The organism is Streptomyces sp. NPDC048560 (assembly GCF_040650955.1).
In the GTDB taxonomy this organism is placed as follows: Bacteria; Actinomycetota; Actinomycetes; order Streptomycetales; family Streptomycetaceae; genus Streptomyces.
Genome location: NZ_JBEZIJ010000007.1, coordinates 340,164 through 396,132, shown reverse-complemented (window position 1 = coordinate 396,132; position 55,969 = coordinate 340,164). Strand labels below are relative to the sequence as shown.

Below are 55,969 nucleotides of genomic sequence, written 5' to 3'. Positions count from 1 at the left end.
GGTACATGTCCGGGTAGTCCCCGCCGAGGACGTTGCACATGACCGTCCACGTGGCACGCGGGCGCGGGTCGCCGAGCGGGAGGTCCAGGACGGCCCGCACGTGGTTGGCGAACTGCGAGGTGATCGCACCGTCCTGGGTCCAGTGCCCGGAGTTGTGGGGGCGCATCGCCAGCTCGTTGACGAGGATGCGTCCGTCACGGGTCTCGAACAGCTCGACGGCGAGGTGGCCGACCACGCCGAGCTCGGCGGCGATACGCAGCGCGAGCTGCTGCGCCTCGCCCGCCAGCCGCTCGTCCAGCTCGGGGGCGGGGGCGATGACCGTGTCGCAGACGCCGTCGACCTGGATCGACTCGACGACCGGGTAGGCGACGGCCTGGCCGTGCGGAGAGCGGACGATGTTGGCCGCCAGCTCCCGTACGAAGTCGACCTTCTCCTCCGCGAGGACGGGAACGCCGGCCCGGAAGGGCTCGGCCGCGTCCTTCTCGGAGCGGACGACCCACACGCCCTTGCCGTCGTATCCGCCGCGGACCGTCTTGAGGATCACGGGGAAGCCGCCGGCCTCGGCGGCGAAGGCCGCCACGTCCGCCGGGTCCGCCACGAGGCGGTGGCGGGGGCAGGGGGCGCCGATCTCGATGAGCTTGGCACGCATGACCCCCTTGTCCTGGGCGTGCACCAGGGCGTCGGGGCCGGGGCGGACGGGGATGCCGTCCGCTTCCAGGGCGCGGAGGTGCTCCGTGGGGACGTGCTCGTGATCGAAGGTGATCACGTCACATCCGCGCGCGAAGGCTCGCAGCGTGTCCAGGTCGCGATAGTCGCCGATGACGACTTCGCTCACCACCTGGGCGGCCGAGTCCTGAGGGGTGTCACTGAGGAGCTTGAATTTCAGGCCGAGGGGGATACCCGCCTCGTGGGTCATACGGGCGAGCTGACCGCCGCCGACCATGCCGACTACCGGGAACGTCACTCCTCCAGAGTATCCGCCGCGCCGGGGCTCCCCGGACGGTGGACCGCCCGCGGTCCGACGACGGTCCGACCGGCATCCGCCAACAGCCGCACGTCACGGCATCGCCACCCTCCTCAGCTCTCACCGGCATCACACGGGAGGGCTGGTTAGCATGGCCGGGTTGACGAAACCGAACGGACGGGGCTGAGCGATCACCATGGACGAACGTGGCGCATTGCGGGCCCGCATCGACCTGCTGGGCCGGGAGGTCGCCAAGTTCGGTGCGGTCGGTGCCGTCGGGGTGCTCGTCAACATCGCGGTCTCGAACCTGATCTGGCGCACCACGGACATTCCGGTGGTCCGGGCGGGCCTGATGGCGACCTGTGTGGCCATCCTCTGCAACTACGTCGGCTTCCGTTACTTCACCTACCGGGACCGCGACAAGAGACGCCGGACGCGGGAGCTGATGCTCTTCCTGGTGTTCAGCGCCGTGGGCGCGGTGATCGAGGTCGGGGTGCTGTACGCGGCGACGTACTGGTTCGGCTGGGACACCCCGCTGCAGAACAACATCTTCAAGATCGTCGGAATCGGGATCGCGACCCTGTTCCGGTTCTGGTCGTACCGGACCTGGGTGTTCAAGGCGCTGCCTGCCAAAGAGACCGAAGAGGTAGCGGAGGCAGGAGAGGCAGCGGACACTGTCGCGGCGCCCGAGTTGCCGCAGGCCGCAGAGGTGCCCCAGGCGCCGGCGCCTGCGCTGGTCGAGCAGGTCACGCGGGTGGAGTCCGGCCCCGTACCCAACTGAGACGCTCCCCGGTCAGCGCACCGGGCGGTCCGGGTCGTCGCGTTTCCTGGCCACCCGGCTGAGGAAGAGCGCGAACACCGGGGGCTGCTGCTGGAGCAGCTCCAGCCGGCCACCGTCCGCCTCCGCGAGGTCCCGGGCGACGGCGAGCCCGATCCCGGTGGAGTTGCGGCCGCTGATGGTGCGCTCGAAGATCCGCGCGCCGAGGTCGGCGGGCACGCCCGGGCCCTCGTCCGTCACCTCGATGACCACCTGGTTTCCGGTGACGCGGGTACGCAGCGCGACGGTGCCGCCTCCGTGCATCAGCGAGTTCTCGATCAGGGCGGCGAGCACCTGGGCCACCGCACCTGGTGTCCCCACGGCCCGCAGCCCGTGCTTGCCCGAGCAGACGACGGCGCGGCCGGCGCTGCGGTAGGCGGGGCGCCACTCCTCGATCTGCTGCTTGACGACCTCGTCGAGGTCGAAGACGACGGCGGAGCCGGTGCGCGGGTCGCGGGAGTTCGTCAGCAGCCGCTGCACCACGTCGGTCAGCCGCTCGACCTGCGTGAGGGCGATGTGGGCCTCTTCCTTCACCGTCTCCAGGTCCTCGGTGACGGAGATCTCCTCGATCCGCATGGAGAGCGCGGTCAGCGGGGTGCGGAGCTGGTGCGAGGCGTCGGCGGCCAGGCGCCGTTCCGCCGTCAGCATCCGGGCGATCCGCTCGGCGGACGAGTCCAGGACATCGGCGACGCGGTCCAGCTCAGGGACCCCGTACCGCTTGTGCCGGGGGCGCGGGTCGCCGGAGCCGAGGCGTTCCGCCGTCTCGGCGAGGTCGGTCAGCGGTGAGGCGAGCCGGTTGGCCTGGCGTACGGCGAGGAGCACCGCTGAGACGATCGCGAGGAGCGCCACCGCGCCGATGATCAGCAGGGTGCGCCCGAGTTCCCGGGTGACGGCCGAACCGGATTCCTCGACGGTGACCCTCTCGCCCTGCTCCCCCGTCGCCGTGCTGCTGATGACGCTGCCGCCGGGGCGCTTGCCGACCTCGATGGGTGCCCGGCCCGGGATCTCGACGCGTGCGTAGCGGTTGGAGTCGACCTGCTCGGCCAGTACGCCCGCCGTGATCCGCTCCTCGCCGAGGAGGCGGCTGTCGACGACGCTGATCAGCCGCAGCGCCTCGGAGTCGACGCTCTCCTGGGCGCTGCTGCTGATGGTGCGGCTCTCCACCAGGACGAGGGATACGCCGAAGACGGCGATCACCACGAGCACCACGGCGAGCGTGGAGTTGATCAGTCGACGGCGCATGACTGTCTCTGTACGTCAGCTCTTCTCGAACCGGAAGCCGACGCCCCGGACGGTCGCGATGTAGCGGGGGTTGGCCGCGTCGTCGCCGAGCTTCTTGCGGAGCCAGGAGATGTGCATGTCGAGCGTCTTGGTGGAGGACCACCAGGTGGTGTCCCAGACCTCGCGCATCAGCTGGTCGCGGGTGACGACCCGGCCTGCGTCCCGCACGAGGACGCGCAGGAGATCGAATTCCTTGGCGGTGAGCTGGAGTTCCTCCTCGCCCATCCATGCCCGGTGCGACTCGACGTCGATCCGGACGCCGTGGGTGGCCGGCTGCACGGCGGGCTCGGTGGCGCCGCGGCGCAGCAGGGCGCGGACCCGGGCCAGCAGTTCGGCGAGGCGGAAGGGCTTGGTGACGTAGTCGTCGGCCCCGGCGTCGAGACCCACCACGGTGTCGACCTCGTCGGCGCGTGCGGTGAGCACCAGGATCGGTACGGCGAGTCCGTCGCCGCGCAGTCGGCGGGCGACTTCGAGGCCGTCCATGCCTGGCAGCCCCAGGTCGAGCACGACGAGATCGATGCCGCCCTGGAGTCCGGCGTCCAGCGCGGTCGGGCCGTCCTGCCGGACCTCGACCTCGTAACCCTCCCGACGCAGTGCGCGGGCCAGCGGCTCCGAGATGGATGCGTCGTCCTCGGCGAGCAGTACACGGGTCATGTGGTGATGGTAGTCCGCACGGAGGGCTCGGAGTGAGGTACCGGGAAGCCCCTCTGTACCTGGGCGGCAAATGATCCCTGGACCTTCGAATATGAGAGCCTGGCTTCAACGTCACCTGTGATCCATGTCTCAAGTCCTTTCATATGCCGCACTGTCGTGTCGTATGGTGTTCCGACGCCTGATGCACTACCGAAGGACCTTTAGGACGCCTGAGCGCCGAAGGTCACTTTTATGTGCGGGCCGGTACCCGCCGGCCTCAAGGCGAATGACCTGTGGGCCGGGCCCGGCGCGTTCTCGCGTGCCGGGTGTGGATCCCGATGCGGTCTGCCTCACGGCTACGGCACCGACTCCGTACGGAGAGCGATGACCTGAGCGAGTTCCCTTCGAGTGGAGGGGGCGGGGCACGCCGCGCCGGTGCCGGCCACCCCCCACCGGGCGCGTACCGCTCACGAGGCGACGCGTCCCGACCAGCAAGGATCGACCATGGCTTCCAGCCTGACGAAGGAAGCCGCCGGCGCGACCGGCGGCAAGACCTTCTTCGGCCACCCCCGCGGCCTGGCCACACTCTTCATGACGGAGATGTGGGAGCGCTTCAGCTACTACGGAATGCGCGCACTCCTCCCGCTCTACCTGATCGCCCCCAACGGGCTCGACATGGACGCGGGTACGGCCACCGCGATCTACTCGGTCTACCTGTCGCTGGTCTACCTGCTCGCCATGCCCGGCGGCTGGTTCGGTGACCGCGTCTGGGGTCCCCGCAAGACCGTCGCCATCGCCGGCGGGGTCATCATGGTCGGCCACCTGACGCTGGCGCTGCCCTCCGAGGGCACCTTCTTCGCCGGTCTCGGACTCGTGGCGATCGGCTCCGGCCTGCTGAAGTCCAACATCTCGACGATGGTCGGCCACCTCTACGACGGCCCGGACGACCCGCGCCGTGACGGTGGCTTCACGATCTTCTACATGGGCATCAACATGGGTGCCTTCGCTGCGCCCCTGGTCATCGGCACCATCGGTGAGAACGTCAACTGGCACCTGGGCTTCGCGATCGCCGCACTCGGCATGGGTCTCGGCGTCGCGCAGTTCCTGCTCGGTACGCGTCACCTGAACGAGCGCAGCCTCGTCGTCCCGAAGCCGCTGGATCCGGCCGAGCGCGCGTCGACCCTGCGCAAGGCCATGATCTGGATGGGCGTCGCCGCCGTCTTCTACATCGGCACGGTCGTCACGGGCGTCTACACGCTCAACTGGCTCCTGGTCCCGATCACCGTCGCCGGTCTGGTCATCCCGGTGGTCGTCCTGGCGCGCATCAAGCGCGACAAGGACCTCAGCACCGCCGAGCAGTCGAAGATGTCCGGCTACATCTGGTTCTTCGTCGCGGCCGCCATCTTCTGGATGATCTACGACCAGGGCGGCTCGACGCTGGCGATCTTCGCCGAGTCCTCGGCCGAGAACTCGGTCCTCGGCTGGGACTTCCCGGTCTCCTGGTACCAGTCGGTCAACCCGGTCCTGATCATGGCGCTGGCCCCGGTCTTCGCCGCTTTCTGGCTGGCGCTGAACCGTCGGGGCAAGGAGCCGAGCACGATCGTGAAGTTCAGCTCCGGTCTGGTGCTGGTCGGTGCGTCGTTCTTCGTCTTCCTGATGCCGCTGACGATCGCGGGTGACGGCCACAAGGCCGCCGCGATGTGGCTGGTCGCGATCTACTTCATCCAGACCGTCGCCGAGCTGACGCTCTCCCCGGTCGGTCTCTCCGTCACCACGAAGATGGCTCCGGCCAAGTACGCCAGCCAGATGATGGGTGTCTGGTTCCTGGCCGTGACGGCCGGTGACTGCACCACTGGTCTGCTGTCCATCGCCGGTGTCGAACTCAACGGCACCGGGGTGGTCGCCCTGCAGGCCGCCCTCGCGGTGGTCGCCGGTATCGCGATCTTCATGTACCGCGGCAAGGTGAAGGAACTGATGGGCAACGTCCGCTGACGTAGCCGGCACACGTACGGAGGGCCGTCGCACCGATCCCGGTGCGGCGGCCCTCCTTCGTCGTACTCCCGGTCAGCGCGTTCCGCGCAGCCTGCGCCACGGGGTGAACGTGAACACCGCGCCGCCGAGCAGGATGGCCGTACCGGCCACCAGGCCCAGCGCCCGCAGCGCGCCGTCCTCCTGGGCCCCGGTGTCCGCGAGGCCCCCGCCGGAGTCCGTGCCGCCCCCCGACGCGGCACCGCCCGCCGCCGCTCCGCCACCGGACGCGCCGCCCGGCTGAGCCGCGGTGTCGAGCTCCAGCGACGGGGCGACCGATCCCTTGACCTTGCAGGGGATGTTGATCTTCGACGCACCCAGGGTCACGTCGATCGTCAGGGTGCCGGGGCTCAGAGTCGACTTCCCTGACGCGCCGGGCTTGTAGGTGCCGGTCATGTCGGGCAGGTCGACCGGCTTGCCCTGCTCCAGCGGTGCGGCGTTGGCGGGGCCGGTGACCTTCACCGAGCCCTTGTCGGCGCCGCCGACGACGACGTCCATGGACGGCTTGAGCGCACCGGCGGGAAGCGCGGCGGGGCTGTCCATCACGCCCTTGGCCGTCTTGACCGTGAGCGCGTAGCTTCCGCCGTCCTTCCTGGCGTTGATCGTCACCTTGGAGGCGATACCGGCCGGGCCCGGTGAGGTGCAGGCGAAGTCGACCGCGACCTCCTTGCCCGGGAAGTCGGTCCCGCCGCTGCCGCCGCCGGTGCCACCGGAGTCCGTACCACCGGCATCGCTGCCGCCGGCGGTCGTCCCGCCGGCTGTCGTACCCCCTGCCGTGGTGCCGCCCGCTGTCGTACCGCCCGCCGTGGTGCCGCCGGACGTCGTACCGCCCGATGTCGTGCCGCCGCCTTCCGTCACCTTGATCGTGGCGCCCGGCTGGACCGCCTCCTTCGGGGCGCACTTGGTGTCCGTGGAGATCGGCTTGGACACGTTGATGTTGTACGCGTCCGGCGTCAGCGTGAGCTCGCCCGCCTTCTCCAGCTTCAGCGTCCCCTTCATGTCGGGCAGCACCATGGGGCTGTTCTTGGGGATCGGCGGGTTCTGCCGGGGCCCTTCGAGCTTGAGCTCACCGCTCGCCGCCCCGCCCAGCTTCACCGTGCCTGACGGCTTCACCGTGTCCTTGTCCAGGTCCAGGACGTCGGGGTTCTTGGAGGCGGCCGTGACCGTCTTCCATACGATCTCGACCTCGTCCCCGACCTTCGCCTCCGCCGGGGCGCTCAGCTGCACCTTCGTGGTGCCCTGGACGGGTGGCAGTCCGGAAATCGACGGCGGAATGCACTCCGTCGCGTACGAGACGTCGGCGGCCTGGGCTGGGCTCGCGACCAGCAGAATCCCCGCCCCGCCGAGCATCAGCGCGACTCCGGCCGCGCTCATCCTCCGTTGCGTGCTCACGAATGTCCCTTCGTCGTGGGTCTGTTCTCTGACGGTGCGGAATCCGGGGTGAACCACGGCAGCGAGGCCGAGGTCGTGGTGCTCAGGGGCGCGACGGCTCGGCCTCGCCGCCGGGGACGGTGACGTGCGGGGCGCGGACGGCTCGCGGCGGGGCGGGGCCGCACCTTGTCGACGACCGCCATGCCGATACGGAACACGGCGGCCGGCACGACGACGCACAGCAGGATCCAGAAGAGCGTCACGCCCCAGGGCCGGCCCACCCGCCACGGCTGCTCGGCCAGCACCTTGGTGCCGTACCGCAGGGAGACCTGGTAGTCGCCGTGCGCGCCCGCGGCCAGCTCGACCGGCAGCTCGATCTGCGCCTTGCGGCCGGGCGCGACCGTGCCGCGCCACTGCCGTTCCTCCCACTGGGGGGCGTAGACGCCGTGCGCGGTGCCGATCTCGAAGACGGGGTCCTTGACCGGGGCGGAGCCGAGGTTGCCGACGGTGAGGACGAGTTTGCGGGAGGCCGGGGCTCCGAACCACGTGAGCAGACCGCTGTCGCCCGCCAGCCGCGTGGTCGCCAGCACGGCGAGCTTCCCGCCTCCGGTCTCACGGGGCAGAGGTGCGGTCGGGTGTCCGGCGACCTCGAACACCACGTCGGCGGTGGCCTGTTCGCCGGTGACCGTGGCCACGTGCACCACACAGGGGCAGGGCACGGGCGGTTCGGCGACCGGCATCTCCTTGGCGAAGCCGCCCGTCCTGCCGGTGGTGACGGCGCGCCCCTGCGCGTTGGCGCAGGAGTTGGTGCCACCGATCACGCCCTCGGCGGGTGTGGCCCGTCCGCAGATCAGCATCATCAGCAGGGTGCCGGGGTGCCAGTCACGGCCCTTGACGGTGATCCGGCCGCCCTTGCCCGCCTGCTGGGCGGAGAGCGTGACGGTGGGCCTGCCCTCGGCGGCGGACGCGGCGGACGCGGCGGAGGCGCCGACGGCGGGCAGGAGGAGGAGAAGGGACAGGAGGGTGGGGAGCAGGGCGAGCAGCCGCATGCCGGTCCGGCGGCCGACGGGCCGCATGGGCCCTTCTCCCGTCACTCCGGTCCCTCCGGCCTCTCCGGCCCTTGCGACCCCTCTGGCCTCTTCGGCCCCTCCGACCGCTCTGGCCTCTCTGGTCACGTGTGCGCTCCTGCCTTCGCCAAGTGCCGTTCGGAAGTCCCTGGTTCGCCGGTCGGCTGCGGGCCGGACGGGTCGCGGTCCGGCGCCTCGCCGCGTCCGCGTCGCCGTAGCGCGTACCCGCCCGCGCCGGCCGCCGCGAGCACCAGCAGTACGCCGGTCAGCGGGACCCAGGGGACGTACACCGCAAGGGCCGACGCCTCACCGCGCGCCCCGCCCGCCGCCGTGACGCCCAGCCGGACGGTGACCCGGTCGAAGGCGGGGGCGTCGGGCCAGGATTCGGTCAGGTCGACCCGCTGTCCGGGCAGGAGCTCCACCGGGAGTGCGCGGGCCGGCCGACGGGGGAACGCGCCGGTCAGCCCCTCGGCTCTGACGGTCAGACGGGGTACGAGGACCGTGTTCCCCCGGTTGACGAGGGCGTAGCGGATGGTCCGCCCGGAGACCGTGACGTCCTCGACGGAGAGCGCGGCCAGACTCGGTCCGCTCACCCGCAGATGCACGCGCACGCCCACCTCGCGTCCTCCGCTCACGGCGAGGACGGCGCCGGAGTGGTCCCCGGGGGTCGCGCCGGACGGGACGGTGACGGCGAACGGGACCTCCGCGCGGGTCCTGGCCGGTACGGTCACCTCACGCGAGGCGAGCCGCAGCCAGGCGCCCGTGCCGGATGACCGCTTCGTCCCCCGCGCGGCGGAGCCACCGAACGTCGCGTCGTACGCGTCGGCGCCCCGCAGTCGTACGGTGACCGGCGTGCGGCCTGGGTTGGTCACCGAGAGCCTGTCCTCCAGTACGGCACCGGGTGCGCCCTCCAGGTAGAAGTAGGGCCGTCCGTCGCCGCCGGGCCGCGCACCGCCTCCGGTGGGCTCCGCGGACCAGGCCCCCGGGACCGCGTCCGGGCGGTCGGCGCCGGCTGCCGGGGGGACGGCGAGGGCGCACAGGAGTGCGGCGAGCGCCGCTCGGGCGGCGTGGCCGGTCGACAGCGACATGGGCGGCTCCCTGGTGCGGGTGCTTACGGCAGCGGGCTGGGTGGAGCGGCTCGGGTCAGCCCGTGGCGCGCTGTCCGCGCCGGGTCAGCCACAGCACTCCGGCCGCACCGGTCAGCAGGACGGTGCCACCGAGCGTGCCGAGTGCGGCGGCGGAGTCGAGGGGTCCTGTCTTCGGAAGCTCACCGCCGCCCGCCGGGGCGTCCTGCGCAGCCGGGGCCGCGCCTGCCACGTCGAGTTCGAGCGAGGGTCCGGGACTGTTCTTCGGGGTGCAGGTCGTGGTCGTACCGAGGGCCTTGATGGTGAGAACCCCTGCGGTGAAGGTGACCTTGCCCGACTTCTTCGGGGTGTACGTCCCCGACAAGTCGCTGATCTTGATGGGGGTGTTGGCGGGGACCGCGGCCGCGTTCGCCGCCCCGCTGACCTGGATCCTGCCGCTCTCGGCGCCGCCCATCTCGATCACCGCACTGGGCTTCATGGCGCCCTTGCCCAGCTCCACCGGGCTTGAGGAGACACCCTTCTGGAAGGACATGGTGAGCGTGTAGCCGCTGCCGCTCCTGACGCTCTTGATGTCGATGGGTGACACCGCCCCCTTGGGGCCGATCGGCGTCTGGCACCGGTAGTTGACGTCCACGACCTCGGCGTGGGCGGCGGGTGCGGCCATCAGCACCATCGCGCCCGCCACCGCGGCCACCGCAGTGAGAGCTGTCCTCTTCTGGTTCGACACCTCGAGTTCCCCTCATGCCGGAAGTCGCCGAGCGGGCAGCGGCGTTCCGTACGGCCGCGTTTTACTGACGACGCATCAGATTTGGCGCCCAAGGTACGCCTGGGGCCTTTTGGAGGGAAGACAAAAGAGCGCACCGATCCGGTGCGCTCCTCGGGTGCCGCTTCAGGGGTGCGGGTCCGGGCTCAGGCCCGCCCCGGAGGCATCACGCCGGCGCGGCCAGCTCCGCCCAGACGGTCTTGCCCGGCGCTTCAGGAGCGCGGGTGACTCCCCAGTCCAGACAGAGCCGCTGCACGATGAACATGCCGTGACCGCCCGGCCGCCCCGCGCGGTGCGGGGTGCGCGGCGCCGGCTGACCCGCGCCCCGGTCGACGACCTCCACGCGCAGCACCTTCGGCGTGCACGCGATGCGGAGCTCCTCGGGACCCTCCGCGTGAAGGCAGGCGTTGGTCACCAGCTCGGAGACGACCAGGAGCACGTCCTCGGCTGCCGCGCGCCGGTCGGCACCCGCGGCCGGGAGCCAGCCCCAGTCGTACAGTGCCTGCCGGGCGAAATCGCGGGCCATCGGCACGATGCCGCTGGCCTGCCCCAGTGAGAGCGTGCGCCACTGCCGGTCGTCCGGAGCGGCGGAGGCTTCGCCCGCACCGTCCGGCTCGCGGCCGAGGCCGCCCGGCGGATGCTGCCGGGTGGTGCTCATCAGCGCTTCACCTCACCGATTCACCGTGTCGCCATCGAACAGATACTGATCAGATACAGAGTGTGCGTGCTTCGAGGACGCCACCGGGGAGTCTCCTGCCCGGCGGAATCGTGACAACACCCACTTGGTCCACACGATCGAGTGACGAGGGCAACGCTCGGCGCTGCCCGGGATCGTGAGGTGCCGAGCCGGTCAGGCGCCGAGAGCGTCTTCGAGTGAGGCGTGGACGGTGAAAACCGCGTCCGCCCCGGTGATCTCGAAGACCCTCGCAACGACGGAACGCATTCCGGCGAGATGGACACCGCCACCGGCCGCCTCGGACCTGAGACGGGCACCGAGCAGCACGTTCAGCCCGGTGGAGTCGCAGAACTCAAGGCGCGAACAGTCGACCACCAGGCGCACGCGCCCTTCCTCGACCGCCTGCTCCATCGGTTCCCGCAGCAGGTCCGCTGTGTGGTGATCGAGCTCACCCACCGGCGTGAAAACTTCGCTGCGCCCTTCGGTCCGAACCTCGACGTGAAGCCGACCCCGGTTCGCACTGCCGACCGTCCCGCGGTCCATGCCCGTTCCTCTTCGTCGTCCGTCACCGCCCGCACGCAGATGCGCGCGGCTGTCTGCCTAGCTGTCGCCGACGTTCGTAAAACAGTACGCGTTCCGTGCGCCACGCGGTAGCCGGAGACCCGAACAAAGCGGACATAGCAGTGGATTTGGAGCTTGTAAGTCGCAGCCGGAAGCGGGTAAGGGTAGGGGGATACAGATTTTCGTGGCTTTGGAGGCGCCGCTTCACCGCAGGAACACGTAAGGGCATCGGCAGCCATATGCCGAGAACGATGGAGGAGAAGCATGTCACCCCGGCTCGACGTAGCGCGTACCCACAACGCGCCGTCGATATGTCCTCAGGGACCGACCGATTCCGACTCCCCTGCCGCGATCGCCGTACCCGGCCCGCGCACCAGCACCACCAGCAGGACCAGCACCACAAGCACGACCGACAACACCGATGTCCTCGCCGCGGAGTACGGCGAAGGGGCGGAGGTGCTCGAAGGCCTGGACGGGCTGCCCGAGATCCCGCCCTACGCCGATCTGGCGCCCATGGACTCCAGGGCGCTGTCGAAGACGCTCTTCGCGCGGCTCGAATCCCTCGAAGAGGGCACCCACGAGTACGCGTACGTGCGCAACACGCTCGTCGAACTGAACCTGGCGCTCGTCAGGTTCGCCGCCTCCCGGTTCCGCTCTCGCAGCGAGCCGATGGAGGACATCATCCAGGTCGGCACGATCGGGCTGATCAAGGCGATCGGCCGCTTCGAGCTCAGTCGCGGCGTCGAGTTCCCGACGTTCGCGATGCCGACCATCATCGGTGAGATCAAGCGCTTCTTCCGCGACACCAGCTGGTCCGTGCGCGTCCCGCGCCGGCTGCAGGAACTGCGCCTCGACCTGGCCAAGGCGGGCGACGAGCTCGCCCAGCAGCTCGACCGGGCACCCACCGTCGTGGAGCTTGCCGAGCGCCTGGGCATCAGCAACGACGAGGTCGTCGAGGGGATGGCCGCGAGCAACGCCTACACGGCGAGCTCGCTGGACGCCAAAGCCGAGACGGACGATCACGAGAGTGCGCTGGCGGACCGGATCGGCTACGAGGACCACAGTCTCGAAGGCATCGAGTACGTCGAGTCCCTGAAGCCGCTCATCGCCTCGCTCCCGACGCGTGACCGGACGATCCTCTCCCTCCGCTTCGTCGCCAACATGACGCAGTCGGAGATCGGCGAGGAGCTCGGCATCTCGCAGATGCACGTCTCCCGGCTGCTCTCGCGGACCCTCGTCAGACTCCGGAAGGGCCTGACCCTGGAGGAATGACCTGCCGCACCGGACGCCCCGCGGGCGCCGGTGAAGCCTTGCGGAAGGACCTGCCCACAACGGGCGGGTCCTTCCGCATGTGTGAGGCCCTGTCAGCGGCACGGGCCGGTCGGAAGGTGCTCAGAGCGTGCGCTCACCGCGCTGCCAGACCGCGCTCACCAGCGGGACTCCCGGCCGGTAGGCGAGGTGGACGTGGCTCGGGGCGTCGAGGAGGACGAGGTCCGCGCGGGCACCCGGGGTGAGTGCGCCGACGTCCGTGCGCCGCAGCGCGGCGGCGCCGCCCGCGGTGGCGGACCAGAGGGCCTCGTCCGGGGTCATGCCCATGTCCCGTACGGCGAGGGCGATGCAGAAGGGCATGGAGGACGTGAAGGACGAGCCCGGGTTGCAGTCCGTGGAGAGCGCGACGGTGGCGCCCGCGTCGAGGATGCGGCGGGCGTCGGGCCAGGCCGCGCGGGTGGAGAACTCGGCGCCCGGCAGGAGTGTGGCGACCGTGTCGCCCTGGCCCAGCGCGTCGACGTCCGCGTCGGTCAGGTGGGTGCAGTGGTCGGCGGACGCGGCGTCGAGTTCCACCGCGAGCTGGACGCCGGGGCCGTACCCGAGCTGGTTGGCGTGGATGCGCGGGTGCAGCCCCCTGGCGCGGCCCGCCGTGAGGATGGCGCGGGCCTGGTCGCCGTCGAACGCGCCCTTCTCGCAGAAGACGTCGATCCAGCGGGCGTACGGGGCGCAGGCGTCCAGCATCGGGCCGGTGACCAGGTCGACGTAGCCGGCCGGGTCGTCGGCGTAGTCCGGCGGTACGACGTGGGCGCCGAGGTAGGTGACCTCGTCGGTGTGGTCGGCGGCGATGCGCAGGGCGCGGGCCTCGTCCTCGACGGTCAGGCCGTAGCCGGACTTGGTCTCGAAGGTGGTGGTGCCCTGCCGTGCCGCCTCGGCGAGGTAGCGGGAGACGTTGGCGGCGAGCTCGTCGTCGGTGGCGGCGCGGGTGGCGGCGACGGTCGTCCTGATGCCGCCGGCGGTGTAGGGCAGGCCGGACATGCGGGCGTTGAACTCCTCGGTGCGGTCGCCCGCGAAGAGGAGGTGGGAGTGGGAGTCGACGAAGCCCGGGACGACGGCCCGGCCGCCCGCGTCGACGGCGTTGTCAGTGGCGGGTGCTCTGCTTGATTCACCGGTCCAGACGACGCGGTCGCCCTCGATGACGACGGCCGCGTTCCGGATCAGGCCCAGGGGGGTCCCGTCTCCGAGAGAGGGGTCGTTGGTGACCAGGCTGGCGATGTTGATGACGGCGGTCGTCGTCATGAGGAGTGTTCTTCTCCTTGCGCGAGGGTCCGGGGGTTCCTGGATCAGCCGTGCAGGGCGGCGATGGCCGAGGCGAGTGCCGCGGGCACGTCCTGCACCCGGGTGTGACGGCCGTCCCGGACGATGTGCCGCCCTGCCACGACCGTGTGCCGCACATCAGCGGCGGAGGCGGCGAATACGACCGCTTCGGCTGCCAGCCTGGGCAGCGGTCCCGCTGTCCTGACGGAGTCCAGGGCGACGGTGGTGAGGTCGGCGGGCGCGCCGGGTTCGATGATGCCCGCGTCCGGGCGGCCGAGTGCGGCGTGCCCGGTGGCGGAGGCCGCCCGGAGCAGGGCCGACGCCGTCCAGTGGCCGCGCACATGGGTGCGCAGGCGCTCGTTGAGCTCCATCGCGCGCGCCTCTTCGAAGAGGTCGATCACGGCGTGGCTGTCGCTGCCCAGCGAGAGCGGGGAACCCGCGCGCTGGAGGGCGACGGCGGGACCGATTCCGTCGGCGAGGTCGCGTTCGGTGGTGGGGCACATACAGGTGCCGGTGACCGACGAGCCCAGCAGATCGATGTCCTCGGGCGTGAGGTGCGTGTTGTGGATACCGGTGGTCCGGCGGCCGAGCACCCCGTGGTCGGCGAGCAGCCGGGTGGGGGTGCGGCCGTGGGCCGCGAGGCAGGCCTCGTTCTCGGCAGTCTGCTCGGACAGGTGGACGTGCAGCGGGGCGTCCCGCTCCTCGGCCCACTGCGCGACCGTGGCCAGCTGCCCGGCCGGCACGGCCCGTACGGAGTGGATGGCGGCGCCGATCAGCGCGTGGTCGTCGCCCTTGAGGAGGGAGGCGCGCTCGGCCCAGGCGTCGGCGGTGCCGTCCGAGAAGCGCAGTTGCTGGCGTCCGGGCTTCTCGCCGAATCCGGCGGCGAGGTAGGCGGTGTCCAGCAGGGTGATGCGGATTCCGGCCTCGGCCGCTGCGGCGATGAGCGCTTCACCCATCGCGTTCGGGTTCTCGTAGGGCGTTCCGCCCGGCGCGTGGTGCAGATAGTGGAACTCGCCGACGGACGTGATGCCGGCCAGCGCCATCTCGGCGTACGTGGCGCGGGCGAGCTCGTAGTAGGTGTCGGGGGTCAGCCGGGACGCCGTCCCGTACATCAGCTCGCGCCAGGTCCAGAAGGTGCCGGAGCCCACCTGGACGCTGCCGCGCAGGGCCCGGTGAAAGGCGTGGGAGTGGGTGTTGGCCAGCCCGGGGAGCGTCAGACCGCGCAGGACCGTGGCGCCGGGCGGGGGTGTCGCGACGCCGGTGCGCACACCGGTGATCCGGCCGCCCGCGACGTCCAGGGTGACGCCCGGCTCGACGTGAGTGCCGAGCCAGGCCTGGGAGAGCCAGTAGGTGGTGGAGCCGGGTGCACCGGGCATCGGGGTCGGCTCGGTTGTCAACGGCACGCGAGGCCCTCCAGTACGTCGGCGAGTGCGATCACACCGGCCACGCAGTCGTCCTCGGCGGCGTATTCGGCCGGCGAGTGCGAGATGCCGGTGGGGTTGCGGACGAACAGCATGGCGGTAGGGACCGAAGCGGACAAAATACCCGCATCGTGCCCGGCTCCGGTGCCCAGCACGGGTACGGCCCGGTCCGTGTCGTGGGACGGGCGCCCGGTGAGGAGCCTGGCGATCTCGTCCCGCAGGGCGTGCTCGAACTCCACCACCGGGGTGACGGATTCCCGTACGACGTCGAGGTCGATCCCGGCCCGCCCGGCGTGGTCGCGGGCTGCGCGCTCGATGGCCGTGACGACGGTGTCCAGGGTGGCCTGGTCGGCCGCGCGGGAGTCGAGCCAGCCGCGCACGAGGGAGGGGATGGCGTTGACCCCGTTGGGCTCGACGGCGATCTTGCCGAAGGTGGCCAGAGCGCCGGCGAGTTCCGCCTCCCGGCGGGCGGCGAGCACGGTTTCCGCGTACGTGAGCATCGGGTCGCGCCGGTCGGCGAGCCGGGTGGTGCCCGCGTGGTTGGCCTCGCCCCGGAAGTCGAAGCGCCAGCGCCCGTGCGGCCAGATGGCGGAGGCGATGCCGACCGGGTCTCCGGTGAGGTCGAGTGCGCGCCCCTGCTCCACGTGCAGCTCGACGAACGCGCCGACGCGGGCGAGCCGTTCGGGGTCCGGGCCGATGGCGTCGGGGTCGTATCCGGCGGCTGCCATGGCCTGCGGCAGTGACACCCCGTCCCCGTCGCGGAGCAGGTGGGCGTTCTCCCGCGTCAGCTGCCCGGCGGCGAGCCGGGAGCCGACGCAGGCGAGCCCGAAGCGGGCTCCCTCCTCGTCACCGAAGTTGGTGATCGCCAGGGGCCTGGCGAACTCCGCTCCCCTGCGGCGGAGTTCGTCGAGCGCGGCGAAGGAGGAGACCACACCCAGCGGGCCGTCGAAGGCTCCGCCGTCCGGCACGGAGTCGAGGTGCGAGCCGGTGACGACGGCGTCCCCGGCGAGGGGGTCGCCGAGCCAGGCCCACTGGTTGCCGTTGCGGTCGGTCTCGCAGGTGAGCCCGCGGGACTCGGCCTGCGCACGGAACCAGGACCGGCAGTCCGCGTCGGCGCCGGTCCAGGCGTACCGCCGGTATCCGCCGGAGCCGGCGTCGCGCCCGACGGGCGCGAGGTCGCGCCACATCTCGTGGAAGGACGCGGCGGTGGAGCGCTGGTCCGCTGCGGCGGTCACTCGCCCTCCGTCATCGGGACGCGTACGCCCTTGTCGTCGGCGACCGATTCCGCGATGTCGTAGCCGGCGTCGACGTGACGGATCACGCCCATGCCCGGGTCGTTCGTCAGCACGCGGCGGATCTTCTCGCCCGCAAGCTTCGTGCCGTCGGCGACGGTGACCTGGCCCGCGTGGATGGAGCGCCCCATGCCGACGCCGCCGCCGTGGTGGATCGACACCCAGGACGCCCCGGACGCCACGTTGACCATGGCGTTCAGCAGCGGCCAGTCGGCGATCGCGTCGGAGCCGTCGAGCATGGCCTCGGTCTCGCGGTACGGCGAGGCGACCGAGCCGCAGTCCAGGTGGTCGCGCCCGATGGCCAGCGGAGCGGCCAGTTCGCCGCTCGCCACCATGTCGTTGAAGCGCTCGCCGGCCTTGTCGCGCTCGCCGTAGCCGAGCCAGCAGATGCGGGCGGGCAGGCCCTGGAAGTGGACGCGCTCACCGGCCATCTTGATCCAGCGGTGCAGCGACTCGTTCTCCGGGAAGAGTTCGAGCATCGCCTTGTCCGTCTTGTGGATGTCGGACGCCTCGCCCGACAGCGCGGCCCAGCGGAAGGGGCCCTTGCCCTCGCAGAAGAGCGGACGGATGTACGCCGGCACGAAGCCGGGGAAGTCGAACGCCCGGGCGTAGCCCGCCAGCTGGGCCTCGCCACGGATCGAGTTGCCGTAGTCGAAGACCTCGGCGCCCGCGTCCATGAAGCCGACCATCGCCTCGACGTGCGCGGCCATCGACTCCCGCGCCCGCTGGGTGAAGTCGGCCGGCTTCTCGGTGGCGTACGAGGCCATGTCGTCGAAGTCGACGCCGATCGGCAGGTAGGCCAGCGGGTCGTGCGCGCTGGTCTGGTCGGTGACGATGTCGACCGGGGCGCCTTCGGCGAGCATCCGGGGCAGCAGCTCCGCCGCGTTGCCGAGCAGGCCGATCGAGAGCGGACGGCGGGCGTCGCGGGCCTCGACCGCCAGCTGGAGGGCGTGCTCCAGGTTGTCGGCCTTCACATCGAGGAAGCGGTGCTCGATGCGGCGCTCGATGGCGCGCGGGTCGCAGTCGATACAGATCGCGACGCCGTCGTTCATGGTCACGGCCAGGGGCTGGGCACCGCCCATACCGCCGAGTCCCGCGGTCAGGGTGATCGTTCCCGCGAGCGTCCCGCCGAACTTCTTCGCGGCGACGGCGGCGAACGTCTCGTAGGTCCCCTGGAGGATGCCCTGCGTACCGATGTAGATCCAGGACCCGGCGGTCATCTGGCCGTACATCGTGAGGCCGAGGGACTCCAGGCGGCGGAACTCCTCCCAGTTCGCCCAGTCGCCGACCAGGTTGGAGTTGGCGATCAGGACGCGCGGTGCCCACTCGTGGGTCTGCATGACACCGACCGGCCGCCCGGACTGGACGAGCATCGTCTCGTCCTGCTTGAGCGTCTGGAGCGTACGGACCATGGCGTCGAACGAGCGCCAGTCGCGGGCGGCCTTCCCCGTGCCGCCGTAGACGACGAGCTTGTCGGGGTGCTCGGCGACCTCGGGGTCGAGGTTGTTCTGCAGCATCCGCAGGGCGGCTTCCTGCTGCCATCCCAGGGTGCTCAGTTCGGTACCGCGCGGTGCCCGTACGGGGCGGGGTCCTGACATGGCAATGCCTCCTCGCGACTGTGAAACTTCTATTCACATCCTGAAGGTCTGAATACTTGTAGTCAACAGGGAGCGCCGGACCGCGCCCCGCAAGAGCTGCCAAGGTGGTCCCACACCCTCGGGCCCCCATTACACGGCCGTCCGCATGTACCAATGGAAAATGCCAGAACTCCCCCCTGGCTCGGCCACGTTGCGTAATCTCTGGGTCACAGCCGTACGCGACGTCGGGAGGGGAGTCCGCGTGCCCGGAATCGACGAGTGCCTGCTCGAAGTCATGAAACTGCCCGGTGCCCGAGGCGCCGCAGTGGTCGACTGGACGAGCGGTCTCGCCCTCGGCACCGCCGGTGAATCGCCCAACGGCGACCACGAGGCCACCGCAGCCGAGACCGCGGAGGTCGCGCGGATGGCGGCCGAACAGCCCGTCTTCGCCCTCCGTCCGCCCGGGGAGGCAGGAGGGGCGAGACCCGGCCCGCCGGTCGAGGACGTCATCGTCACGACCCACGCCGGCTACCACATAATCCGATTCGTCGAGACGGCCTTCGACAGCAGCGTCTTCCTGCATCTGTGGCTGGACCGGTCGGAGGGCAATCTCGCCCTCGCCCGGCTGCGTCTCGGCGAGATGGCGGAGCGGCTGGTCCTGGCATGAGACCCACCACCGCCGGCCCCGAAGGGGATGTGCGGCACTCCACCCCCTCCCCCATGCTCCAGCGCCTGGCGGCCGAGCGGGCCACCGGCGCCCTCATGAGGGACCGCGGCACCCTCTACCTCGCGGACGGCCAGGTCGTGCACGCCGAGAGCCCCTCCACCCCGGGCATCGACATCCTGCTCACCACCGGCGGGGCGTTACGGCATGAGGGCTGGTGGGACGCGGTGGCCCAGGCGGGCGCGGGACAGCGGGTGGGCCGCTATCTGGTGGACAGCGGCCATGTGCCCGGCGGGGCACTGGAGTTGTGTCATCTCGGCGCGCTGTACGACGCCGCGTTCTTCGCCCTCGCCCCCACCAGCACCCCGGCCAGATTCCGGTACGGCGTCTCGCACTGGATCGGCCCCGTCCGCCCGGTGGCCGTCGACGCGGTGCAGCGCGAGACGTTCAGGCGCCGCGAACTGCTGGACCGCATCTGGCCCGAGGCCCTGACCGACACCGCGCCGGTGACCCGCACCGCACATCCGGTGGACGCGCCCGTCCCGCCCCGCCAGCTCCGGGTCCTGGAACTGGCCGACGGTGTCCGGACGGCCTCGGACATCGCCCGGGAGCTGGGCCGCTCGGCGTTCCACATCCTCGTCGACCTGCGGCGGCTCGCGGCCGCGGGGCTGGTCGAAGCGGCCGGGCGGGCCATGGGGCCGTCCGACGCGACGCCGGCCCGGGCCATCCTGCCCGAGGTCACGGCCGACCCCGACATCGCCTTGTTGCGCCGGCTCCGAGACGCATTGGAGGCCCTGTGATTCGCGCGCTCAGACAGCGTGCCGGGAGGAGACAACTGATGGTGCCCGAGGCCGAAGTACAGGATGTCCTCGACGAACTCCAGCGGTTACGGGTCCGCGTCCCCCTCCTCTCCGGCGCACTGGCGGCCAGCACCGACGGCCTCGTGGTGGCCCATGACACCCCGGGCATGGAAGCCGAGGGTGTGGCGGCTCTGACCGCCGCCGCGCTCGGCGTGGCGATCCGGATGACCGAGGCCACCGGCCGCGGCGGCTTCCGCGAACTCCTGGTGCGCGGCGACACCGGCTACATCGCCACCTACGCGGCAGGCACCTCCGCCATCCTCACGCTGCTGGCCGAGGACCGCATCAACGTCGGCCGCCTCCATCTGGAGGGCCGCCGCGCAGGCAGCCGTATCGGCGAACTCATCGACGCGGCACTGGCCCGCCCCGACCGGCCCGCCCGCGCCATGAGCCCTCCGCAGCAGTCCGCCCCGCAGACCGGCCCCCTGCCGCACCGCCCCATCACGTAAGAGCTCCTGCCCCACAGCAACACGCACCTCACACACAGACAGCTCCGGTCACACCGACCGGCCAGGAAAGGAAACGAGCACCATGGCGAACACCGAAGCGGCACTGAAGGAAGCGATGTCGTCCATCGAGGGCACCACCGGTGTCGCCCTCGTCGACTACACGAGCGGGATGGCTCTGGGCACGCTGGGCGGTGGCAAGGACTTCAACCTGGAGGTCGCCGCCGCGGGCAACACCGACGTCGTACGCGCCAAGCTCCGCACCATGGAACACCTCGGCATCCAGGACGAGATCGAGGACATCCTCATCACCCTGGGCGGCCAGTACCACCTGATCCGGCTCCTCAAGACCCGTGGCAACAACGGCCTGTTCCTCTACCTGGTGCTGGACTCCAGCCGGGCCAACCTGGCCATGGCCCGCCACCAGCTGAAGCGGATCGAAGCCGAGCTGGAGATCTGACGGCGCACGGGGAGCGGCGCGCCCTCCCGGGCGCGGCGCTCCCCGCCGGCCCGGCGCGCTCCTACTCGACGAAGAGACCGCGGGCGGCGGCCCGTGCGTCGAAGTCCTCCAGCCGGGCCTGTGCCTCCGGCAGGGCGTCGCACATGGCCTCCAGCAGCACCCGGCCCAGCAGCATCGGCGCGCAGGCGGTGTCGAAGGCGAGCCCGGTCCCGACGGCGCCCGGGATCAGCAGGTCACTGTGCTTGGCCACCGGGGCGAAGGCCGAGTCCGCGACGGTCACCACGGTCAGCCCCTGCTCCTGGGCGTACGCGAGACCGTCCAGGACCTCCCTGGGGTGACGCGGCAGCGCGAAGCACATCAGCGCCGTCGCGCCCGCCCTGCTGACGGCGTCGATGCGGTCGAGCAGCGCGCTTCCCCCCTCGTCGAGGACCCGGACGTCGGGGTGCACCTTGGCCGCGAAGTAGCCGAAGCCGCGCGCCTGCGAGGACGCGGCCCGCAGCCCCAGCACGGGCAGCGGCCGGGACCCGGCGAGCAGCCGCCCGGCCCGCTCCACGGGTGCGGGGTCGGCGAGCAGCTCGGTCAGATGCTGAAGGTTCTCGATCTCGGCCCTGACGGCCTGCTGGTACTCGTTGTAGGCGTCCTCGGTCCCCGGGGCCGTCTCGGCGGGGGCCACCTCCCGCAGATGCCTGCGCAGCGCGGGATACCCGTCGAAGCCGAGCGCCACGGCGAACCGGGTGACGGACGGCTGGCTGACCCCGGCCAGCTCGGCCAGTTCCACACTGGACAGGAAGGGCGCGTCAGCGGCCCTGCGCACCATCGAGTGCGCGATCCGGCGCTGGGTGGGCGTGAGCCGCCGCCCCTCGAAGAGCCGCTGCAACCGCGCAGCCGGGCTGCTCCCGCTCATGCTGACCCTCCAGAGATCCACCGCGCCGGTCCGGCGCCGCCGAATCTATTCAGCCAGCAAGCGGGCTGCATGTCCATATACAGGCCGGTCCGCGTGAAGCGGCAAACAGGGGGGTTAGCCCCACTGACCCGGGTGCCCCCGGCTTCGTACCGTACTGGCATGGAAGCCCGCGACCCAGAGCTCAGGAAAGAACTCGACGCCACGCTTCAGGCCCGCGCCGAGCTGGGGCCGGAGTACGAGTCCGCGCTCGTCGACTCGTTCCTGGAGAAGGTCGAGCGTCATCTCGACAGCACCCTCGACCGGCGGGTGCGCCGCCATCTCGCCGAGCAGCGCACGGCCGTGGTCCGCGAGACGCGTACACCGCCGGTCATGGGGACCTTCGGCGAACGTTTCGGCTTCGGCGCGCTCTCGCTGCTCCTGGCGATCCCCCTCTCCGCGATCGGCGTCGCGAACGCCGGGATCGACGGACTGGTGGTCGCCTGGGCGGGAATCGTCGGGGTCAACGCGATGCACGCGGCACGCGGCGTGCCCTGGTCCCGCTCCCGGCGGACCGAGCGCAGGACGGCCTCCGACTGGGAGGACTGACACCGGTACGCGGACCGGACCCCGGACCGGACCGGCAGGGGAGATAGTCGCGGGGACCGCCGCACCCCCGGTTGCCCGGGGGGCGGGACGACGACGGTCCCCGCGAGGGACACGGTCCGGGTCAGGGCCGGGTGCCGCGTCCTGGCGACGGTGGAGGTTCGGGAGCCGCTCCGTAGTCCGTTGTCGCCGTCTCTGGTGCCGGCGGGCTTCCCCGCCGACACCCACCAATCTGCCCGAGCCTTGTTAAGCGGGTGATGCGCGAACGTGACGCGCTCGTACCGTTTTCACGAAGCCCGGACACGTGGTGTTACGACTTCGTACCCGCGTCCTTGGCGAGGAAGGCCAGCAGGTCCTGCCTGCTCACGACACCCTTGGGCTTGCCCTCCACCAGCACGATCGCCGCGTCCGCGCCGTCCGCGCCGCTGAGCACGGCCATCAGGTCCTCGACCGGCTCGCCCGAGCCGACCTGCGGCAGCGGAGCCGACATGTGCTTCTCCAGCGCGTCGGAGAGCTGGGCGCGCTGGGTGAACAGCGCGTCCAGGAGCTGACGCTCGACGACGGAACCGATGACCTCGGCGGCCATCACGTCCGGGTGGCCGGCGCCCGGCTTCACGATCGGCATCTGCGACACGCCGTACTCGCGGAGCACCTCGATCGCCTCGCCGACCGTCTCCTCGGGGTGCATGTGGACGAGGTGCGGCAGCGGGCCCTCCTTGTGGTCCAGGACGGCGCCGACGCGGGCGGACGGGCCGGTGTTCTCCAGGAACCCGTAGTCCGCCATCCACTCGTCGTTGAAGATCTTGCTGAGGTAGCCGCGTCCGCTGTCGGGAAGGAGCACGACGACCACGTCGTCAGGCCCCAGACGCGACGCGACCTCCAGGGCCGCGACGACCGCCATGCCGCAGGAGCCGCCTACGAGCAGGCCCTCCTCCTTGGCGAGACGGCGGGTCATCTGGAAGGAGTCCTTGTCGGACACCGCGACGATCTCGTCCGTGACGGTGCGGTCGTAGGCGGAGGGCCAGAAGTCCTCACCGACGCCCTCGACCAGGTACGGACGCCCGGAGCCGCCCGAGTAGACCGAGCCCTCCGGGTCGGCACCGATGACCTTCACCCCGCCGTCGCTGACCTCCTTGAGGTAGCGCCCGGTCCCGGTGATGGTGCCGCCCGTGCCGACGCCCGCCACGAAGTGCGTGATGCGGCCGTCCGTCTGCTCCCAGAGCTCGGGACCGGTGGTCTCGTAGTGGGAGCGCGGGTTGTTCGGGTTGGAGTACTGGTCCGGCTTCCAGGCCCCCGGCGTCTCACGGACGAGGCGGTCGGAGACGTTGTAGTACGAGTCCGGGTGCTCGGGGTCGACCGCCGTCGGGCAGACGACGACCTCGGCGCCGTACGCGCGCATCACATTGATCTTGTCCGTGGACACCTTGTCAGGGCAGACGAAGATGCACTTGTAGCCCTTCTGCTGGGCGACGATGGCGAGGCCGACGCCTGTGTTGCCGCTGGTCGGCTCGACGATCGTGCCGCCGGGCTTGAGCTCACCGCTCTGCTCGGCCGCCTCGATCATGCGCAGCGCGATGCGGTCCTTCACCGACCCGCCTGGGTTGAAGTACTCGACCTTGGCAAGGACCGTCGCCTGAATGCCTGCCGACACACTGCGCAGCCTCACCAGCGGGGTGTTGCCGACAAGACTGATCATCGAATCGTGGAATTGCACCGTGTACTCCGGGATCTCCGAGATGGTCCGGCCAGAGTATGCGTACGGGCCCTTGAATGGGCGAAGCGATTGGGCGCTGCCACTCACGGGGCAGGTAGATGTCAGTACGGCGTACGGCAAAGAGGAGGTGGACCCGACTGTGTCGAGGGCGAGGGTGGCACGGCGGATCGCGGCAGGCGCCGCTTACGGCGGCGGCAGCATCGGTCTGATCGGAGCCGCGACGGTGGGTGTGGTGCTGGCAGAGGTCCAGCTGGCGAAACGGCAGGTGGGCGGGGGTACGGCACCGGTTCCACCCAGCGCGGACGGGCGGTACGGAGTGGCGTTCACCGGCCCCGCCGAACCGCTGCGGCTCGGGATGCTCGGAGACTCGACGGCGGCCGGCCAGGGGGTCCGCAGGGCGGGGCAGTCGCCGGGCGCGCTGCTCGCCTCGGGGCTCGCGGCAGTGTCGGAACGGCCGGTGGACCTGCGGAACGTCGCGTTGCCGGGAGCCCGGTCCGACGATCTGGACCGCCAGGTCTCGCTGCTGCTGGCGGATCCGGCCCGGGTCCCCGACGTGTGCGTGATCATGATCGGGGCGAACGACGTGACGCACCGGATGCCCGCGACCCAGTCGGTGCGCTGTCTGACCACCGCCGTCCGCAGACTGCGGACGGCGGGCGCGGAGGTGATCGTCGGCACGTGCCCGGATCTGGGCACGATCGAGCCGGTCTACCAGCCGCTGCGCTGGCTGGCCCGGCGGGTGAGCCGGCAGCTGGCGGCGGCGCAGACCATCGGCTCCGTGGAGCAGGGCGGACGCACGGTGTCGCTGGGCGACCTGCTGGGTCCGGAGTTCGCGGCGAACCCGCGTGAGCTGTTCGGCCCGGACAACTACCACCCGTCGGCGGAGGGCTACGCGACGGCGGCGATGGCGATGCTGCCCACCGTGTGCGCGGCGCTCGGCCTGTGGCCGGAGTCGGACCGGCTGGACGGGGCGCGGCGCGAGGACATGCTGCCGGTGGCCAAGGCGGCCTCCAGGGCGGCACGGGAGGCCGGTACGGAGGTCACGGGGGCCCGGGCGCCCTGGGCCCTGCTCAAGCACCGCAGGCGGCGGCGTCTGCCCGCGGCCACGGAACCGGCTGCCCACGCCGGCACGGTGACCCAACCGGACGCGGCGGCCGGTCCGGGCACGGGGGCCGTCGCGGGCGCGGAGACCGTTCAGGACGTGCGGCCGGGGCCCGCGCCCGGCCCCGGCACCCGCCGCGATCCGGGCACGGGCCCGGCCTACCGGGAGGCGCGGCGGAGCGACTGAGCGACGCACCACTCCGAGCGGACGCGCGTCGTCGGCCGGCCTGGCGACCGAGCGACTGAGCGGTTGCTTAGAAAAGAGGCCCGCATCACACGGCCTCCCGGGTGACCTCAGCGATACGTCCGGGTAACTTCCAAGTCAGTCAAGCCTTCCAGCCTGCCTTCCAGCCCTCATGGAGCCGCGTGATGCCCGAAGCCGTGATCGTCTCTGCCGCCCGTTCGCCGATCGGCCGGGCCTTCAAGGGGTCCCTCAAGGACCTGCGCGCGGACGACCTGACCGCCACCATCATCCAGACCGCGCTGGCCAAGGTCCCCGAGCTGGACCCCCGGGACATCGATGACCTGATGCTCGGCTGCGGCCTCCCCGGTGGCGAGCAGGGCAACAACCTGGGCCGCATCATCGCCGTGCAGATGGGGATGGACCACCTTCCCGGCTGTACGGTCACCCGCTACTGCTCGTCCTCGCTGCAGACCAGCCGCATGGCGCTGCACGCCATCAAGGCCGGCGAGGGCGACGTGTTCATCTCGGCCGGTGTCGAGATGGTGTCCCGCTTCGTGAAGGGCAACTCCGACAGCCTGCCGGACACGCACAACCCGCTCTTCGCCGAGGCCGAGGCCCGCACCGCGGCGCGCGCCGAGCAGGAGGGCGCGGTCTGGCACGACCCGCGCGAGGACGGTGTCGTTCCGGACGCGTACATCTCGATGGGACAGACGGCGGAGAACCTGGCCCGGCTCAAGGGCGTCACCCGTCAGGAGATGGACGAGTTCGGCGTCCGGTCGCAGAACCTCGCCGAGGCAGCCATCAAGAACGGCTTCTGGGAGCGCGAGATCACCCCGGTGACGACGCCGGACGGCACCGTCGTCTCGCAGGACGACGGCCCGCGTGCGGGCGTCACGCTGGAGGGCGTGCAGGGCCTGAAGCCGGTCTTCCGCCCCGACGGCCTGGTCACCGCCGCCAACTGCTGCCCGCTCAACGACGGCGCCGCCGCCCTGGTGATCATGTCCGACACCAAGGCGCGCGAGCTGGGCCTGACCCCGCTGGCCCGGATCGTGTCGACCGGCGTGTCCGGCCTTTCCCCCGAGATCATGGGTTACGGGCCGGTCGAGGCCAGCAAGCAGGCGCTGAAGCGCGCCGGCCTGACCGTCGGCGACATCGACCTGGCCGAGATCAACGAGGCGTTCGCCGCCCAGGTCATCCCCTCGTACCGCGACCTCGGCCTGCCGCTGGACAAGGTCAACGTCAACGGCGGCGCCATCGCGGTCGGCCACCCGTTCGGCATGACCGGCGCCCGGATCACCGGAACGCTGATCAACAGCCTGCAGTTCCACGACAAGCAGTTCGGCCTGGAGACCATGTGCGTGGGCGGCGGCCAGGGCATGGCCATGGTCATCGAGCGCCTCAGCTAGTCCACCGGGCACGAGGGAGGGGCGGGGCCGCGGACAGGCGGCCCCGCCCCTCCCTCGGAACGGCCGCTTCGAACCGGTCCGAGCCCCGACCGTGACCGAATCTCCCCCAGGATGTGATCTACGTCCCGGGGGAGAGTCGTTTTCCCAGGTCACGCTGGTCACGGGGTTAAACACCAGGCACAAAGACCTGTCCAATTCGTGACGTAATGCACTGACAGCCGGCACAGGTACAGGACAAGCTGATGTAGGAAGTCGGGGGATCGATTGAAACCGGGAGTATGTCAGTGAGCGCCATGTCATTTGCCCTGTTGCTGACCACCGCCGCTGCCACGGCTGTCGGCGCCGCTGCTCTGCACGCCGCTCATGGGCTGCGCAAGCAGGTGGCGGCCCTGCGTACGGAGCTGGCCGCGAGCCGGTTCGACGGGGCCACCGTGCCACCGCAGAGCCGCAGTACGGTCGCGCCTGTCGCGGAGATACGCGCGGCCGTCACGGAGGCGCTCGCCGAGGAACGGGAGCGCGAGCTCGCCGAGGCGCGCGCCTTCTGGGCGGCCCAGGAGGCCCGCGACGCCGCCGACGCCCCGTCCCTGCTGGGCGGGCTGTCCGGTCTCGGTGACGACGTGCCGTTCTTCCTGCCCCGCCAGGCCGACTTCGCCGGCCTGGAAGCCATGGACCTCGAAGCGACCGAGGCCCTGGAGGAGCTGGCGGAGCTCAGCGAGCGGGCCCTGGCCGAGCGCGAGCTCGCCGAGGTCACCGAACTCCCGGAGATCTCCGACTATCCCGAGGACTCCCCCGAGCTGGCCGCGGCACGCCGCCGCCACCCCTCGCACCCCGACTTCGTCCCCGTACAGACACCCGTCGTCACGGACCACGAGCGCACCGTGAGCCGTCTGGAAGAGCTCGCCGACACGGCGATCGAGCTCACGGACGTCCGCCCCGGCCCGCTCGGCACCCTCGACGTGTACGTCTTCGCGGACGGCACCACGCTCTGCATGACCCCGGGCCACCGGGAGACGGCGGAGCGCCTCGCCGACTCCCTGCGCGCCGGTGAGACGCCGTTCCTGCTGGGCGGTTCCGGGGTATCCGGCGCCTACGCGCTGACCTTCTCCTGCGGACAGGACAACGTCTACATCCTCGCGGACCGGGTCATCGCCTCGTTCTAGTACGCGCCGCGCCCCCGGCGCGGGCCCTAGGCGAAAGCCCGCGCCGCAGCCTCGTCGACGTACCGCACGGCCTCGTCCAGCTCCACGGGCGGGGCCATCACCAATGCCACCGCCAGATCGCGTCCCGCGACGGCGAGCTGGTCGCCGACGCTGAACACCCCCGCGTCCGGCATGACACGCGGCTCCCCGGCGGGCCGCTCGATCCGCTGCGCCCTGAGGGCGAGTTCCCTGGCCGTGGCCAGCGCCTCGGCGGCGGCGCCGCGCTGGAGCCTGCTCTGCGGGGCGGAGCGCAGACGGTCGGCGAACCGGTCCACGGCGGTGATCAGCGGAGTCGTATCAAGCACGTCGCGACCCTACGCGCCCCGCCCCGGTGGTTGCCAACGGGCGGACGCTCAGGCACGGTGTCGGGAAGGTCCAGCAACGCGCACTGCGTCGGAGGCGCCGATGTCTCAAGTCTTCTCCGAAGAAACCCATCGCAACCTGCTCTCCAGAATCCCTCAATGCACCGGTCGTGAGATCTCCGACTGGCTCCGCACGGTCGACGAAGGCCCGTCCCTCTTCCGCTTCGAGGAGAAGGTCAGCTGGCTGCGGAGCGAACACGATCTGGCCTACGGCCACGCCAAGGCGATCATCCACGAGTACGACCTGAGGCGGGCGGCCCGCAAGCTCGGGTAGACGTACGCCCCACGGAAACGGGAACGGCCCGCAGGCGAGGAGCCTGCGGGCCGTTCCGTCGTGCGGGACTGCTGCGGTCTAGTCGTCGCCGCTCAGGATGGAGAGCACGCGCAGCATCTCCAGGTAGATCCACACCAGGGTCATGGTGAGGCCGAACGCGGCCAGCCAGGACTCCTCGCGCGGGGCGCCGAAGGCGATGCCGTCCTCGACCTGCTTGAAGTCCAGGGCCAGGAAGCACGCACCGAGGACGATGCCGATGACACCGAACAGGATGCCGAGGCCGCCGCTGCGGAAGCCCAGGCCGTCGCCGCCGCCGATGAGGGCGAACAGCAGGTTGACCACCATCAGGAGCAGGAAGCCCATGGCTGCGGCCATCACGAAGCCGTAGAAACGGCGGGTGACGCGGATCCAGCGCATCTTGTACGCGAAGAGCACACCGGCGAAGACACACATGGTGCCCAGCACCGCCTGCGCGACCACACCGGGACTGATGTAGGTGCTGACCGCACTGGAGAGGACCCCGAGGAAGACACCCTCGAAGGCCGCGTACGTGATGATCAGCGCCGGAACCGGCTTGCGCTTGAAGGACTGGATGAGCGAAAGGACGAACGCCACGAGGGCGGCGCCGATCGCGATGCCGTACGACTTGCCGAGGTTGGCCTCGTCGACGGGCAGCAGGACCCAGGCGAGCACGGCACCGAGCACCACGGTGCCCAGCGTCATCGCCGTACGCGTGACGACGTCGTCGATCGTCATCGCGCCGGAGCGCGCGGGCGCCTGCGGGGCGCCGTACTGGGTGTCCTGCTGGGCGTAGGGGTTCGTGGCGTACGGGTTGGCGGCGGCGCCCTCGGCGTACGGGTTGGCACCCGTCGCGGGGGCCCCGGCCTGCGGTGCCGCGTTGAAGCCCGCGGTGCCGTTGTCGCGGCTGAACCCCCGTCGCGAGAAGACCGGGTTGCTGCTCCTCATCTCACTCCTCCATGGCCACACTGCGTGGCCTTGCCACAAGAGTAATGGGTAGGCAAAACAAACACCCTAGTGCTCGGGGAGGATCTTCGGCGGAATGTGTGTCCGGACGGCACTCCACCCGGGCCGATGTGCCGGGCACAGGCCGATAGACCGAGCGGGTGACTCCGGGAGAGCCGCTCAGCCGGGCGACTCGCACACGCAAAGTGAGCACCTGCGCTCCTGGCGTGTTCCCGGCTGTGGGAAGAGCGGTACGCGGGTCCGTTCGCCGGTCGCGCCCCGAGCGGGGATTGGTGCCCGGAACCGGACTCGAACCGGTACGCCCCCGAGGGGCAGCGAGGTTTAAGCTCGCCGTGTCTGCATTCCACCATCCGGGCATGGCGCGCGGCTCCGCGTTGGCACATGACCCTATCCGGGGGCTTCCCTCGATCAGCCGAACAGTGGCTCGATGTTGTCTTATTTTATTGACCGTTTGAGGGAGCGTCAGCACATCTGCACCCCCTCACCACATGCCCGGTCCGGACCTCGGCCCGCAAGCCCCCTCGCACGGGATTGACGGAAAGTCGCCGCACCCGGACGGCCCAGCACGCCAGGGCCGCGCCACCATTCGCCATGGCTCCGCCACCTCAGCCGGTCATCGTGTCGTTGACGCACCGCAGAACCGGCCGGGCCCCCAGGGCCGAGGGGTTCTCCAGCACCGCTCCCGTGACGTGGAACACGGCGCTCTCGCCGGGCAGCAGATCGACGAGCATGTCGTCCACCGCGGCGGCCGGGTCCAGCCGGTCAGGGAAGAGCGCGAGCGTGCGCAGGAACGTTTTAGCGGTGACCCCCACCCGGTATCCCGTCCCCGGTCCGTCACCTTCCGTGACCGCCACCTCGTACCGCGCCGGAGGCAGGGCGAGCCGGGTGTCCTCCTCGTAGAAGTGGAACGCCCGCTGCTCGCCGAGCCGCGCCACCAGTACCTCCCGGCTGCCGTCCCCCGGACGCGCGACGGACTCCGGGAGCGGCACCCGGCTCACCCCGCGCGCGGCCGTGGCGACCACGGTCTCCTCCTCGGCCAACAGGGCACCGTCCAGGCCGTGCCGGCTGATCCGCAGCGTGCCCTCCCAGGGCCGGGCCGAGTCGTTGACCAGGTGCAGGGCCCCGTCCCGCACGGTCATCAGCCGGTCCGCGTACACCTTGCGCAGCGCGTACCAGAGCGGCTTGCGGCGGCCGTCGCCGTCCACGGCCGCCCAGGACACCACCGGCCAGCAGTCGTTGAGCTGCCAGACGATCGAGCCCATGCAGTACGGGGTGTGGGAGCGGAAGTGGCTGATGCCGAAGGCCACGGCGCGGGCCTGGTTCAGCTGGGTGAGCCAGTGCCAGTCGTCGAAGGTGCCTGGCTGCGGGAGATGGTCCCCCAGGCCCCGGAGCAGTTTGCTGTCGCCGTCCTGCGCCTTCTGGTGGTGGGCGAGCAGGGGGGACAGCGGATCGAGCGGGCCGCTGACGGCCCGGCGCAGCGTGGCGTACGCCGGCGGCCCCTGGAAGCCGAACTCGGCGACGAAGCGGTGGGCGGTGTCGGCGTAGTGGGCGTAGTCGACGCGGTTCCAGACGTCCCACAGGTGGACCGTGCCCCGGGCGGGGTCCTGCGGGGGCAGTTCCGGGGAGCCCGAGTAGGGCGAACCCGGCCAGTACGGACGGGTGGGGTCGGTCTCGGCGCAGAGGGCGGGCAGCAGCTCGTGGTAGTAGCCGTGGCCCCAGGTGCGGCCCTCCAGCTCCTCCTGCCAGCCCCAGTCGGCGTGTCCCTCCAGGTTCTCGTTGTTGCCGCACCACAGGACGAGGGAGGGGTGCGGGGCGAGCCGGACGAGGTTCTCGCGGACCTCGGCGGCCACCTCGTCGTACAGCGGCTGCTCCTCGGGGTAGGCGGCGCAGGCGAACGGGAAGTCCTGCCAGACCAGCAGGCCCTTCTCGTCGGCCAGCTCGTAGAAGTCGTCGCTCTCGTACAGTCCGCCGCCCCAGACCCGGATCAGGTTGACGCCCGCGGCGATCGCCTGGTCGAAGCGCTCGGAGATCCGCCGCCGGGTGACCCGGGCCGGGAAGCAGTCCTCGGGGATCCAGTTCACGCCCCGTACGAACACCGGCTCGTCGTTGACGTGGACGCGGAACGCCTCGCGTTCCAGCGTGACCCCCCGGAAGCCGGTCCTACCGCTCCAGACGTGGTCGCCGAGCCGGACGGTGACGTCGTACAGCGGCTGCCCGCCATGGCTGTGCGGCCACCAGCGCTCGGCACCCGGCACGGACAGGGTGACGGTGGCGCGGCGCTCACCTGCGGGAACCGTGAGCGCGGCGCGCTCCCCCGCCACCTCCACCACCGCATCCAGCGGCCCGTCCCTGTCGGTGTCCAGGGTGAGCGCCAGGCGCGGTACCCCGCCCCCGTCGAGGTCGGCGAGCACCTTCACCCCGGCGATCCGGGGTGCCGTCCAGGACTCCAGGGCGACCGGCCGCCAGATGCCCGAGGTGACCAGGGTCGGCCCCCAGTCCCAGCCGAAGTTGCAGGCCATCTTGCGGATGAAGGCGTACGGCTCGGTGTACGCGCCTGGCCGGTCGCCGAGCTTGTCGCGCAGCGCCTCGGCATAGGTGTACGGCGCGGTGAACCGTACGTCGAGGGTGTTGGCGCCCTCGCGCAGCAGGGGGCGGACGGCGAAGCGGTAGCTGCGGTGCTGGTTGGCGGTGGTGCCGATCTCCGTGCCGTTGAGCAGGACCGTGGCAACGGTGTCGAGGCCGTCGAAGCACAGATCGGTTTCCGTGTGCCCGTCGTCGGTCCAGTCGAAGGAGGTGCGGTACGTCCAGTCGGTGCGGCCGATCCAGCCGAGCCGGGTCTCGTTGTCGTCGAGGTAGGGGTCCTCGACGAGTCCGGCGGCCAGCAGGTCGGTGTGGACGCAGCCGGGCACGGTCGCGGGGACGCCTCCGGCGGGAAGCTCCAGGGGCACGGGCCCGTCGGCGGTGAGCGTCCAGCCTTCGTGCAGGGGCAGGCGGCGGGGGGTCACGCGGAGGTCCTTCCGCAGTCGGGGAGTCCGGCGCAGGCCACGAAGTGACCGGGCTCGGTCTCGTGGAGGCCGTCTCCGGGTGCGGCGCCGCCCTCGTGGAAGGCGCAGGCGTCCACGGGGACGGCCGCGGTCCAGGGCTGGTTCAGCCGGGGCACGGCGGCCAGGAGGGTGCGGGTGTAGGGGTGCAGGGGGTTGCCGAAGACCTTCTCGGTGTCGCCCCGTTCGACGACGCGGCCGCTGCGCAGCACGACGGTCTTCTCGGCGAGATAGGTGCCCAGCGAGAGGTCGTGGGTGATGTAGAGGACACCGAGCCCGCGCTCCTTGAGGCCGGCCAGCAGGTTGAGGACGTCGATGCGGGTGGAGGCATCGAGCATGCTGGTGATCTCGTCCGCGACGAGGAAGCGCAGATCGAGCAGCAGGGCGCGGGCGATCAGCAGGCGCTGGAGCTGGCCGCCGCTGAGCTGGTGCGGGTAACGCCCCAGCACCTGGCCCGGGTCCAGGCGTACGTCACGCACGGCCCTCTCCACGCGGTCGGCCCACTCCTTGTCGCCGGCACCCGGGTGGTAGGCGCGGCGGATCAGGGCGAAGACGCGGTCGGCCTTGAAGACCGGGTTGTAGCAGCTGAAGGGGTCCTGGAAGACGCCCTGGACCCGCCGGTAGAAGTCCTTGCCCGGCCTGACCCGCTCACCGTCCAGGGTGAGGCTGCCCGCGCTGACCTCGGTGAGGCCGAGGACCATGCGGCCGATGGTGGACTTGCCGCTGCCGCTCTCCCCGATCAGGGAGACCAGTTCGCCGGGTGCGGCTTCGAAGGACACCCGGTCGACGGCGGTGACGGAGCCGCCGCCGAAGGCGCCGGCCCGGAAGGTCTTGGTGACACGGTCGAGGGTCAGCATCAGGCCGCCTTCCAGCACGCGACGGAGTGGCGGGGGGCTATCTCGACGACCGGGGGCTCCTCGGCGCACCGGTGGTCGGCGAGCGGGCAGCGGTCGCGGAAGCGGCAGCCGGCCGGTGGGTTCAGCAGGGAGGGCGGTGAACCCGCGATGCCGCTGAGCGGCTTGTCGGCGTACCGGGCCCCGACCTCGGGCAGCGAGCCGATCAGCATCTTCGTGTAGGGGTGGCGGGGCGCGGTCGTGAGGACCTTCGCAGGCGCCTTCTCGGCGAGCTTGCCCGCGTACATCACCATGATCGAGTCGGCGATGTGCGACGTGAGACCGAGGTCGTGGGTCACGAAGATCATGCTGGTGACCAGGCCCTTGTCGCGGAGCCCGGTGAGTGCGCCGACGACGGCCTGCTGGTTGGAGACGTCCAGTGCGGACGTGACCTCGTCGGCGATGAGGACCGAGGGGTTCAGCAGGGTGGAGATGACCATGACGGCCCGCTGCTTCATGCCTCCCGACAGCTCGATCGGATAGCGGTCGAGGACGTCGGGGTCCAGTCCCACCAGGGCGAGACGGCGGTGCAGTTCGTCGGTGTCCACGGCGACCCCGCGCGAGGCGAGCAGCTCGCGGATCATGCGGCCGATGCGCCGGGTCGGGTTCAGGGCGCTCATCGAGTACTGCGGGACGAGCGAGATCTTGTGGAAGCGGTAGGCGTTCATGGCTCGGTCGTCGGAGAGGGGCAGTTCGTCGCCGTCCAGGGTGACGGTGCCGCCCGCGTGCCTCATCCGGCCGTCGAGCCGGATCAGTGCCTTGCCGAGGGTGGTCTTGCCGCAGCCGGACTCACCCGCCAGGCCCAGGATCTCGCCGTCGGCCAGGTCGAAGCCGACGCCGTCCAGGGCCCGGACCTCGCCACGCAGCGTGCGGTAGTGGACCCGCAGGTCGTTGACGGTCAGGGTCATGTGCTCACGACTCCCTCAGCTTCGGGTTGAAGACCTCGTCGAGGCCGACGTTGGCGACGTAGAGCGCGCCGACGATCGCGGTGATTCCGGCGCCGGGCGGGATGAACCACCACCACAGGCCGAGCTGGAGCGCGCTCCACTGCTGGGCGCTCTGCAGCATCAGGCCGAGGGAGACGCCCTCGGTGGGGCCGAGCCCGATGAAGTCGAGGGAGGAGGCGATCAGGATCGAGCCGCCGAAGAGCAGGATGAACATCATGAAGAGGTACGAGCTCATGTTGGGCGCGATCTCGCGGAAGACGATCCGCCAGGTACCGCTGCCGCTGAGCCGCGCCAGGTCCACGAACTCCCGCGTGCGCAGCGAGAACGTCTGCGCGCGGATCGCCCGCGCCGCCCAGGGCCACGAGGTGAGCCCGATGAACAGGCCCTGCACGGCGACGCTGCGCACGCCCAGGTAGGCGTTGATGATCAGGAGGACGGCGAGTGCGGGGATCACCAGGACGACGTTGGTGAGCATGTTGAGGATCTCGTCGACGATGCCGCCCCGGTAGCCCGCGAGGAAGCCGACGAGCATGGCGATGACCGCGGCGATCGCACCGCCGACGACGCCCACCAGGAAGGTCGCCCGCAGTCCGTGCACGAACTGCGCGTACACGTCCTGGCCGAAGGTGGTCGTGCCCATCCAGTACGTGCCGTCGGGCGCGGCGGCCTGCGGGCCCACGTACTCGTTGGGGTTGCCGCCGTCCATCAGCAGCGGGCCGGCGAGGCCGATGGCGAGCAGGATCACGACGAGCGAGAAGCCGATGATCAGTTTGGGGTTGCGGACGGCGTAGTGCAGCGATTCGCCGCCGGGCTTCGCGGCGGGCGGCTCGGCCGTCACGGGTGCCGGGTCGGGCAGTGTGGTCATGAGGTGCCTCCTGCCATGCCCGTACGGGTGCGGGGGTCGACCAGCACGTACACGATGTCGATGAGGAAGTTGGCGATGAGTACGCCGATGACGATGAACAGGAACGCGCCCTGGAGCAGGAAGAAGTCCTGGTTCTGGATCGCGGCCAGGATGAGTGAGCCGAGACCCGGGTAGGCGAAGACGATCTCGGTGACGAGGGCGCCCGCCACCAGGACGCCGAGCTGGAGGGCGAGTCCGGTGACCTGGGGCAGGACGGCGTTGCGGAACGCGTAGCGGCGGATCAGCCGCTGGGGTGCGCCGAGGGCCGAGAGGTAGGCGGAGTAGTCCGACTCCAGCTCGTAAATGATCATGTTGCGCATCCCGATGGCCCAGCCGCCGAGCGCCACGAGGAAGAGCGAGAGGAACGGCAGCACCCAGTGGTGCAGCGCGTCCAGCGCGAAGTCGGTGTTCCAGCCGGGCTGGATGTCCAGGCTGTACCCGCCGGACAGGGGGAACCAGCCGGCCTGGCCGCCGAGCGCCCAGGCCAGGATGACGGCGATCCACATGTACGGCATCGCGGTCAGCAGATAGCCGACCGGCAGCACCGTGTTGTCGAGGACCTTGCGGCGTGCGGACAGCGCGCCGATCCAGTTGCCCACGAACCAGCTGAGCAGGACGGACGGGATCATCAGACCGAGCGTGTACGGGAGCGCTTCGAGCAGGACGTCGCCGACGGGCGTGGGGAAGACCCAGATGGAGATCCCGAAGTCGCCCTGGAGCAGGGCGCCCCAGAAGTGCAGGTACTGCTGCCACAGGGGCTCGTCGAAGCCGAAGAGGTTGTTGTAGTAGGTACGCATCGCCTCGGCGGCCTCGGGCTGCGAGACCCGGGCGCGGGCCACCATGGCGGCGACCGGGTCACCGGGCATGAAACGCGGGATCATCCAGTTGACGGTCACGGCGACGACGAAGGTCAGTGCGTAGACAAGAAGTTTGCGGGCGAAATAGCGGCGCAAGGGTGCTCCCCTGGTGGAGAGCCCCGCCGTGGACGCGCCTGGTCAGGTCGGCGCGCGCACGGCGGGGCGGTCATGGAGTCAGAACTGCCGTGTCACTTCGCGGGCTTCAGCTGGGTGAGCGTTTCGAAGCCGCCCATCTCCAGCCAGTTGCGCCAGAGGGCGGGAGCCGTCTTGGGCGCTCCGCTCGCGTCCGAGGGCCAGTTCGTCCAGGTGCCGGTGGTGGACTGCGACCAGAGGCCGTTGTACCAGAGCGGGATGATGGGCATCTCGGACAGCTGGATGTCCTGGATCCTGGAGATGACCGTCTTCATGCCCGCCGCGTCGTCGGTCTTCACACCACCGAGTTCCTTCACCAGCTTCCAGGCTTCCTCGTTCTCGTAGCGTCCGAAGTTCACCGTGTTCTGCTGCTTCTGGACGGGCATCTGGAACATGTACTCGTAGTACGTCCACGGGGTGTTGGACAGCTGGCGCTCGTTGTTGATGACGAGGTCGAAGTCGCCCTTGCCGCGCCGCTCGTTGAGCGCGTTCTGGTCGGGGAACTCCGTGGCGACCTGGATGCCCGCTTCCTCGGCGCCCGCGGCGATGACCTTGGCCGCTTCCATCCAGTCGGTCCAGCCGGAGGGCACGGCCAGCTTGAGGCTGATCGTGGAACCGTCCTTGTTCTCGACGAAGCCGTCCCCGTTGGTGTCCTTGTAACCGGCGTCGGCGAGTTCCTTCTTCGCCTTCGCCACGTCGTGCCCGAAGCCCTTCCCGGCGATCAGCGCCTTGTCGTCGAACTGCTCCCACTGCGGCAGCAGGCCGGTCGGGGACGCGGGCTTGACCAGATCCCCGTACACGCCCTTGACGATCTTCCCGGTGTCGACCGACGAGGCGAGTGCCCGGCGGAAGGCCGCGTCGTCCATCGGCTTCTTGGTGGTGTTGGGCACCAGCCAGGCGGTGTTGGCGGAGAGCATGTAGGGCGCCTCGTCGTAGTACGAGACGACCTTCTTGCTCTTGATCAGCGAGGAGGCGCCGGGCAGGAAGTTGTTGCTGAGGTCCAGCTGCCCCTGGCCGAGCTGGCCGATGACCACCTCGTTGCTCGGGTTGGAGACGTCGACGATGTAGCGGGGAGCCGGCTTCATGCTGAGCGTCTTGACGCCCCACCAGTCCTCGCGCCGCTCCCACACGACGCGGTCCTGCGTCTTGCTCCTGAGCTTGTACGCGCCGGTGCCGACGGGCTTGTCGTTGACGCCGTTGAGTATCTCCTCGTCGCTGCGGCCGTTCCAGATGTGCTCAGGGACGACCGGCTGGCCGAAGAGGGTGAAGTCCCACTCCTGATAGCGGGCCTCCTTGAAGGTGAAGCGCACGGTCGTCGCGTCCACCGCCTCGGCGTCGGCGAGCCAGCTCCACAGCGAGTGGAAGGCGGACGCCTCGATCTTGCCGAGGCCGTAGGAGTACGCCACGTCCTTCGCGGTCAGCGGCTTGCCGTCGGCCCAGGTGATCCCCGTACGCAGCGTCACGTCGTAGGTCTTGTCACCGGTCCACGCGCCCGACTCCGCCAGCCAGGGCGTCAGCTTGCCCGCGTCCGGGTCGAAGTGGAAGAGCGTCTCGTAGACGAGGCCCTTGGTGCCCGTGGCGTGGTCCCAGTTGCGCAGCGGGTTGTAGTTGGCCGGCGGGCCCCACTGGGTGCCGGTCGTGTAGAGCGTCTCGTTGCGGGGCAGCGAGCCACCCTTGCCGCCGGGTCCGGCCGAACCCCCCGACGAGCCGCCCCCCGTGCACGCGGTCGCGGCGAGTCCCAACACGGCGAGTACGGCGGTCAGCCGTGCCCGGGTACGCATACCCATAGCCCCTCCTCTTCCCCCGCCGTCCCTGTGCCGAGCGGAGTCACTGAACCGGGTAAGTGCCGTGAAGGTATGGGGGGCCCACAGTCGTGTCAAGAGTGCGGGAGCGCTCCCATTGCACTTTGTCAGCCGATCGTGCAAAGGTCTTGACCACCTGTAGGAAGACACAGGCTCCGGACCTGCGGATAGAATGCCCCCGAAAACGAACCGGTTAAGCGAGGTCGTATGCCCAAGCACCGCCCCACGATCGCCGACATCGCGCGCCGCGCCGGGGTCTCCAAGGTCGCGGTGTCCTACGCGCTGAACGACCGCCCCGGTGTCTCCCCCACGACCCGCGCCACCATCAAGGCCATCGCCCAGGAGATCGGCTGGCGCCCCAACAGCGCGGCACGCGCGCTGACCCACGCACGGGCCGACACGGTCGGCCTCGCGCTGTCCCGGCCGGCCAGGCTGCTCGGGGTGGAGCCGTTCTTCATGGAACTGATCAGCGGCATCGAGACCGAACTCTCCGCCCGCGGCTGCGCCCTGCTCCTCCAGGTCGTCACCGACCCCGCCCAGGAGCTGGAGGTCTACCGCCGCTGGTGGGGCGAGGGCCGGGTGGACGGGGTGTTCCTCGCCGACGTGCGCTCCCCCGACCCGCGCATCGAGGGCGTCGCCGAGCTCGGGATGCCCGCCGTCGTGATCGGCCATCCTTCGGCGGCCGGCTCCCTCACCCCCGTCTGGTCCGACGACTCGGCGGCGCTCCGGGACACCCTGACGTATCTCAGCGCGCTCGGTCACCGCTCCATCGCCCGGGTCGCCGGGCTGCCCGAGCTGATCCACACCCGGCTGCGCGACCGGGCGCAGCAGGAGATCTCGGCCGAGCTGGGGCTGGACGCGCCGGTGGTGGTGCACACCGACTACTCGGGCGAGGAGGGCGCACACGCCACCCGGCGGCTGATCAGCTCGCCGTCCCGGCCGACCGCCGTCGTCTACGACAACGACATCATGGCCGTCGCCGGGCTCTCCGTCGCCCAGGAGATGGGGCTCGACGTGCCCGGCGATCTCTCGCTCGTCGCCTGGGACGACTCCCAGCTGTCCCGGGTCGTCCGCCCCCCGCTGACCGCACTGAGCCGGGACATCCCGGCGTACGGGACCCACGCGGCCCGCACCCTGCTGACGATGGTGACGGAGGGTCCGACGCCGGGATTCCAGGACGCCACGGCCCGTCTCGTACCGCGCGGCTCGACCGCCCCGCCCCGCTGAGGGCGGAGCTTCTCAGGGTCGGTGTCATACCCCAGGAGTACGCCGCGGCCCTGCCGGTGCGACTCAAGAGGGCCCCGGGAACGGGCACGGGGACTGACGACCCGGCGGTATTCGGCGGCGACGATGGAGGGGTCCCGTACGAAGTCCGAGCCAGGAGTGTCCCTGTGACCACCACCCCCACCGTTCACCGCGCCACCGCGGTGGCTGCCCGCGCCACGGAGCTGTCGAAGGTCTACGGCCAGGGTGAGACCCAGGTGATCGCCCTGGACCGGGTCACCGTGGACTTCCCGCAGGGCGAGTTCACCGCGATCATGGGGCCTTCCGGCTCCGGCAAGTCCACGCTGATGCACTGCGTGGCCGGGCTCGACAGCTTCAGCAGCGGTTCCGTACGGATCGGCGACACCGAGCTGGGGTCCCTCAAGGACAAGCAGCTCACCCAGCTCCGCCGGGACAAGATCGGCTTCATCTTCCAGGCGTTCAACCTGCTGCCGACGCTGTCGGCACTGGAGAACATCACGCTGCCCATGGACATCGCGGGCCGCAAGCCCGACGCCGCCTGGCTCCAGAAGGTCATCGACATGGTAGGGCTCGCCGACCGGCTGAAGCACCGGCCGACCGAGCTCTCCGGCGGTCAGCAGCAGCGCGTCGCGGTGGCCCGCGCCCTCGCCTCGCAGCCCGAGATCATCTTCGGTGACGAGCCCACCGGCAACCTCGACTCCCGCTCCGGCGCCGAAGTCCTCGGCTTCCTGCGCAACTCTGTGCGCGAGCTCGGCCAGACCGTGGTGATGGTGACCCACGATCCGGTGGCCGCCTCGTACGCGGACCGCGTGATCTTCCTCGCCGACGGGGCGATCGTCGACCAGATGATGCACCCCACGGCCGACGGTGTCCTCGACCGGATGAAGGCGTTCGACGCGAAGGGCCGCACCAGCTGACGTAACGCCGGCTGTCCCGTCCCCCTTCCGGAACCCATCCCAGGACTACAGACATGTTCCGAACCGCCCTGCGCAACGTCCTCGCGCACAAGGCCAGGCTCCTGATGACCGTGCTCGCCGTGATGCTCGGCGTGGCCTTCGTCTCCGGCACCCTGGTCTTCACCGACACCCTCGGCAACGCCTTCCGCAAGCAGTCGGCGAAGAGCTACGACGACGTCGCCGTCGCCGTCACCACCTACGCCTCCAAGCAGGACGAGGAGGTCGCGGGCGTCGACGCCGCCACGCTGAAGAAGATCCAGGCGCTGGAGGGCGTAGCCGTCGCCACCGGCCGCGTCTCCGGTTTCGCGGGCGTCGCCGACACCGACGGCAAGCTCATCGGCAACGGCTGGTCGAACACCGGGGCGAACTTCGCCCCGGGCAGGAACGGCGAGGACGCCCAGTACGCGTTCACCGACGGCACGGGTCCCACCGAGCCCGGCCAGGTCGCACTGGACAAGGACTCGGCGGACAAGGGCGACTACCGCGTCGGTGACCCGGTACGGGTCGCCACGAACGGACCTGTGAAGGAGTTCACCCTCTCCGGTGTCTTCACCACCGAGGACGGCGCCGTCAACGCGGGCGGCAGCCTGGTCCTGTTCGACACCGCGGTCGCCCAGAAGCTCTACCTCAAGCCCGGCGTCTTCCAGAACGTCACGATCTCCGCGGCGCCCGGCGCCTCCGCCCAGCAGCTGCTGGACGCGGTCAAGCCGCTGCTGCCGAAGTCCGCCGAGGCCGAGACCGGCAAGGTCCTCGCGGACGAGCAGGCCGCGGAGATCAAGAAGGAGCTCAACAACCTCAACACGATGCTCCTCGCCTTCGCCGGCATCGCCCTCTTCGTCGGCGTCTTCCTGATCGCCAACACCTTCACCATGCTGGTCGCCCAGCGCACCAGGGAGCTGGCCCTGATGCGGGCCGTCGGTGCCTCGCGCCGCCAGGTGAAGCGTTCCGTGCTGCTGGAGGCCGGCGTGGTCGGCGCGATCGCGTCGGTGACCGGCTTCCTGCTCGGCCTCGGGCTCGCCGTCGGGCTGCGCTCGGCGATGAGCCTGACCGGTGCGAAGATCCCGGCGGGTCCGCTGGTGATCTCCCCGACCGCGATCGCCGCGGCGCTCGGCGTCGGCGTCCTGGTGACCGTGCTGGCCGCCTGGCTGCCCGCCCGCCGGGCCGCGAAGATCCCGCCGGTGGCGGCGATGAGCAGCGTGCACGCCGTCGCCACCACCAGGTCGCTGGTCGTGAGGAACTCCATCGGCGCGGTGTTCGCCCTGCTCGGCGCGGCCGGGATCGTCGCGGGTGCGGCGGCCGGCAAGGACGGCAAGATGCTCATCGCCGGCGGCGCCTTCCTGGCGCTGATCGGCGTCATCATCCTCATCCCGCTGCTGTCCCGGCCGGTGATCGCCCTGGTGCGTCCCCTGCTGATGAAGCTGTTCGGCGTCTCCGGGAAGCTGGCCGCGCAGAACGCGGTCCGTAACCCCCGGCGCACCGGAGCGACCGCCTCCGCGCTGGCGATCGGTCTGACCCTCGTCACCGGTATCTCGGTGCTGGGCGTCACGCTCGGCCAGGCCGTCGACCGGATGACGACGGACAACATCAAGGCCGACTACATGGTCTCGATGGCGAACGGCGACTCGCTCGACGAGTCGGCACTCACGGCGCTGGAGAAGGCGGACGGCATCTCGGCCGTCTCTCCCCAGCAGGCCGTCTGGCTCGAAATGGGCAGCTCGGGCTACTCGGCCTCCGGGGTCACCCCCGGGGACATACAGAAGGTGCTGGCGGTCAAGACACTGTCCGGATCGCTGGACACGCTCGCCGACGGCGGGATCGCGGTCTCCGAGAAGACGGCGAAGTCGAACGGCTGGAAGGCCGGCGACACGGTCACCGTGACGTACGAGGACGAGAAGAAGGGGAAGCTGAAGGTCGGGGCGCTCTACGAGGACAACGAGTTCCTCTCCCCCATCCTCGTGCCGAAGGCCGTGGCCGACGCGCACAGCGCCCACCCGGAGATCCGCGAGATCTACCTGAAGATGGACGGCGGCGCCAGCGAGGCCAACGAGCAGGTCGTGGTCGACGCGCTGGGTGACAACCCCGCGATGAGCATCATGGACCGGCAGGACATCCGGGACATGTTCGGCGGCTTCGTCAACACGGCGCTGAACATCATGTACGGCCTGCTGGCGATGGCTCTGATCATCGCGGTGCTCGGCGTCGTCAACACCCTGGCGATGTCGGTGTTCGAGCGGCAGCAGGAGATCGGCATGGTGCGCGCCATCGGTCTGGACAAGCGCCGGGTGAAGCGCATGATCCGGCTGGAGGCCGTGGTCATCTCGGTCTTCGGCGCACTGGTCGGCGTGGGACTCGGTACGTTCCTGGGCTGGGCGATCGGCCAGACGCTGGCCCCGTCCATCCCGCAGTACGCGCTCGTCATCCCGTGGGACCGGCTCGCGCTGTTCCTGGCGCTGGCGGGACTGGTGGGCGTGCTGGCCTCGCTGTGGCCGGCCCGCAGCGCCGCGAAGCTGAACATGCTGACGGCGATCAAGACCGAGTGACACCCGCCCGGAGCGCGCGAGGGGCCGGTGTCCGCGGGTGCGGACGCCGGCCCCTCGTGGTGTGCGGGCTCAGCCCTCCGTGGCCCGCCAGTCGCGGACACGCAGCGGCATACGGGCGGGGCCGCCCTCCTCCGGTCGCACCGCGAGGATCTGGTTGACACCGATCCTGTTGCGCTCGAAGGACAGTGCGGAAGCCGCCATGTAGAGCCGCCAGACCCGCGCGCGGCCGGGCGAGGTGGCCCGTACGGCGGCGTCCCAGTGCCGCTCCAGGTTGGTGACCCAGCGGCGCAGGGTCAGGGCGTAGTGCTCCCGGATCGCCTCGACGTCCCGGGCCTCGAAGCCGGCCTCCTCCAGGGTGGCCACGGTCCGGCCGACCGGGGCCAGTTCGCCGTCGGGGAAGACGTAGGCGTCGATGAAGGCGTCGATGTGATAGGCGGACTCGTCCTTCTCGGGCCGCCGGGCGATCTGATGGTTCAGCAGCCTGCCGCCCGGCCTGAGAAGGGCGTAGAGGTGGTCGGCGTACTCGCGGAAGCGGACCGTGCCGACGTGCTCGGCCATTCCGATCGAGGAAATCGCGTCGTACGGACCGTCCCTGACGTCCCGGTAGTCCTGGACCCGGATCTCGATCCGGTCGGTGAGCCCTTCTTCGGCGATGCGCTTGCGGGCGTAGGCGGCCTGTTCCGCGGAGAGGGTCACTCCGGTGACCAGGGCGCCGTACTCACGGGCGGCGTGGATCGCCATCGAGCCCCAGCCGCAGCCGACGTCCAGGAGCCGGTCGCCCTCCTTCAGGCCGAGCTTGCGGCTGACCAGGTCGAGCTTGTCGCGCTGGGCGTCCTCCAGGGTGCCGTTCTCCTCCCAGTAGGCGCAGGAGTAGACCATGGACGGGCCGAGAACCAGTTCGTAGAAGTCGTTGCCCACGTCGTAGTGGTGGCTGATGGCCTCCTTGTCACGGCGCCTGGTGTGCAGCGGGCCCGCCCGGCGGCGTACCTCCTCGACGGGCGGGGCGGGCGGTGGCCAGGGGCCGGCCACCTGGAGGAGACCCCGGGCGAAGGCGCGGACCCTCGGGTCGCGGACGGGGTGGACGGAGTCCTTGGCGTCGGCGCCGCGCTCCCAGAGCAGGGCGGCGAGCCGGTCGAGGACCTCGTAGAGATCTCCGTCGACGTCGATCTCACCGGCCACCCAGGCGCGCGCGAGCCCGAGTTCGCCCGGCTTCCAGATCAGCCGGCGCAGCGCACGGCGGTGACGGATCACGAGGACGGGGGCACCCGGCGGCCCGGACTCGCTTCCGTCCCAGGCCCGGATGCGAACCGGCAGGGGTTCTCCCAGCAACTCTTCGGCGAGAGCGGTCAGCCGCGACGCGGCGTCTGGCATGGCGCACACCTCCGTGGTGGTGTTTCCCAACATGCTCAAATTTCCACAAACATGCCTGAAACCACGTCACGACACCTCGGGCCGTGACGAGGTACACCTCGGTCAACAGCGCCCGGGCCGCAAGTCATCCCGCTGCCGCGCAATGGAACCGCAAAATACCTGCACACCACATCTATCCGCACTCCCTGCGGCCCGCACCCCCGGAGGCCGGGAACCCGGCAGGTCCGGACGCGCCGAAGGGGCCGCCCGCACCACGGATGGCGGACGGCCCCTTCGGGCGTGGAACGGTGTGGCCCGGGTCAGGAGGCCTTGGCCTTCTCACCCTCGGCCTTGGCGGCGGCCGGAGCCGGCGCCGGCTTGGCGGCCTCGTAGAACTCCTCGCGCGGAGTCTCCATGGCGCCCAGCGAGACGACCTCGCGCTTGAGGAACATCGCAAGCGTCCAGTCGGCGAAGATGCGGATCTTGCGGTTCCAGGTCGGCATCGCCATGCCGTGGTAGCCGCGGTGCATGTACCAGGCGAGACGGCCCTTGAGCTTGATCTTCACCTTGCCCACGACGATCATCGCGACGCCCTTGTGCAGGCCCAGACCGGCGACCGCACCCTTGTTGGCGTGGCTGTAGTCACCCTGCGGGAAGCCGCGCATCCCGGAGATGACGTTGTCGCCGAGGACCTTGGCCTGACGCAGCGCGTGCTGCGCGTTCGGCGGGCACCAGGCGTTCGGGTTGCCGGCCTTGCGGCCGACCAGGTCCGGAACCTGGGCGTTGTCGCCCGCGGCCCAGATGTAGTCGGTGCCCTGCACCTGGAGCTTCTCGGAGGTGTCGACGTGACCACGCGGGCCGAGCGGCAGACCGAAGCGGGCCAGCGCCGGGTTCGGCTTCACGCCGGCCGTCCACACGATGGTGCTGGAGTCGACCTCCAGGCCGTTCTTCAGCACGACGTGACCGTCGACGCACGAGTCCATGGAGGTGGAGAGGTAGATCTCCACACCACGGCCCTCAAGGTGCTCCTTGCCGTACGCGCCCAGCTTCGGGCCGACCTCGGGAAGGATCTTGTCGGCGGCGTCGACGAGGATGAAGCGCATGTCCTCGCGCTTCACGTTGGAGTAGTACTTCGCCGCGTCCCGGGCCATGTCCTCGACCTCGCCGATGGTCTCCGCACCGGCGAAACCGCCGCCCACGAAGACGAACGTCAGCGCCTTGCGGCGGACGTCCTCATCGGTCGTCGAGGCAGCCTTGTCCAGCTGCTCCAGGACGTGGTTGCGCAGGCCGATCGACTCCTCGATGCCCTTCATGCCGATGCCCTGCTCGGCGAGGCCGGGGATCGGGAAGGTACGGGAGACCGCGCCCATCGCGATGACGAGGTAGTCGAAGGGCAGCTCGTAGGCCTCGCCGACGAGCGGCGCGACCGTGGCGACCTTGCGGTCCTGGTCAATCGTGGTGACGCGACCGGTGAGCACCTCGGCCTTCGGCAGGACGCGTCGCAGCGGGACGACGACATGCCGAGGGGAGATGCTGCCGGCAGCAGCTTCGGGGAGGAAGGGCTGGTACGTCATGTACGAGCGAGGGTCGACGACCGTGACGGTCGCCTCCCCGTAGCGCATCTTCTTCAGAATGCGACGAGCTGCGTACAGGCCTACGTACCCACCGCCTACAACGAGGATCCTGGGACGCTCCGTGGTGCTCATGCCATCGAGTATCCACCCCCCTCGGGACCCCTGCTCGTGAGCCCCTTCACAAGGTATCCGCGCCCTTCTGCTACACTCCGCCGCCCACGTGACCCAGGTCATGGCGCCAGGGGGGAACCACGGCACCTCAGCGGACGTTGTTCACCGCTGTGAGCTGGACGTTACGTCCCTGGAAGGCTCGAACCACGGCTTCGGTCCATCCGCGCGCAACGTGCGCGGAACCCAGCCGGACCCGCCTCCTGAGGCCCCTCCGGGGGCCGTCGCGGCCCCCGGAGGGCCGAACGGGGCCCAACCGGGCCGAATTCCTTGTGAAGGAAATCACGAAGTTCGTCGCGGCGGGCCCCGGAAGGGGCCTCGCGAGCATCCCCGGAGGGCTCAGAGGTGCAGGCCGCAGTGCGTATGAGCGAGCGTCAGCGGCCCTGGAACATGCACCGGCCCGCCGGACGGCTCAGGCCACCGAGAGCGCGATGCCGTCCAGGATGTCGTGCTCGCTCACCACGACCTCACGGGCTCCGGTCCGCTCCATCACCGCGAGCAGGATCAGCGCGCCCGACGCGATCACGTCGACACGGCCCGGGTGCATCGCGGGGATCGCGGCCCGCTCCTCGTGCGTGGAGCCGGTCAGCCGTGCGGTGATCTCCTGGACCTGCTCGAGGGAGACCCGGGAGTGGTGGATCGCCTCGGGGTCGTACTCCGTCAGTTCCAGGGCCATCGCGGCCACCGTGGTGACCGTGCCGGCCAGGCCGACGAGGGTGGCGGCCCGGGAGATCGGCACGGTCTCCTCCGCCAGGTCCAGCGCGGCGCCGATGTCCGCGCGGATCGCGGCGATCCGGTCCGGGGTGGGCGGGTCCACGACGATGCCGTCCTGGACCAGATGACGCTCGGTCATCCGTACGCAGCCCATGTCCACGGAACGGGCCGCACGGACCTCGTCGTCGCCGACCACGAACTCGGTGGAGCCGCCGCCGATGTCCACAACGAGATACGGCTTCGGCAGGTGGTCGCTGCCCGCGAGCTCCTTGGTGGCGCCGTCGAAGGAGAGCTGCGCCTCCTGGTCACCGGTGATGACCTCGGGCTCCACGCCCAGGATGTCCAGGACACCGCGGACGAACTCGTCGCTGTTCTCCGCGTCGCGCGAGGCCGAGGTGGCGACGAAGCGGAGCCGCTCGGCCTTCAGTTCCTGAATGACCGCGGCGTACTCGCGGCAGGCACCGAAGGTGCGCTCCAGCGCCTCGGGGTCCAGCCGCCCGGTCCGGTCGACGCCCTGGCCGAGGCGCACGATCTGCATCCGGCGGTCGAGCTCGGTGAGCTCGCCCGTGGCCGGGTCGGCGTCGGCGACGAGCAGGCGGATGGAGTTGGTACCGCAGTCGATGGCGGCAACGCGGGTCATGGGGCTCCTGTGGTCGTGGTTGCGGGTGCTCCGGCACCCGGCCCCCGTTCCTCAAGCGCCACAGGGGCTTCGGAGTTGTCGAGGACCGGGGCCGGGGCGGAGCCCAGGGGTGTGCGGGAGGTCAGGACCCGTCGGCGCCGCACGGCGAGACGCACGGCCCCTTCGCCCACCACTCCGGCAGCATCGCGATCGCCTCGTCGCCCAGCGGGTTCACCCCGGGGCCGGCCGCCAGCGAGTGGCCGACCAGGACGTGCAGGCACTTCACGCGGTCCGGCATACCGCCCGCGCTCGGGAAGCCCTCCAGGACCTCGATGGCGTCACGGCGGGCGATGTAGTCCTCGTGCGCCACGCGGTACGCGGCGGCGAGCTCAGGGTCCGTCTGCAGACGCTCGGTCATCTCCTTCATGACCCCGTTGGCCTCCAGCGTGCCGATCGCGGAGGCGGCACGCGGACAGGTCAGGTAGAAGGTCGTCGGGAACGGCGTGCCGTCCTCCAGACGGGGCTGCGTCTCGACCACGTCCGGGTTGCCGCACGGGCAGCGGTGCGCGATGGCACGCAGTCCGCGCGGCGGGCGCCCGAGCTGCTGCTGGAACGCGGCGATGTCCGCGTCGGTGGGCGTGGTGGACTCGGTCTGCGGAGGGGGGGTTTCCATGCCTGCCTTGGTTCTGCTCGAAGGTGCTTCTCAGATGGTGCGGGTGGTGCGGGTCATGCGGGCTGCGGGTGGTGCCTGTCAGTCGCGGTCGGCGGTGTCCACGCCGTCCCAGAGGTTCGAGTGCCAGGGGCGGTCCGTCGTGCCCGGCTCCCCGCGGCGGTCCTCGGCCGCGCCGGGGTCGACCACGGTGTAGCCGGTCTCCCCCGGAAGTACGTAATGGAGGTGCTCGCGCGCCAGCCGCCGGATGTAGGCGTCGTCCTTGAGCCGCGCCTTCTCGTCGCGCAGCTCCTCGGTCCGCCGGAGCGCCTCCTGCGAGAGACGCTCCTGGTCGGCGATCTCGTCGCGCTGGGAGACGTACTGCCGCATCGGGTACGCGAGCGCGACCACGAGCGAGCAGACGACCAGGGCGAGGAACGCGGCGCGCCCGGTGAGCCGCGAGCGGCGGGCCTGGCGGCGGTTCTGGGACCGGTAGACGCGGGCCGCGGTCTGCTCACCGAGCAGTCGCAGCCTGGTCGCGGTGGAGAACCGGTCGCGGTCCTTCCCGGCCATCTCTCACGCCTCCCCATTACACACGTCGGTCCCCGCACACGGTACGGGACCGAGTGCGGGGACGGACGGAGGCTGGTGACTTAAGGCCCGCGACGGGCCTGCGGTCAGCCCCGGGAGCCGGTGATCAGCCCTTGAAGCGGGGGAACGCCGAGCGGCCCGCGTACACCGCGGCGTCGTCGAGGATCTCCTCGATGCGCAGCAGCTGGTTGTACTTGGCGACACGGTCCGAACGGGCCGGGGCGCCGGTCTTGATCTGACCGCAGTTCACGGCGACGGCGAGGTCGGCGATCGTGACGTCCTCGGTCTCGCCGGAACGGTGCGACATCATGCACTTGAAGCCGTTGCGCTGGGCCATCTCGACGGCGTCCAGGGTCTCGGTCAGGGAACCGATCTGGTTGACCTTCACGAGCAGGGCGTTCGCGGAGCCCTCCTCAATGCCGCGGGCCAGGCGCTCCGGGTTGGTGACGAAGAGGTCGTCGCCGACGATCTGCACCTTGGAGCCGAGCTTGTCGGTGATGACCTTCCAGCCGGCCCAGTCGTCCTCGTACAGCGGGTCCTCGATGGAGATGAGCGGGTACGCGGAGACGAGCTCCTCGTAGTACTCGGTCATCTCGGCGGCCGAGCGGGACTTGCCCTCGAACTCGTACACGCCGTCCTTGTAGAACTCGGACGCGGCGACGTCGAGCGCGAGGCCGATGTCGCGGCCGGGGACGTAACCGGCCTCCTTGATGGCCTCGACGATGAGGTCCAGGGCGGCGCGGTTGGACTCCAGGTTCGGGGCGAAGCCGCCCTCGTCACCGAGACCGGTGGACAGGCCCTTGGTCTTCAGGACCTTCTTCAGCGTGTGGTAGACCTCCGCGCCCCAGCGCAGGGCCTCGGAGAACGACTCGGCGCCGATCGGCGCGATCATGAACTCCTGGATGTCCACGTTGGAGTCGGCGTGCGAGCCGCCGTTCAGGATGTTCATCATCGGAACGGGCAGCAGGTGCGCGTTCGGGCCGCCGAGGTAGCGGAAGAGCGGCAGGTCGGACGCCTCGGAGGCGGCGTGCGCGACGGCCAGCGAGACGCCGAGGATGGCGTTGGCGCCGAGCGAGCCCTTGTTCTCGGTGGCGTCCAGGTCGAACATGGCCTGGTCGATGAGGCGCTGCTCGGTGGCGTCGTACCCGACGAGCTCCGGGCCGATCTGCTCGATGACGGCGAGGACGGCCTTCTCCACGCCCTTGCCCATGTAACGGTTGGGGTCTCCGTCGCGAAGCTCAATGGCCTCGAACGCACCGGTGGAGGCGCCGGACGGAACAGCAGCACGTCCCGTGCTGCCGTCGTCGAGGCCAACCTCGACCTCGACCGTGGGGTTGCCCCGGGAGTCGAGGATTTCCCTGGCTACGACGACGTCGATGGACGGCACGAGGCATCTCCTTCTGGGATATGACACTGGTTGTGCAGGGTCACCGTGGTCACTGTGGCCTTGCGGCATGAGCCTATCCGGCCGGGCTCCATCGGCCAGCCGGGCGCCCGTCCCCTGGGACGAAAAAGGACCCAAGGGTATGCATTCGCGGGCAAAGCTCCAGAAAATTACTGCCCAGTAACTACAACACTTGAACACTCGGGCGTCAGCGGCCGGTGCCCGGGCCGGCGCCACCGGGTGAAAAGACCCGGCCCGGCGCGCACGGGGGAGAGCGCACCGGGCCGGGAGCTGAGCGGGAGGGATGCCGCCGGACACCCCCTCCGGTCGGGAGGAGAGTCCCAGGTACTACTTCGTCAGGTGGAGCTGCTGACCCGGGAAGATCAGGTCGGCGTCCTTGACGATGTCGTCGTTCAGGTCGAACAGCTTCTCCCAGCCGCCCTTGACGTCCTGCTTCTCGGCGATCTTGCTGAGGGTGTCGCCGGCCTTCACCTTGTACTCGCCGTCACCCTTCGCAACCTTCTCGCCGGTCGGGGTGGTGACGGTCTTCGGCGCGGTGCGCTGCTCGCTGCGCGTGGTGGGCTGCTCGGCCTTGCGCTCCGGCTGGGCCTGCTGCTGCGGCTCCTGCTCGGCGCCGCTCTCCGTGGAGCCGGTGTCGACACCCGGGTCCACGCCGTCGTTGGTCAGGTTGCCGGCGCCGGCGCAGGCCCAGGCACCCGGGCCCTGCAGGTCGAGAAGCTTCTCGGCGGCGGCGATCTGCTGCGACTTGCTGGCGAGGTCGGCGCGCGCGGCGTACTGCGTGCCGCCGGCGGCGGCCCAGCTGGACTGCGAGAACTGCAGACCGCCGTAGTAGCCGTTGCCGGTGTTGATGGACCAGTTCCCGCCGGACTCGCACTGCGCGACGGCGTCCCACGTGGCGACGGAGGCGGCGGAGGCGTTGGTCGCGCCCATCAGCGGGACGGCGATCGCGGCACCGGCCACACCGGCGAGCGTGGCGACACGGGCGGCCTTGGACGGGCGGCGGTGCTTGGCCTTGCTGGAAAACAGCATGGAGCTTCTCCTCACCGACGCCTACGAGGTGAGCTGTCGGGTTCGGGCCAAGTGAGTTGCCCGGTCGCATGTCCTAGCACGCGACTTAACCCCAAGCCGGTCCTGAGTCGTCTCCCGACGATCGGGCCCGGCGCTTACCTGGGTCCCCCGCTCCTGCCTACGGCGCTTTACGCGTCTGTTCCCTTCGACCGACGGCAGGATTCGGCGTGACGGTCGACGGGGCCCGCGGTGCGAGCGGTTCCGACCGTAAACATAGGCAACCCCGACATTCAAAGAGGGACATACCGGCCATACGGGTTTTTCTCGTCCTGGAGGAAAGAACGTTTCCGCAGGTCGGAGCGGCCCCGGACGCATCACCCGGGCACACCAGGCCAGTTGAAGCAAAGAGACCCATGTCTCACTTACGCATAAGTGGACATAGGCCTCTGAACTACCCCTGAATTTGGGGCGTTTTCCCGAATTGGATCAGTTGCTCTCGGAGCCCTCCGCGGCGTCCAGCGGCCCCAGATCGAGGCTCTGGCCGGGGAGGATCAGGTCCGGGTCGGAGCCCAGCTCGCTCTTGTTGGTCTCGTACAGCTCGGTCCAGCCGCCGGGAACCTTCTGTGCGTCAGCAATCGCCCAGAGGTTGTCGCCGGGCCGGACGGTGTACTCGCCGTCGGCGCTCGGCGCACCCGCGTCGCGGGCCTGGCCGTCCCCACGCGAGGCGTGACGTCCGGAGTCGCGCCCGTCCCGGCCCGTCTCCTGGCTCGCCTCGGGCGCCGGTGCGCCGCGGTGCTTGCCGCCGCCCTGGTCCGCGTCGGCCGGAGCCTCGGACGCCTCGGGGGCCGGTGTGGTGGTGGGCGGGGCCGTCGTGCCGGAGTCCTCGGAGCCGGGCGAATCGCCGGTCTCGCCGTTCTTGTCGGACTCGCTCGCCGCGCCCGACTCGCCGGACTTGGCCGAATCGCCCTTCTTGTTCGCCTTCTTCGTCGCACTGTCCGACGAGGTGCCGGCCGCGTCGTCGGACGGGAAGAGCCCGTCCGTCAGGCCGGCGGAGGGGCTGTCGCCCGGGTCGACACCCGGCAGCGACCCGTCAGGCGCGAGCCCTGAGATCACCGCGCAGCTCGGCCAGGCCTGCGGACCCTGGTCCGCCAGGACCTTCTCCGCCACGGAGATCTGCTGCGAGCGGCTGGCGAGGTCGGCGCGGGGCGCGTACGCCGGGCCGCCGTACGCCGACCAGGTGTCCTGGGAGAACTGGAGGCCACCGTAGAAGCCGTTGCCCAGGTCCGCGCTCCACATGCCGCCGCTCTCGCACTCGGCGACCCGGTCCCAGGTCGAGGCGTCAGCGGCGTGCGCACCGGTCGCGCCGAGCAGCGGAATGGCGATGGCCGATCCCGTCACGCCTGCGGCGACGACGATGGCGGGTGCCTGGCGAGGGCGGCGGTGTCTGCCGTTCGCGGAGCCCATGGGAATGCCTTCCGTGTGACTGAAACATGTGACTGCTGTGGTGAACGGTGAACTTAGCGGGACTCGAACGTGTGTCACAAGTCGATGCAGCGGAGATCACGTAAAAGTCACAGAGTTGACAGAGCGTCACCTTGCGCGGCCGGCGATCCCGGGGCGAACTCCACCGGAAGGGTGCGCAGTCCGCGCATGATGAGCCCGCCGCGCCACCGCAAATCGGCAGGATCCGCAGCGAGCCGCAGGTCAGGCAGCCGCTTCAACAGCGTTGCCAGCGCGGTCTGTCCCTCCAGCCTGGCGAGCGGTGCCCCCAGGCAGTAGTGGATGCCGTGCCCGTATCCGAGGTGCTGATTGTCACTCCGTGCGAGGTTCAGAGTGTCCGCATCGCGGAATCGTTCCGGGTCCCGGTCGGCGGCGGCGAGGACCACGAGCACGGGGTCCCCGGCGGCGATCTCCTGCCCGCCGAGCGTGACGGGCTCGGTCGCGTACCGCCAGGTGGCGAGCTCCACCGGGCCGTCGTAGCGCAGCAGTTCCTCCAGACCGGTGGCGAGGAGGTCCGTGTCACCCGCGGCGAGCGAACGCTGAAGCCGTTCGCGCTCGACGGGGTTGCGCAGCAGGGCGTACGTCCCGTTGCCGATGAGGTTGACCGTTGTCTCGAAGCCGGCGAAGAGGAGGATGAACGCCATCGCGGCGGCCTCGTTCTCCGTGAGGTGCTCGCCGTGGTCGCTCGTCCGGATCAGCCCCGAGATCAGGTCGTCACCCGGATTCTCCCGTTTGCGGTGGATCAGTTCGGCGAGGTAGTTGCGCATCTTCTTCACGGACCTGGCCACGCCGCCGCGCGGGCCGCCACCGTGCCGGATCATCATGCCCGCCCAGTCGCGGAAGTCGTCCTGGTCCTCCGGCGGGACGCCGAGCAGGTCACAGATCGCGTAGATGGGCAGCGGGAAAGCGAAGTCGTGGATGAGGTCGGCTTTCCCCTCCTCGATGAAGTTGTCGATGAGGCGGTCGGTCAGCTCCTGCACGCGGGGCGCGAACTCCGCGACCCGGCGCGGGGTGAACGCCTTGGCCACGAGGCGGCGAAGCCGGGTGTGGTCCGGCGGATCGATGTTCAGCAGATGCGTCATCAGCTCCGCCTTGCGCTCCCCCGGGATGCCCGTCCGGCCCTTGGCGTGCGCCGATCCGGCATGGTGCGCCGGGTTCTTGGACAGCCGGGCGTCGGCGAGTGCCTGCCGGGCGTCCGCGTACCGGGTCACCAGCCACGCCTCGACCCCGCTGGGCAGGGTCGTCCGGTGTACGGGGCTGTGCTCGCGGAGCCAGGCGTACGCGGGGTAGGGGTCGGTCGCGAACTCCCAGGTGAAGAGCTCGGGGGCGGCGGGGGCCCCGGGGACCGCTGCCCCGTGGTCCACGGGGCAGCCGGCGGGGGTGGCTTCGGCACCAGGGGTGGCCTGGGTGTCTCCGGGAGGAGGCCCGGAGGGGTTGCCGCCAGGGCCTTCGGCGGGCGTTCCGGAGGGGTTGCCCGCAGGGCCTTCGGCGGGGGTGTCTGCTGCGGCTGCGGCGGGGCTGTCGTTCACCCCTCGACGTTAGCCGCCTTCTCCCCGCCCTCCGCCGCCAGGATCGCGTCGCGATAGGTGCGGGCCGCCGCGCGCAGGGCGGCCTCCGGGTCGGCTCCGTCCCTCTCGGCCTGTACGGCGAGGGCGAGGAGCTCGTATCCGATGGAGTCACCCGCCGGGAGCGGGACATCGAGCCCGGCGACGCGGACGCGGCTGCCGAGCTTGGCCGCCAGCGCCAGGCCGGGCTGGCCGAGGGGTACGCCTTCGGTGACCGAGTCGCGCTGCTTCTCGATCGCCTTGGTGCGCTGCCAGTGCGCGTGGACGTCCTCGGGGGTCTCCGCGGTCTCGTCGCCGAAGACGTGCGGGTGGCGGTGGATCAGCTTCTCCACGAGGCCGGCCGCGACATCGTCGATGTCGAACGGCTCGTCGGGGTCCTCCTGCGCGATCCGGGCGTGGAAGACGACCTGGAGCAGGACGTCCCCCAGCTCCTCGCGCAGTTCGTCCCGGTCGCCGTCCTCGATCGCCTCGACGAGCTCGTACGCCTCCTCGATGGCGTACTTGGCGAGACCCTGGTGCGTCTTCTGCGAGGACCACGGACAGACGCGCCTGATCCGGTCCATGACCTGGATCAGATCGAGGAGCCTGGCGCCCGGCAGGTCGTACGAACCGGGCAGCAGCTCCAGGTCCGGCATCTGGACCCGGCCCGAGCCGCCGAGCCGGGCGAGCCCGTCGGTCAGCGGCTGGTTCCCCTCGCCGCCCACCAGCACCACCACGGTCCGGCCGCCCACGCAGTCGTCGACGAGTTCCTGGGCGGTCGGCACCCCGTGGCCGACCGTGACGCCCGCCTCGCGGAGGTACGGCAGCTGCGGATGGTGCTGTTCCCCGCACACCACCCGGTCCGCCGCGTGCAGGGTCTGCCAGGCGGGCCAGGACAGCAGTCCCGGGGCCACCCGGTGGCTGGCGGTGAGCAGGACGATACGGCCGGGGTCGCCGGGGGCTTCAGCGTTCACCCCTCGAACCTACCCCGGTCCGCACCCGCCCCGGTCAGGCGCCTGCCTCGGGGACCGGCTGCTCGAACTCGGTGACCTGGGTGATCCACGGGGCCTTGTAGTTGCCGAGCTGGATCTGCTCGTCGTCCCAGACGCCGAAGCGCGGGTTGACGTCGATGTCGAGGGCCTTCGACGCCTTGGTGAGCGCCTGGCCGACGACCTTCTGGCCCTCGGGGGACGACAGGTCGGTGCCGAGCGCCTGGGCGAGCTTCGGCAGCTGCACCTCGCGGCGCAGGTTGCTCTCGATCTGGTCCGGAGCCACCCAGCGCTGCTGGAGCATCATCGCCTGGAGCTGCTTGTCACCGCCGGACTGCGCGGCAGCCGCCGTGCGCATCTCCTGGATCTCCTTGCGGCTGACCGTCACCCCGGCGTCCTGCGACGCCCGGTCCAGGATCCGCCCGAAGATGATGCCGTGCAGTTTGGCGCGGCTGAGCTGCCCGGAGCCCTTCACCAGTTCCGCGGACTGCGCCGAGCTCTCCTGTGCGCTGCGCACGTCCGACACCTGCGCCTGGAGCGCGGACACCTCGATGCGTTCCCCGCCGACGACGGCCGCGGAGCCCGGATGGGCTTCGCTCCCGCAGGCGGACAGGAGCGGCACCCCGACGAGCAGTGCGGCTGAGACGGAGAGCGCGGTGCGACGGCGGCGGTGCAAAGGAGCCTCCCGGGGAGAGTTTGTGCATCAGTGCACAAAGCCTTGCGGTGATCGATGTTAGGCAGTGGATGTGATTGGGGCCACTGATTCGACCAACGATTCGGCAGGAGTTGGGGATGCGGCGCGCCCACGGGGCCTTCGGAGCACGCGTTCGACCCCGGGACCGCGCCTTCGTCCCGGCTTTCAGCCGCCCCGGACGTCCTGCTGGTGCTCCAGTTGTCTGCGCAGTTCGACCGGGAGCGGGTGGTGCGGCCCGTAGGCGCGCTCCGCGTCGTACATGAGGGTCTGCAACTGCCCGCGCCCGGCCGCGTGATCGCCCACGGCGAGCAGCAGGTGGCCGATGCGGTGCCGGATGTCGAAGGCACGGCCCGGGTCGGCGGTGACGGCCCCGTACGTGTTCTCGTAGTAGGGCAGGACCGCGCGGTACTCGGTGAGCGCGGCGGCCGGTTCGCCCAGCTGTTCCAGGCACTGAGCCGCGTCGTAGCGGAACTGAAGGGTCTGTACGTCGGCCGGGCCGGCCTCGGCCGTGCGGTCCTCGGCGAGGCGGCGCAGCTCCGGCAGGGCGCGGCGGTACTGGCCGTCGTCCATCAGCGTGGCCGCGTACTG

General features: G+C 70.6%; 50 protein-coding genes, 1 tRNA gene and 1 riboswitch (2 of these 52 only partly in view). Of the genes, 15 read left to right on the top strand and 36 right to left on the bottom strand.

All coding sequences use genetic code 11. The features are described 5' to 3' along the window. On the bottom strand, window positions 1–964 hold the 5' portion of the coding sequence (locus AB0C82_RS21005; protein ID WP_362844075.1) for a 5-(carboxyamino)imidazole ribonucleotide synthase. It extends 176 nt beyond the left edge of the window; the window shows 964 of its 1,140 coding nt (coding positions 1–964); it begins with the start codon at window positions 962–964; the stop codon falls past the left edge of the window. Window positions 965–1,160: 196 nt separating this feature from the next. Here AB0C82_RS21005 and AB0C82_RS21000 point away from each other — a divergent pair, with 196 nt between their 5' ends. After that, window positions 1,161–1,745, top strand: coding sequence for a GtrA family protein (locus AB0C82_RS21000; protein WP_362844072.1), 585 nt, complete (start codon window positions 1,161–1,163; stop codon window positions 1,743–1,745). Between the two features lie 12 nt (window positions 1,746–1,757). Here the strand turns inward: AB0C82_RS21000 and AB0C82_RS20995 are convergent, their stop codons facing one another. Beyond that, window positions 1,758–3,023 carry an ATP-binding protein gene (locus AB0C82_RS20995; RefSeq protein ID WP_362844070.1) on the bottom strand — a complete coding sequence of 422 codons (1,266 nt, stop codon included), beginning with the start codon at window positions 3,021–3,023 and terminating at the stop codon, window positions 1,758–1,760. Between the two features lie 15 nt (window positions 3,024–3,038). Further along, window positions 3,039–3,716 carry a response regulator transcription factor gene (locus tag AB0C82_RS20990; RefSeq protein WP_362844067.1) on the bottom strand — a complete coding sequence of 226 codons (678 nt, stop codon included), beginning with the start codon at window positions 3,714–3,716 and terminating at the stop codon, window positions 3,039–3,041. 483 nt (window positions 3,717–4,199) lie between these two features. Between AB0C82_RS20990 and AB0C82_RS20985 the strand changes: the two genes are divergently transcribed. Then, window positions 4,200–5,687: an oligopeptide:H+ symporter gene (locus AB0C82_RS20985; RefSeq protein WP_362844065.1), complete on the top strand. Its 1,488-nt coding sequence runs from the start codon at window positions 4,200–4,202 to the stop codon at window positions 5,685–5,687. Between the two features lie 72 nt (window positions 5,688–5,759). Here AB0C82_RS20985 and AB0C82_RS20980 read toward each other — a convergent pair whose 3' ends face one another. The 6 genes from AB0C82_RS20980 to AB0C82_RS20955 all read right to left on the bottom strand — a co-directional run bounded on the left by AB0C82_RS20980 (window position 5,760) and on the right by AB0C82_RS20955 (window position 11,228). Beyond that, window positions 5,760–7,097, bottom strand: a complete 1,338-nt coding sequence (locus tag AB0C82_RS20980) for a hypothetical protein (RefSeq protein WP_362844245.1) — start codon at window positions 7,095–7,097, stop codon at window positions 5,760–5,762. 14 nt (window positions 7,098–7,111) lie between these two features. Further along, window positions 7,112–8,170: a hypothetical protein gene (locus tag AB0C82_RS20975; protein ID WP_362844062.1), complete on the bottom strand. Its 1,059-nt coding sequence runs from the start codon at window positions 8,168–8,170 to the stop codon at window positions 7,112–7,114. Between the two features lie 95 nt (window positions 8,171–8,265). Next, entirely contained in the window at window positions 8,266–9,249 is a 984-nt protein-coding gene (locus AB0C82_RS20970) for a hypothetical protein (RefSeq protein ID WP_362844059.1), read from the bottom strand. Between the two features lie 55 nt (window positions 9,250–9,304). Then, window positions 9,305–9,973: a peptidase gene (locus tag AB0C82_RS20965; RefSeq protein ID WP_362844056.1), complete on the bottom strand. Its 669-nt coding sequence runs from the start codon at window positions 9,971–9,973 to the stop codon at window positions 9,305–9,307. 202 nt (window positions 9,974–10,175) lie between these two features. Next, window positions 10,176–10,667, bottom strand: a complete 492-nt coding sequence (locus AB0C82_RS20960; protein ID WP_362844054.1) for an ATP-binding protein — start codon at window positions 10,665–10,667, stop codon at window positions 10,176–10,178. Window positions 10,668–10,859: 192 nt separating this feature from the next. Continuing rightward, a complete protein-coding gene (locus AB0C82_RS20955; RefSeq protein ID WP_362844051.1) occupies window positions 10,860–11,228 on the bottom strand; it encodes an STAS domain-containing protein in 369 nt (122 codons plus the stop codon). 282 nt (window positions 11,229–11,510) lie between these two features. On the opposite strand from AB0C82_RS20955, the gene AB0C82_RS20950 reads away from it, so the two are divergent. After that, on the top strand, window positions 11,511–12,518 hold the full coding sequence (locus AB0C82_RS20950) for an RNA polymerase sigma factor SigF (RefSeq protein WP_362844048.1): 1,008 nt from the start codon (window positions 11,511–11,513) through the stop codon (window positions 12,516–12,518). 120 nt (window positions 12,519–12,638) lie between these two features. On the opposite strand, the gene hutI is transcribed toward AB0C82_RS20950, so the two are convergent. The 4 genes from hutI to hutU are packed head-to-tail and all read right to left on the bottom strand — an operon-like array spanning window position 12,639 to window position 18,140. Beyond that, window positions 12,639–13,811: an imidazolonepropionase gene (gene hutI, locus AB0C82_RS20945; RefSeq protein ID WP_362844045.1), complete on the bottom strand. Its 1,173-nt coding sequence runs from the start codon at window positions 13,809–13,811 to the stop codon at window positions 12,639–12,641. Window positions 13,812–13,855: 44 nt separating this feature from the next. Then, complete coding sequence (locus AB0C82_RS20940; protein ID WP_362844242.1) at window positions 13,856–15,205, bottom strand: formimidoylglutamate deiminase; 1,350 nt, start codon at window positions 15,203–15,205, stop codon at window positions 13,856–13,858. Window positions 15,206–15,222: 17 nt separating this feature from the next. Next, window positions 15,223–16,437, bottom strand: a complete 1,215-nt coding sequence (locus AB0C82_RS20935) for an allantoate amidohydrolase (protein ID WP_362844239.1) — start codon at window positions 16,435–16,437, stop codon at window positions 15,223–15,225. A gap of 44 nt (window positions 16,438–16,481) precedes the next feature. Beyond that, entirely contained in the window at window positions 16,482–18,140 is a 1,659-nt protein-coding gene (hutU, locus tag AB0C82_RS20930) for a urocanate hydratase (RefSeq protein WP_362844042.1), read from the bottom strand. Between the two features lie 241 nt (window positions 18,141–18,381). Here hutU and AB0C82_RS20925 point away from each other — a divergent pair, with 241 nt between their 5' ends. The 4 genes from AB0C82_RS20925 to AB0C82_RS20910 all read left to right on the top strand — a co-directional run bounded on the left by AB0C82_RS20925 (window position 18,382) and on the right by AB0C82_RS20910 (window position 20,549). Continuing rightward, the gene (locus AB0C82_RS20925; RefSeq protein WP_362844040.1) at window positions 18,382–18,786 is read left to right on the top strand and encodes a hypothetical protein; all 405 of its coding nucleotides are present in this window, start codon (window positions 18,382–18,384) and stop codon (window positions 18,784–18,786) included. Beyond that, entirely contained in the window at window positions 18,783–19,583 is an 801-nt protein-coding gene (locus AB0C82_RS20920; RefSeq protein WP_362844037.1) for a transcriptional regulator, read from the top strand. The genes AB0C82_RS20925 and AB0C82_RS20920 overlap by 4 nt, the downstream gene beginning before the upstream one ends. 38 nt (window positions 19,584–19,621) lie before the next feature. Continuing rightward, window positions 19,622–20,092, top strand: a complete 471-nt coding sequence (locus tag AB0C82_RS20915) for a roadblock/LC7 domain-containing protein (protein WP_362844034.1) — start codon at window positions 19,622–19,624, stop codon at window positions 20,090–20,092. A gap of 82 nt (window positions 20,093–20,174) precedes the next feature. After that, entirely contained in the window at window positions 20,175–20,549 is a 375-nt protein-coding gene (locus AB0C82_RS20910) for a hypothetical protein (protein ID WP_362844031.1), read from the top strand. Window positions 20,550–20,610: 61 nt separating this feature from the next. Here the strand turns inward: AB0C82_RS20910 and AB0C82_RS20905 are convergent, their stop codons facing one another. After that, window positions 20,611–21,453, bottom strand: coding sequence for a MurR/RpiR family transcriptional regulator (locus tag AB0C82_RS20905; protein WP_362844029.1), 843 nt, complete (start codon window positions 21,451–21,453; stop codon window positions 20,611–20,613). Window positions 21,454–21,612: 159 nt separating this feature from the next. On the opposite strand from AB0C82_RS20905, the gene AB0C82_RS20900 reads away from it, so the two are divergent. Then, window positions 21,613–22,038 carry a hypothetical protein gene (locus AB0C82_RS20900; protein WP_362844027.1) on the top strand — a complete coding sequence of 142 codons (426 nt, stop codon included), beginning with the start codon at window positions 21,613–21,615 and terminating at the stop codon, window positions 22,036–22,038. Window positions 22,039–22,345: 307 nt separating this feature from the next. On the opposite strand, the gene AB0C82_RS20895 is transcribed toward AB0C82_RS20900, so the two are convergent. Then, complete coding sequence (locus tag AB0C82_RS20895; protein WP_362844024.1) at window positions 22,346–23,749, bottom strand: cystathionine beta-synthase; 1,404 nt, start codon at window positions 23,747–23,749, stop codon at window positions 22,346–22,348. A 154-nt stretch (window positions 23,750–23,903) separates the two neighbouring features. Between AB0C82_RS20895 and AB0C82_RS20890 the strand changes: the two genes are divergently transcribed. From AB0C82_RS20890 to AB0C82_RS20880, 3 genes are all read left to right on the top strand, one after another. Continuing rightward, window positions 23,904–25,037 (top strand): SGNH/GDSL hydrolase family protein, encoded by a 1,134-nt coding sequence (locus tag AB0C82_RS20890; protein ID WP_362844235.1) that lies wholly within the window; start codon window positions 23,904–23,906, stop codon window positions 25,035–25,037. A gap of 182 nt (window positions 25,038–25,219) precedes the next feature. After that, a complete protein-coding gene (locus tag AB0C82_RS20885; protein ID WP_362844021.1) occupies window positions 25,220–26,440 on the top strand; it encodes an acetyl-CoA C-acetyltransferase in 1,221 nt (406 codons plus the stop codon). A 278-nt stretch (window positions 26,441–26,718) separates the two neighbouring features. Beyond that, window positions 26,719–27,600 carry a hypothetical protein gene (locus tag AB0C82_RS20880; RefSeq protein WP_362844018.1) on the top strand — a complete coding sequence of 294 codons (882 nt, stop codon included), beginning with the start codon at window positions 26,719–26,721 and terminating at the stop codon, window positions 27,598–27,600. A 26-nt stretch (window positions 27,601–27,626) separates the two neighbouring features. On the opposite strand, the gene AB0C82_RS20875 is transcribed toward AB0C82_RS20880, so the two are convergent. Next, window positions 27,627–27,944 carry a hypothetical protein gene (locus AB0C82_RS20875; protein WP_362844015.1) on the bottom strand — a complete coding sequence of 106 codons (318 nt, stop codon included), beginning with the start codon at window positions 27,942–27,944 and terminating at the stop codon, window positions 27,627–27,629. A gap of 100 nt (window positions 27,945–28,044) precedes the next feature. Between AB0C82_RS20875 and AB0C82_RS20870 the strand changes: the two genes are divergently transcribed. Further along, complete coding sequence (locus AB0C82_RS20870; protein ID WP_328910564.1) at window positions 28,045–28,275, top strand: DUF4287 domain-containing protein; 231 nt, start codon at window positions 28,045–28,047, stop codon at window positions 28,273–28,275. 78 nt (window positions 28,276–28,353) lie between these two features. On the opposite strand, the gene AB0C82_RS20865 is transcribed toward AB0C82_RS20870, so the two are convergent. The 8 genes from AB0C82_RS20865 to AB0C82_RS20830 form a co-directional block, all read right to left on the bottom strand. After that, the gene (locus AB0C82_RS20865; RefSeq protein WP_362844012.1) at window positions 28,354–29,241 is read right to left on the bottom strand and encodes a Bax inhibitor-1/YccA family protein; all 888 of its coding nucleotides are present in this window, start codon (window positions 29,239–29,241) and stop codon (window positions 28,354–28,356) included. A gap of 288 nt (window positions 29,242–29,529) precedes the next feature. Next, window positions 29,530–29,615: transfer RNA gene (locus AB0C82_RS20860), tRNA-Leu, on the bottom strand. Between the two features lie 249 nt (window positions 29,616–29,864). Beyond that, entirely contained in the window at window positions 29,865–32,264 is a 2,400-nt protein-coding gene (locus AB0C82_RS20855; RefSeq protein ID WP_362844009.1) for a glycoside hydrolase family 2 protein, read from the bottom strand. Beyond that, window positions 32,261–33,157: an ATP-binding cassette domain-containing protein gene (locus AB0C82_RS20850; protein WP_362844005.1), complete on the bottom strand. Its 897-nt coding sequence runs from the start codon at window positions 33,155–33,157 to the stop codon at window positions 32,261–32,263. Before AB0C82_RS20850 ends, AB0C82_RS20855 begins: the two co-directional genes overlap by 4 nt. Continuing rightward, window positions 33,157–34,101 (bottom strand): ABC transporter ATP-binding protein, encoded by a 945-nt coding sequence (locus AB0C82_RS20845; RefSeq protein ID WP_362844002.1) that lies wholly within the window; start codon window positions 34,099–34,101, stop codon window positions 33,157–33,159. Before AB0C82_RS20845 ends, AB0C82_RS20850 begins: the two co-directional genes overlap by 1 nt. A gap of 4 nt (window positions 34,102–34,105) precedes the next feature. Then, on the bottom strand, window positions 34,106–35,005 hold the full coding sequence (locus tag AB0C82_RS20840; RefSeq protein ID WP_362844000.1) for an ABC transporter permease: 900 nt from the start codon (window positions 35,003–35,005) through the stop codon (window positions 34,106–34,108). Then, a complete protein-coding gene (locus AB0C82_RS20835; RefSeq protein WP_362843997.1) occupies window positions 35,002–35,997 on the bottom strand; it encodes an ABC transporter permease in 996 nt (331 codons plus the stop codon). The genes AB0C82_RS20840 and AB0C82_RS20835 overlap by 4 nt, the downstream gene beginning before the upstream one ends. Before the next feature lie 92 nt (window positions 35,998–36,089). Continuing rightward, a complete protein-coding gene (locus tag AB0C82_RS20830) occupies window positions 36,090–37,820 on the bottom strand; it encodes an ABC transporter substrate-binding protein (protein WP_362843994.1) in 1,731 nt (576 codons plus the stop codon). 222 nt (window positions 37,821–38,042) lie between these two features. On the opposite strand from AB0C82_RS20830, the gene AB0C82_RS20825 reads away from it, so the two are divergent. The 3 genes from AB0C82_RS20825 to AB0C82_RS20815 all read left to right on the top strand — a co-directional run bounded on the left by AB0C82_RS20825 (window position 38,043) and on the right by AB0C82_RS20815 (window position 42,576). After that, window positions 38,043–39,062: a LacI family DNA-binding transcriptional regulator gene (locus tag AB0C82_RS20825; RefSeq protein WP_362843991.1), complete on the top strand. Its 1,020-nt coding sequence runs from the start codon at window positions 38,043–38,045 to the stop codon at window positions 39,060–39,062. Between the two features lie 164 nt (window positions 39,063–39,226). Continuing rightward, window positions 39,227–39,997 (top strand): ABC transporter ATP-binding protein, encoded by a 771-nt coding sequence (locus AB0C82_RS20820; protein WP_362843989.1) that lies wholly within the window; start codon window positions 39,227–39,229, stop codon window positions 39,995–39,997. Window positions 39,998–40,050: 53 nt separating this feature from the next. Continuing rightward, a complete protein-coding gene (locus AB0C82_RS20815) occupies window positions 40,051–42,576 on the top strand; it encodes an FtsX-like permease family protein (RefSeq protein ID WP_362843986.1) in 2,526 nt (841 codons plus the stop codon). A 69-nt stretch (window positions 42,577–42,645) separates the two neighbouring features. Here the strand turns inward: AB0C82_RS20815 and AB0C82_RS20810 are convergent, their stop codons facing one another. From AB0C82_RS20810 to AB0C82_RS20755, 12 genes are all read right to left on the bottom strand, one after another. After that, window positions 42,646–43,947: a cyclopropane-fatty-acyl-phospholipid synthase family protein gene (locus AB0C82_RS20810; RefSeq protein ID WP_362843984.1), complete on the bottom strand. Its 1,302-nt coding sequence runs from the start codon at window positions 43,945–43,947 to the stop codon at window positions 42,646–42,648. A gap of 299 nt (window positions 43,948–44,246) precedes the next feature. Beyond that, entirely contained in the window at window positions 44,247–45,632 is a 1,386-nt protein-coding gene (locus AB0C82_RS20805; protein WP_362843981.1) for an NAD(P)/FAD-dependent oxidoreductase, read from the bottom strand. Window positions 45,633–46,080: 448 nt separating this feature from the next. Further along, window positions 46,081–47,022, bottom strand: a complete 942-nt coding sequence (locus AB0C82_RS20800; protein ID WP_362843979.1) for a Ppx/GppA phosphatase family protein — start codon at window positions 47,020–47,022, stop codon at window positions 46,081–46,083. A 121-nt stretch (window positions 47,023–47,143) separates the two neighbouring features. Continuing rightward, the gene (locus tag AB0C82_RS20795; protein ID WP_362843977.1) at window positions 47,144–47,674 is read right to left on the bottom strand and encodes a DUF501 domain-containing protein; all 531 of its coding nucleotides are present in this window, start codon (window positions 47,672–47,674) and stop codon (window positions 47,144–47,146) included. A 78-nt stretch (window positions 47,675–47,752) separates the two neighbouring features. Then, window positions 47,753–48,223: a septum formation initiator family protein gene (locus AB0C82_RS20790; protein ID WP_362843974.1), complete on the bottom strand. Its 471-nt coding sequence runs from the start codon at window positions 48,221–48,223 to the stop codon at window positions 47,753–47,755. 124 nt (window positions 48,224–48,347) lie between these two features. Further along, window positions 48,348–49,628, bottom strand: a complete 1,281-nt coding sequence (gene eno / locus AB0C82_RS20785; protein ID WP_185300405.1) for a phosphopyruvate hydratase — start codon at window positions 49,626–49,628, stop codon at window positions 48,348–48,350. A 345-nt stretch (window positions 49,629–49,973) separates the two neighbouring features. Then, window positions 49,974–50,675: a transglycosylase family protein gene (locus AB0C82_RS20780; protein WP_362843970.1), complete on the bottom strand. Its 702-nt coding sequence runs from the start codon at window positions 50,673–50,675 to the stop codon at window positions 49,974–49,976. 3 nt (window positions 50,676–50,678) lie between these two features. Beyond that, a riboswitch (cyclic di-AMP (ydaO/yuaA leader) is annotated at window positions 50,679–50,850 on the bottom strand. Between the two features lie 290 nt (window positions 50,851–51,140). Further along, the gene (locus AB0C82_RS20775) at window positions 51,141–52,118 is read right to left on the bottom strand and encodes a transglycosylase family protein (RefSeq protein WP_362843967.1); all 978 of its coding nucleotides are present in this window, start codon (window positions 52,116–52,118) and stop codon (window positions 51,141–51,143) included. A 107-nt stretch (window positions 52,119–52,225) separates the two neighbouring features. Continuing rightward, window positions 52,226–53,518, bottom strand: coding sequence for a cytochrome P450 (locus AB0C82_RS20770; RefSeq protein WP_362844232.1), 1,293 nt, complete (start codon window positions 53,516–53,518; stop codon window positions 52,226–52,228). 161 nt (window positions 53,519–53,679) lie between these two features. Then, on the bottom strand, window positions 53,680–54,672 hold the full coding sequence (locus AB0C82_RS20765) for a nucleoside triphosphate pyrophosphohydrolase (protein ID WP_362843964.1): 993 nt from the start codon (window positions 54,670–54,672) through the stop codon (window positions 53,680–53,682). A 34-nt stretch (window positions 54,673–54,706) separates the two neighbouring features. Next, window positions 54,707–55,363 carry a SurA N-terminal domain-containing protein gene (locus AB0C82_RS20760; RefSeq protein ID WP_362843962.1) on the bottom strand — a complete coding sequence of 219 codons (657 nt, stop codon included), beginning with the start codon at window positions 55,361–55,363 and terminating at the stop codon, window positions 54,707–54,709. 183 nt (window positions 55,364–55,546) lie between these two features. After that, a protein-coding gene (locus AB0C82_RS20755) for a protein kinase (protein WP_362843959.1) crosses the window boundary here: on the bottom strand, window positions 55,547–55,969 show its 3' portion. The gene runs 1,122 nt beyond the window's last position; only the last 423 of its 1,545 coding nucleotides appear in the window; its start codon lies off the right edge, out of view — the gene reads right to left on this strand; it ends in the stop codon at window positions 55,547–55,549.

What these genes read in the sequence shown, in the direction of transcription:
- AB0C82_RS20900 (WP_362844027.1), top strand. Translation starts at nt 21,613, where the DNA reads ATGGAAGCCCGCGACCCAGAGCTCAGGAAAGAACTCGACGCCACGCTT.
- hutU (WP_362844042.1), bottom strand. Translation starts at nt 18,140, where the DNA reads ATGTCAGGACCCCGCCCCGTACGGGCACCGCGCGGTACCGAACTGAGC.
- AB0C82_RS20800 (WP_362843979.1), bottom strand. Translation starts at nt 47,022, where the DNA reads ATGACCCGCGTTGCCGCCATCGACTGCGGTACCAACTCCATCCGCCTG.
- AB0C82_RS20885 (WP_362844021.1), top strand. Translation starts at nt 25,220, where the DNA reads ATGCCCGAAGCCGTGATCGTCTCTGCCGCCCGTTCGCCGATCGGCCGG.
- AB0C82_RS20880 (WP_362844018.1), top strand. Translation starts at nt 26,719, where the DNA reads ATGTCAGTGAGCGCCATGTCATTTGCCCTGTTGCTGACCACCGCCGCT.
- AB0C82_RS20955 (WP_362844051.1), bottom strand. Translation starts at nt 11,228, where the DNA reads ATGGACCGCGGGACGGTCGGCAGTGCGAACCGGGGTCGGCTTCACGTC.
- AB0C82_RS20840 (WP_362844000.1), bottom strand. Translation starts at nt 35,005, where the DNA reads ATGACCACACTGCCCGACCCGGCACCCGTGACGGCCGAGCCGCCCGCC.
- AB0C82_RS20845 (WP_362844002.1), bottom strand. Translation starts at nt 34,101, where the DNA reads ATGACCCTGACCGTCAACGACCTGCGGGTCCACTACCGCACGCTGCGT.
- AB0C82_RS20985 (WP_362844065.1), top strand. Translation starts at nt 4,200, where the DNA reads ATGGCTTCCAGCCTGACGAAGGAAGCCGCCGGCGCGACCGGCGGCAAG.
- AB0C82_RS20915 (WP_362844034.1), top strand. Translation starts at nt 19,622, where the DNA reads ATGGTGCCCGAGGCCGAAGTACAGGATGTCCTCGACGAACTCCAGCGG.
- AB0C82_RS20950 (WP_362844048.1), top strand. Translation starts at nt 11,511, where the DNA reads ATGTCACCCCGGCTCGACGTAGCGCGTACCCACAACGCGCCGTCGATA.
- AB0C82_RS20935 (WP_362844239.1), bottom strand. Translation starts at nt 16,437, where the DNA reads ATGTGGCGCGACCTCGCGCCCGTCGGGCGCGACGCCGGCTCCGGCGGA.
- AB0C82_RS20830 (WP_362843994.1), bottom strand. Translation starts at nt 37,820, where the DNA reads ATGGGTATGCGTACCCGGGCACGGCTGACCGCCGTACTCGCCGTGTTG.
- AB0C82_RS20780 (WP_362843970.1), bottom strand. Translation starts at nt 50,675, where the DNA reads ATGCTGTTTTCCAGCAAGGCCAAGCACCGCCGCCCGTCCAAGGCCGCC.
- AB0C82_RS20970 (WP_362844059.1), bottom strand. Translation starts at nt 9,249, where the DNA reads ATGTCGCTGTCGACCGGCCACGCCGCCCGAGCGGCGCTCGCCGCACTC.
- AB0C82_RS20995 (WP_362844070.1), bottom strand. Translation starts at nt 3,023, where the DNA reads ATGCGCCGTCGACTGATCAACTCCACGCTCGCCGTGGTGCTCGTGGTG.
- AB0C82_RS20910 (WP_362844031.1), top strand. Translation starts at nt 20,175, where the DNA reads ATGGCGAACACCGAAGCGGCACTGAAGGAAGCGATGTCGTCCATCGAG.
- AB0C82_RS20940 (WP_362844242.1), bottom strand. Translation starts at nt 15,205, where the DNA reads ATGCCCGGTGCACCCGGCTCCACCACCTACTGGCTCTCCCAGGCCTGG.
- AB0C82_RS20805 (WP_362843981.1), bottom strand. Translation starts at nt 45,632, where the DNA reads ATGAGCACCACGGAGCGTCCCAGGATCCTCGTTGTAGGCGGTGGGTAC.
- AB0C82_RS20775 (WP_362843967.1), bottom strand. Translation starts at nt 52,118, where the DNA reads ATGGGCTCCGCGAACGGCAGACACCGCCGCCCTCGCCAGGCACCCGCC.
- AB0C82_RS20790 (WP_362843974.1), bottom strand. Translation starts at nt 48,223, where the DNA reads ATGGCCGGGAAGGACCGCGACCGGTTCTCCACCGCGACCAGGCTGCGA.
- AB0C82_RS20920 (WP_362844037.1), top strand. Translation starts at nt 18,783, where the DNA reads ATGAGACCCACCACCGCCGGCCCCGAAGGGGATGTGCGGCACTCCACC.
- AB0C82_RS20795 (WP_362843977.1), bottom strand. Translation starts at nt 47,674, where the DNA reads ATGGAAACCCCCCCTCCGCAGACCGAGTCCACCACGCCCACCGACGCG.
- AB0C82_RS20980 (WP_362844245.1), bottom strand. Translation starts at nt 7,097, where the DNA reads ATGAGCGCGGCCGGAGTCGCGCTGATGCTCGGCGGGGCGGGGATTCTG.
- AB0C82_RS20865 (WP_362844012.1), bottom strand. Translation starts at nt 29,241, where the DNA reads ATGAGGAGCAGCAACCCGGTCTTCTCGCGACGGGGGTTCAGCCGCGAC.
- AB0C82_RS20815 (WP_362843986.1), top strand. Translation starts at nt 40,051, where the DNA reads ATGTTCCGAACCGCCCTGCGCAACGTCCTCGCGCACAAGGCCAGGCTC.
- AB0C82_RS20990 (WP_362844067.1), bottom strand. Translation starts at nt 3,716, where the DNA reads ATGACCCGTGTACTGCTCGCCGAGGACGACGCATCCATCTCGGAGCCG.
- AB0C82_RS20975 (WP_362844062.1), bottom strand. Translation starts at nt 8,170, where the DNA reads ATGCGGCCCGTCGGCCGCCGGACCGGCATGCGGCTGCTCGCCCTGCTC.
- AB0C82_RS20810 (WP_362843984.1), bottom strand. Translation starts at nt 43,947, where the DNA reads ATGCCAGACGCCGCGTCGCGGCTGACCGCTCTCGCCGAAGAGTTGCTG.
- AB0C82_RS20905 (WP_362844029.1), bottom strand. Translation starts at nt 21,453, where the DNA reads ATGAGCGGGAGCAGCCCGGCTGCGCGGTTGCAGCGGCTCTTCGAGGGG.
- AB0C82_RS20850 (WP_362844005.1), bottom strand. Translation starts at nt 33,157, where the DNA reads ATGCTGACCCTCGACCGTGTCACCAAGACCTTCCGGGCCGGCGCCTTC.
- AB0C82_RS21000 (WP_362844072.1), top strand. Translation starts at nt 1,161, where the DNA reads ATGGACGAACGTGGCGCATTGCGGGCCCGCATCGACCTGCTGGGCCGG.
- AB0C82_RS20870 (WP_328910564.1), top strand. Translation starts at nt 28,045, where the DNA reads ATGTCTCAAGTCTTCTCCGAAGAAACCCATCGCAACCTGCTCTCCAGA.
- hutI (WP_362844045.1), bottom strand. Translation starts at nt 13,811, where the DNA reads ATGACGACGACCGCCGTCATCAACATCGCCAGCCTGGTCACCAACGAC.
- AB0C82_RS20960 (WP_362844054.1), bottom strand. Translation starts at nt 10,667, where the DNA reads ATGAGCACCACCCGGCAGCATCCGCCGGGCGGCCTCGGCCGCGAGCCG.
- AB0C82_RS20825 (WP_362843991.1), top strand. Translation starts at nt 38,043, where the DNA reads ATGCCCAAGCACCGCCCCACGATCGCCGACATCGCGCGCCGCGCCGGG.